Here is a 55,793-nt window from a genome sequence, read left to right as displayed (position 1 = left end):
ATCGGCGCCATGACCGTGCCCATGGCCGTCATCATGATGTTCGACCGTATCGCCGCTCGGGTTGCGCGCATGCGCCCCGAACAGCGCGATCAGGCCGGCCAGAATGGCGCCCAGCAGCGGCAGAAAGACGATTGCCTGAATCATAGCTGCGCCTAGCCCTTCATCAAATTAACGTCTTCAACCGCGATCGAACCGCGGTTGCGGAAGTACACCACCAGCACCGCAAGGCCGATCGCCGCCTCGGCTGCGGCGACCGTCAGCACCAGCAGCGCAAACACCTGGCCGACGATGTCGCCGAGGAAGGTCGAGAACGCCACCAGGTTGATGTTGACCGAAAGCAGGATCAGCTCGATCGACATCAGGATGACGATGATGTTCTTGCGGTTTAAGAAGATGCCGAGGATCCCGAGCGTGAACAGGATGGCGCCGACCGAGAGGTAATGTCCGAGCCCGATCGTCATTTCACCCACTCCGCCGCGTCCGCGTCCTGCAGGCCCTGGCCTGCGGCCACCTTGCGCACGCTCATCGCGAGCTCCGGCGTCCGCGCGTTCTGCACATTGATGTCCTGCCGCTTGACACTGACCTTGTGGCGCAGCGTCAGCACGATGGCGCCGATCATCGCGACCAGCAGCACCATGCCGGCGAGCTGGAAGTAATGGATGTACTTCGTATAGAGCACGAGGCCGAGCGCCTCGGTGTTGCTGACATTCGTCGGGATCGCCGCCGTGATGTTCTTGGTCACGGACGGATTGATCGCCCAGCCGCCGACAACAAGCAGAAGCTCGAACACGAAGATGCCGCCGATCACGAGTCCGATCGGCAAATATTGCATGAAGCCTTCGCGCAGTTCGACGAAATCGACGTCGAGCATCATGATCACGAACAGGAACAGCACCGCGACCGCGCCGACATAGACCACGATCAGCATCATGCCGAGGAATTCGGCGCCCATCAGGATGAACAGGCCCGAGGCGTTGACGAAGGCCAGGATCAGGTACAGCACGGAGTGCACGGGATTGCGCGAGACAATCACCATCACCGCCGACGCCACGCAGATGCCGGCAAACAGATAGAAGAACAGCGCGGGAAGGATCATGCCCTCACCTCACCGGTACGGCGCGTCGAGTTCGATCGATTTTGCAATCTCTCGCTCCCAACGGTCGCCATTGGCGAGCAATTTCGCCTTGTCATAATAGAGTTCCTCGCGGGTCTCGGTCGCGAATTCGAAATTCGGCCCCTCGACGATGGCATCGACCGGGCAGGCTTCCTGGCACAGGCCGCAATAGATGCATTTCACCATGTCGATGTCGTAGCGCACGGTGCGGCGGGTGCCGTCGTTGCGGCGCGGGCCGGCCTCGATGGTGATGGCCTGCGCCGGGCAGATCGCCTCGCACAGCTTGCAGGCGATGCAGCGCTCTTCGCCGTTCGGATAGCGGCGCAGCGCGTGCTCGCCGCGGAAGCGCGGCGAGATCGGGCCCTTCTCGAACGGATAGTTCAGCGTCGGCTTCGGCTTGAAGAAGTAGCGCATGGCGAGGAAGAACGCCGATACGAACTCGGTCAGGAGAAGCGAGCGGGCTGTTGCGTTGATATTGACACTCATAGCGACCTCATTTCGGCGCGAGCCCCGCGAATTGCAGAACTCCGGCGACGATCACCACCATCGCCAGCGACAGCGGCAGGAACACCTTCCAGCCGAGCCGCATCAGTTGATCGTAGCGGTAGCGCGGCACGATCGCCTTCGCCATCGCGAACATGAAGAACATGAAGAACACTTTCAGCGCGAACCAGATGATCCCGGGCACCCAGGTGAACGGTGCGTAGGGAATCGGCGGCAGCCAGCCGCCCAGGAACAGGATCGTCGCCAGCGCGCACATCGTGGTGATCGCAACGTATTCGCCGAGCATGAACAGCAAATACGGCGTCGAGCCGTATTCGGTCATGAAGCCCGCGACCAGTTCGGATTCCGCTTCGACCAGATCGAACGGCGGCCGGTTGGTTTCGGCCAGCGCCGAGACGTAGAAGATCACGAACATCGGAAACAGCGGCAGCCAGTACCAGCCGAGCAGCCCGAATCTGGTGTTCTGGGCCTGCACCACGTCGGTCAGGTTCAGCGAGCCCACGCACAACAGCACCGTGATGATGACGAAGCCGATCGAGACTTCGTAGGACACCATCTGCGCCGCCGAACGCAGCGCGGCGAGGAACGGGTACTTCGAGTTGGACGACCAGCCGGCCATGATGATGCCGTAGATCGACAGCGACGAGATCGCAAAGATGTAGAGCACGCCAACATTGATGTTGGAGATCACCCAGCCGAAATCCATCGGGATCACGGCCCAGGCCGCCAGCGCCAACACGCAACTGACCAGCGGCGCGAGCAGGAACACGCCCTTGTTGGAGCCGGAGGGAATAACCGGCTCCTTCAGCACGAACTTCAAAAGATCGGCAAAGGATTGCAGCAGGCCCCAGGGGCCGACGACGTTGGGACCCCTGCGGATCTGCACCGCCGCCCAGATCTTGCGGTCGGCAAGCAGGATGTAGGCGATCGCGACCAGCAGCACGACCAGCAGCAGCAGGCTCTGCGCGACCATGATGATCAGCGGCCAGAGGAAACCGGTCCAGAACGAGCTTGCGAAGAATTCAGCCATCAGATCACGCTCACTCCGCTGCCGTCAGCATTTGCCCGGACGCCAGCCGCGAACATTCCGCCATCACCGCCGACGCGCGCGCGATCGGGTTGGTGAGGTAGAAATCCTCGACGGGCGTCTTGAACGGCGTCTTGTCGACGCTGCCGCCCTTGCCGGCCAGCGCCTTCACCTCTTCCGGCTTACCGGGCTCGATCTGGTCGATCCGGATCAGATGCGGCACGGCCTTGAAGAGCTCCTGGCGCAACGCCTGAAGCGAGTCATAGGGCAGCTTCTTGCCCAGCACATCCGACAGCGCACGGACGATCGCCCAGTCCTCGCGCGCCTCGCCCGGCGGGAACGCGGCGCGGTTGGCAATCTGCGCCCTGCCCTCGGTGTTGACGTAAATACCGGATTTTTCGGTATAGGCCGCGCCCGGCAAAATGACGTCCGCGCGATGCGCGCCGCGATCGCCATGGGTACCGATATAAACCACGAAGGTCCCGTCGGGCACCTTGACGTCATCGGCGCCGAGCAGGAATAGCACATCGAGCGTGCCGAAGGTGGTCATTTGCGCGAGATTCAGGCTGCCCTTGCCGGCGGCAAAACCGATGTCGAGCGCGCCCGCGCGCGACGCCGTATCCTGCAGCACGCCAAAACCATTCCAGCCGTCCTTGAGTGCGCCGACGTCGACCGCGAGTTTGGCAGCGAGCGCCAGCACCGCGGCGCCGTCGTGGCGCGCCAGCGAACCGGCGCCAACCAGCACGATCGGGTTCTTGGCGCCCTTGAGCACTTCGGCGAAGGAATGCTTGCCGGCCGCGAGATCACCGAGCGAATCGGTACCGGCGCCGAGATAATCGTAATCATAGGTCAGGTCGGCCTTGGCGCCGATGACGCCGACCTTGAGCCTGCCCGTGCGCCAGCGCTTGCGGATGCGCGCATTGAGGACGGCGGCTTCCTTGCGCGGGTTCGATCCCACGATCAAGAGCGCGTCGGCCTGCTCGATCCCGGCAATGGTCGGATTGAAGATGTAGGACGCACGGCCGGCGCTGGGATCGAAGGCGTCGCCGCCCTGCACCGCCAGGTTGGCCGAGCCGCACTTCACCAGCAGCTCCTTCAGCGCGAACATTTCTTCGACCGCGGCAAGGTCGCCCGCGATCGCACCGATCCGCTTGCCGTCGAGCCGGCCGGTCTTGGCAGCGATCGCCGCAAACGCCTCAGACCATGACGCGGCGCGAAGCTGGCCGTTCTGGCGGATATAGGGCCGGTCGAGCCGCTGCGTCCGCAGGCCGTCGACGATGTGGCGGGTCTTGTCGGAAATCCATTCCTCGTTCACGGCTTCGTTGATGCGCGGCAGGATCCGCATCACCTCGCGGCCGCGGGTATCGACCCGGATCGCCGAGCCGACGCCGTCCATCACGTCGACCGACTGGGTCTTGCCGAGCTCCCAGGGCCGCGCCGCAAAGGCATAGGGCTTCGAGGTCAGCGCGCCGACCGGGCAGATGTCGACGAGATTGCCCTGCAATTCGGACGTCAGCGCCGATTCCAGGTAGGTCGTGATCTCCATGTCCTCGCCGCGGCCGGTCGCGCCCATTTCCGGCGCGCCGCAGACTTCGGCGGAGAAACGGACGCAGCGCGTGCACTGGATGCAGCGGTTCATCGAGGTCTTGACCAGCGCGCCCAGATATTTGTCCTCGACCGCGCGCTTGTTCTCGGCAAAGCGCGAGGTGTCGACGCCGTAGCCCATCGCCTGATCCTGCAGGTCGCACTCGCCGCCCTGATCGCAGATCGGGCAATCCAAGGGGTGGTTGATCAGCAGGAACTCCATCACGCCTTCGCGCGCCTTCTTCACCATCGGCGAACGCGTCGAGATTTCCGGCGGTTCGCCCTTCGGACCCGGACGGCAATCGCGCACGGCCCAGGCGCAGCTGGCCACCGGCTTCGGGCCGCCCTTCACCTCGACGAGGCACATCCGGCAATTGCCGGCGATCGAGAGCCGCTCGTGGTAGCAGAAGCGCGGAATTTCGGCGCCCGCGGCCTCACACGCCTGCAGCAGCGTGTACTCCGCGGGGACATCGATCTCTTTGCCATCGACGATGAGTTTGGTCATTGCGCTCTCAAGTCTTTCCGAGCTTGCAGTCGGGTGGTGTAACGCTTGATGTCTTCAGCGACGCCTTGATCCATTGCTGGGTCTCGGCGCCATAGGTGGCGAGATAGGCCGGCTGCGCCGCGTTCTTCTCGCACAGGAACGGCAGATGCGGTTTCAGGTCGTAATCGCAGGAAGCCAGCCACTCGCGCTTTCCCGCGAACGCGCCGAGCGCTTCCTCACAGGCGTAGAGGAAGTAGGTGACGAAGCTCTCGTACTGGACCTGCTCGTCGCGGCCGCCGGCCTTGATCTTCTCGTAGTCCGGCTGCGCGAATTTCGGATTCTTGAACGCCAGATCGGTGTAGCCCAGAAACGCCTGCCGCGCGCTGGTCGCGCGGTTGCCGGTGCGGATCTCGTTGATCTGGAGCAGGATCGCAACAAAGCCGAGCAGCGCCACGGTCGCCTGCGCCATCTGCGCAAGCGTCCCGTATCTCTGCCACCAGAAGCTCGGTTGCGACATGGACATTACTCCGCCGCGACCATGTTGACGGGGTCGCGCACGCCGATATCGTCGATATCGGCCTTGTGCGAATACTGATCGATCCGCTCTTCGATCTCGTGACGGAAATGCGCGATCAGGCCCTGGATCGGCCACGCCGCGGCATCGCCCAGCGCGCAAATGGTGTGGCCTTCGACCTGTTTTGTCACCTCAAGCAGCATGTCGATTTCGCGCTTGTGGGCGCGGCCGTCGGCCATGCGCGTCAGCACCCGCCACATCCACCCCGTGCCTTCGCGGCACGGCGTGCACTGGCCGCAACTCTCATGCTTGTAGAAATAGGAGATCCGCGCGATCGCCCGGATCAGATCGGTCGACTTGTCCATCACGATGACGGCCGCGGTGCCGAGGCCGGAACGCAGCTTGCCGAGGCTGTCGAAATCCATCGGCGTATCGATGATCTGTTCGGCCGGCACCATGCGCACCGACGAGCCGCCGGGGATGACAGCCTTGAGATTGTCCCAGCCGCCGCGAATGCCGCCGCAATGGCGCTCGATCAGTTCGCGGAACGGAATCCCCATCGCCTCTTCGACGTTGCAGGGCCGTTCGACATGGCCGGAAACACAAAACAGCTTGGTGCCGACATTGTTGGGCCTGCCGATCGCGGCGAACCACGCCGCGCCGCGCCGCAGGATGTCGGGCGCAACCGCAATCGACTCGACGTTGTTGACGGTGGTCGGGCAGCCATAGAGACCGACATTGGCCGGGAATGGCGGCTTCAGCCGCGGCTGGCCCTTCTTGCCTTCGAGGCTTTCCAAGAGCGCGGTCTCTTCGCCGCAGATATAGGCGCCTGCGCCGTGCGCGACATAGATGTCGAACGGCCAGCCATTGAGGTTGTCCTTGCCGACCAGCTTGGCGTCATAGGCCTGGTCGATCGCGGCCTGCAGATGTTCGCGCTCCCGGATGAATTCGCCGCGCACATAGATGTAGCAGGCATGCGCGTTCATCGCGAAGCTCGCGAGCAAGCAGCCCTCGACCAGGAGATGCGGATCGTGCCGCATGATCTCGCGGTCCTTGCAGGTGCCGGGCTCGGACTCGTCGGCGTTGACGACGAGATAGCTCGGCCGGCCGTCGGTGGATTCCTTGGGCATGAACGACCATTTCAGCCCGGTCGGAAATCCCGCCCCGCCGCGCCCGCGCAGGCCGGAGGCCTTCATCTCGTTAATGATCCAGTCGCGGCCCTTGTCGATGATCGATTTGGTGCCGTCCCAGGCGCCGCGGCGGCGTGCACCCTCAAGGCCCCAATCGTGCAGGCCGTAGAGATTCTTGAAGATGCGATCCTTGTCGTCGAGCATGACCAGAACTTCCCGGGATCAACGTTTGGACTGAGAGTAAGCGAGCCCCGCGGCGCATCCGCCGAAGGTCAGCGCCCACAACAAAGCGGAATCGAACGAGGCGTTCAGCGCGTAGCGCTGCAGCAGAAAAATGAACGTGGCCGCGGCCAGCGCGTGAAGGGTCATCAACTGCCAGGTCTTCATCGCAGCGGCCCTCCCCGGCCCGCCCGCTCGCAACAAGCGATCGCGCGTCATGTGGTTTCCTTCAGCGTGGTCGGGCCGCCTACCGGCGCCGAGAACTGACGGTCGATCTGCGGTCCAGGTTTCGGCGGATTGCCGGAGGCAAAGCCGTCGAGCACCTTGCCGAAGTTCTCCTTGTTGAGGTCCTCGTAGGTGTCCTTCCAGATCAGCACCATCGGCGCGTTGACGCAGGCGCCCAGGCACTCGACCTCTTCCCAGCTGAAATTGCCGTCCTTCGACAAATGGAAGGGATCGTGATGGATACGGCTCTGGCACACCTTGATGATGTCTTCCGCGCCGCGCAGGCGGCACGGCGTGGTGCCGCAGACCTGGACATGGGCTTTCTTGCCGACCGGCTGCAGCTGGAACATGGTGTAGAAGGTCGCGACCTCGAGCACGCGGATGTAGGGCATATCCAGCAGATCGGCGACGGCGCGGATCGCGACTTCCGAAACCCAGCCCTCATGCTGCTCCTGCACGCGCCACAGGATCGCGATCACCGCCGACGCCTGCCGTCCGGGCGGATATTTCTCGATCTGCTTTTTTGCCCAGGCGAGGTTCTCCTCGGAGAACGTAAAGCTCGCGGGCTGCAGTTCCTTTGGTGCAAGGCGGCGGACGGACATCGTTCAGTCTCTCATTGCGCGCGGGGCTGCGGCTTTCGCATTGAGCGCATTGATCCGGTCGAGCCAGAATGCGCTTGCGGTGCCGAACACGTTGTAGCCGACGTGGGTTGAAACCTTGATGCGATCGAGGATGGAAAGGTCGGTCACGGTTTCAAGGCGATTGCTGCGCGGATCGTAGACGATCAGCTTCAGCGGGGTCTGGTCGAGGATGTAGCGCGAGACGGTATGCTGCGGATCGTTGCCGTGCTCCTCGCACAGGATCACGCTGTCGGCCTCCAGCAGCCGCTTGCCGCCCTTCATGGCCTCGATCTCGACGCCTTCGACGTCGAGCTTGATCAGGAATTTTCCGCCGGCGGCAACCTTGCCGTCGTCGATCAGATTGTCGAGCGCGATGACCGGCACTTCCTCGCCAGCGCTCTGGTCGCCGGCGATGCTGAAGGCTTCATGCTTGGTGCCGCTCAATCGCGCGGTGCCGCGCGCGGCGCCGATCGCGCATTTCATCGCTTCGAAGCGGTTGCCGTTGAGTCTCGCGTTGTTGGCCAGCTTCGGAAAATTCTGGCCCGACGGTTCGATCGCGATCGCCTTGTGCGAACCGAACGGCTTGCTCGAGACCAGCACCGACCAGTAACCGTAATTGGCGCCACAATCGAGCAGCGTGTAGTCGACGTCGGCAGAATGCCTGAACAGCAATTCGAGTTCGTCCTCATAGGCGAACGTGCGGTTGAGCAGCTTGCTCCAATAGCCGTCGCCATAGGGGAATGCGAACGTCGCGTCCGCATTCAGCCGGACGTCGATGTCGCGTGCAGGCAACGTCCTGCGCAGGAGATTGGCGCACATGTTGTAGCCGCGATGCGAAAAGTTCGACGATATTTTCGATCCCAGCGTCAGCGCCACCGCAGCCAGCCGCTCCCACGGGTTGGCGCCTTCAAGCGCACCCGAAGCCCGGTCAAACTGGATTGGCGGCTGCGCCATCACCGATCGACCTCTCCGAACACGATGTCGAGCGAGCCGAGGATGGCCGAGACGTCGGCGAGCAGATGGCCCTTGCAGATGTGGTCCATCGCCTGCAGATGGGCAAAGCCCGGCGCGCGGATCTTGCACTTGTAGGGCTTGTTGCTGCCGTCAGCGACCAGGTAGACGCCGAACTCGCCTTTCGGCGCCTCGACCGCGGCGTAGACTTCGCCGGCCGGCACGCGAACGCCCTCGGTATAGAGCTTGAAGTGATGGATCAGCGCTTCCATCGAACGCTTCATTTCGCCACGACGCGGCGGCGCGATCTTGTTGTCCTCGACGACGACAGGCCCCTGCCCGTCCGGCGCCCGCAGCTTGGCGATGCACTGCTTCATGATGCGCACCGATTGGCGCATCTCTTCCATGCGGATGCAATAGCGGTCGTAGCAGTCGCCGTTCTTGCCGATCGGAATGTCGAAATCCATCTCGGCGTAGCATTCGTAAGGCTGCGCCTTGCGCAGATCCCAGGCCGCGCCGGAGCCACGCACCATCACGCCGGAAAAGCCCCACTCCCAGGCTTCCTTCAGCGGCACCACGCCGATGTCGACGTTGCGCTGCTTGAAGATGCGGTTGCCGGTGAGCAGCGTTTCGAGGTCGGCGACGACCTGCAGGAACGGATCGCACCAGGCGTCGATGTCGTCGATCAGCTTCGGCGGCAAATCCTGGTGCACGCCGCCGATGCGGAAATAGGCCGCATGCATCCGCGAGCCGGAAGCGCGCTCATAGAACACCATCAGCTTTTCGCGCTCTTCAAAGCCCCACAGCGGCGGGGTCAGCGCGCCGACGTCCATCGCCTGCGTGGTGACGTTGAGCAGATGCGACAGGATGCGGCCGATCTCGCTGTAGAGCACGCGGATCAATTGCCCGCGGCGCGGCACCGTGATGCCGAGCAGCTTTTCCGCGGCGAGGCAGAACGCATGCTCCTGGTTCATCGGCGCGACGTAATCGAGCCGGTCGAAATACGGGATCGCCTGCAGATAGGTCTTCTGCTCGATCAGCTTTTCGGTGCCGCGATGAAGCAGGCCAATATGCGGATCGACGCGGGCGACGACTTCGCCGTCCAGCTCCAGCACCAGACGCAGCACACCGTGCGCTGCCGGATGCTGCGGTCCGAAATTGATGGTGAAATTGCGAAGATTCTGTTCGTTCATGGTCAGGCCTTCGGCTCCGCTTTCTCGTCGCCGGGCAGCGGATAGTCAGCGCCTTCCCATGGCGAGAGGAAATCGAACTTGCGGAATTCCTGGTTGAGACGGACGGGTTCGTACAACACCCGCTTCTCCTGGTCGTCGTAGCGCACCTCGACGAAGCCGGTGAGCGGGAAATCCTTGCGCAGCGGATGGCCGTCGAAGCCGTAATCGGTCAGCAGCCGCCGCATGTCGGGATGGCCGGTGAAGATCACGCCATAGAGATCGTAGCATTCGCGCTCGAACCAGTCGGCGCCGGGAAACACGTCGATGATCGAAGGCACCTGCGTGGTTTCGTCGGCCTCGGCGCGTACGCGGAGGCGCCCGTTCAGCGTCGGGGACAGGAAGTGATAGATCACGTCGAAGCGCTTTTCGCGGCCGGGATAATCCACCGCTGTGACGTCGATGATGCTGACGAAACGGCAGGCGGGATCGTCGCGCAGGAATTTGACGACCTCGACGATCCTGGTCGCGTCGACCGTGATCGTGAGCTCGTTGTACGCGACCGCATGGCCGCTGGCCGCACCCGGAAGCGCGCTAACAATCGTCTGCCCCAAGGCGTCGAGCTTGCCGTCGTCCATTGACCTGAAACCTTAGCGTTCGATGGTGCCGATGCGCCGGATCTTCTTCTGCAGCAGCAGCACGCCGTAGAGCAGCGCTTCCGCCGTCGGCGGGCAGCCGGGCACGTAGATGTCGATCGGCACGATCCGGTCGCAGCCACGCACGACCGAGTAGGAATAGTGATAATAGCCGCCGCCATTGGCGCACGACCCCATCGAGATCACGTAGCGGGGCTCCGGCATCTGGTCGTAGACCTTGCGCAGCGCCGGCGCCATCTTGTTGGTCAGCGTGCCCGCAACGATCATGACGTCGGACTGCCGCGGCGAAGCGCGCGGCGCAAAGCCGAAGCGCTCGACGTCGTAACGCGGCATCGACACCTGCATCATCTCGACGGCACAGCAGGCGAGACCGAACGTCATCCACATCAGCGAGCCGGTGCGCGCCCAGGTGATGAGATCGTCGGTCGCGGCGACGAAGAAGCCCTTGTCGGAAAGCTCGTGATTGACCTCGAGGAAGTACGGGTCATTGGCGCCGACCGGCTTGCCGGTCGAGGGATCGATAATGCCGGTCGCGGCCGGCGCGATCACCGGCGAAGACCCGTGCGATACGGCGGTGGGGCTCAATCCCATTCGAGCGCGCCTTTCTTCCATTCATAGGCAAAGCCGACCGTGAGGACGGCGAGGAACACCATCATCGACCAGAAGCCGGTGGCGCCGAGCTTGCCGAACGCCACCGCCCACGGAAACAGGAACGCGACTTCGAGGTCGAAGATGATGAAAAGGATCGCCACCAGATAGAAGCGGACATCGAATTTCATGCGGGCGTCATCGAAAGCGTTGAATCCGCATTCATAGGCGGAAAGCTTTTCGGGATCGGGCTGCTGGAACGCAACGAGGAACGGGGCAATCAACAGCGCCAGACCGATCAGGCTTGCCACCCCGACAAACACGATAAGTGGAAGGTAATTCTGCAGGATGCCGTTCATCGGCGGGACCTTTTCCTGCGGTTTCGGACAGCCGCAGATTCGCTGATTGGAATTATTCTTGAGGCTTAGCGCAGCGCAACAGAGGGCGCAAGACAAGCTATTTTGTGGTCTAACCGGGGCTACCACGCCGTGGACAACTCAGGAAAGCAAGGGCGTTCCCGTCGCCACCCTGGCCAGCGTTTCGCGCCGTGCGCCTCGCGCAATCCATCCATGCGAACCCTGCTCGCGCGTCGCGCAACTGGTGTACCGATCAGCCAACCAAATGTCCGGGCTCACCGCTCCGGTTTTCGCGATGTGCACGCTGACGCAGGATTGCAAAACCATGGCGTCGGCTTCCCGCCTCGGGCCGACTTTTGCGATCGCACACACCGCCGCCGAGCATGCGAGCGCTGGCGTCCGCGATGATCCTGATTGACCCCAACCTGCTTTGGCCAGGGCCCGTCTGCCTGCTCGCGGTCGGCATGATCAACGGACGAACTGAAGGACGACTATGGCGCAGGCGCCCCGCGCTATTCGCTTCTGTCGGCCGAGGTCACGACTCGGCGCACTGCAGTTCATCTCGGCCGCCCGGTCGAGACGCGTAGCCATCAAACAAACGGGTTAGCAGAACCGATCTTGGCTTATCCTGTTGTTATTACTTATATTTCATGCCATGTCGCCTGTCTGTGCCTTCGCCGCGACAACAGGCTGGCGGCCTAAGGACGCCGAAATGGCGCAAAATCGCCCCGAAAACCCAGCGGACGAAACCATTTCACGGAATCCACGAAACCGTCCCGAAACAGACGGGGCGTACATCTCTTGCCATCAGATGGCGCATAGACGCCTCGGAGGCATCACATGAACCACTCAATTCACTCGGCAGACCGTTCGACCCACCTGAAGATCGTGGTTGTCGCGCTCGTGGCTGGTATCGCGGTGGCAGCTTTCGGCATCTCGGCGCGCACCAATTCGGAATACACCCAGACGGCCCAGACGACCCAGGTCGTGAAGGCAGGCAAGCCGGTGGTCATCACCAGCTCGCAGACCTCGACGGTCCGCTAAAGGGGTTTCGTTCTCAGCACCGGCAAGACGGCCGCCTTCGGGCGGCTTTTTTGTTGGCTGCGCAGCCACTTCCGCCGCACGCTGGAACTATCGGGCCGCGCTTGAGCGCAACCGAGTTCCAGTCCGGCGATCGGGGGATTTGTCCTTAAGCCATTGAAAAATGGCGCGAGAGACGGGACTCGAACCCGCGGCCTCCGCCGTGACAGGGCGGCGCTCTAACCAACTGAGCTACTCCCGCGGATGCGTAATCACGTCTTGATCCGCGCAGAAGCGAGGACTTAAAGGGCCTCCTTGTTTTAGTCAAGGACGTTGCGAATCCCCTTGTCAAATGGGCCTTTTTGCGATGCCGATGCAAAAAACGGCCTATTTGCAGGCAAAACAGCGTAGGCACCCGCCACCCGAATCGTTTAAGGCCTGATACGCCTAAGTTTCCGTAAAGCCATTCACCACCGAGGGAGGGCCGAATATGGCGAAGAAAGCAGCGACTCCGGCGACGATCACGCTGAAGCATCTGGCAGCGGCCATCGCCGAGGACCAGGAACTGTCCAAGAAGCAGGCTGAATCGATTCTGACCGACACGGTCTCCCTGATCACCAAGCACCTGAAGAAGGGCGAGCGGATCCGCATCGTCGGCCTCGGCATCCTCCAGGTCCGCAAGCGCGCCGCCCGCATGGGCCGCAACCCCGCCACCGGCGAAGCCATCCAGATCAAGGCCAGCAAGAAGGTTGCCTTCCGCGCGTCCAAGGAACTCAAGGAAGCCGTTTAAGTCACGGTACTTCCGATCCGACGTTCAAGCGCCGTTCCGGGGGCCCGGAATGGCGCTTTTCTGTTATAGAGCGCCGTCGTTTCTCCAATCCTGTTGTGGTTGTCATGCTGGCTTCGCCCCTCGCCTTTACCCACGGTGTTACCGAGCGCTTCCTGCGCTATGTCGTGATCGACACCCAGTCGGATCCGGCGTCACCGACCTGCCCCTCCACCGAGAAGCAAAAAGACCTCGGCCGCGTGCTTGCTGCCGAACTCAAGGCCATGGGCCTCTCCGACGCCCATCTCGACGAGCACGGCTATGTCTACGCGACGATCCCGGCCAATTCAGACAAGAAGGTGCCGGTGATCTGCTTCTGCTCGCACATGGACACCTCGCCGGATTGCAGCGGCAAGGACGTCAAGCCGCAGATCGTGCGCAATTATCGTGGCGGCGACATCGTGCTGCCGGCTGATCCGACGCAGGTGATTCGATTCGCCGACCATCCGGCGCTGGCCGACCAGATCGGCAACGACATCGTCACGACAGACGGCACCACGCTGTTGGGCGCCGACAACAAGGCCGGTCTCGCCGAGATCATGGATGCCGCGCAGTTCCTGATCGACAATCCGCAAGTGAAGCATGGCGCCATCAAGATCCTGTTCACGCCGGACGAAGAGATCGGCCGCGGCGTCGACAAGGTCGATTTGAAAAAACTCGGCGCCGACTTCGCCTACACGATGGACGGCGAAACCGCGGGGAATATCGAGGACGAGACATTTTCGGCCGATGGCGCCACCATCAGCATCGAGGGCGTCAGCACCCATCCCGGCTTCGCCAAGGGCAAGATGGAGCACGCGATCAAGATCGCCGCCGCCATCGTCGATCGCCTGCCGAAAGACACCTGCTCGCCGGAGACCACTGAAGGCAAGCAGGGTTTCCTGCATCCGATCGGCATTTCCGGTGCGCTGGAGAAGGCGACTATCGGCTTCATCGTGCGTGATTTCACCGACGAGGGCTTGAAGGAAAAAGAGGCGCTGCTGGAGGGCATCGTCAAAGGCGTGATGAAGGACTATCCGCGCTCGACCTACCGGATGGAGGTCAAGCACCAGTACCGCAACATGAAGCAGGTGATCGACCGCCATCCCGAAATCGTCGACTACGCGATCGAGGCGATCCGCCGCGCCGGCTTGACGCCGGTGCGCTCATCGATCCGCGGCGGCACCGACGGCTCGCGGCTATCGTTCATGGGGCTGCCCTGCCCCAACATCTTTGCCGGCGAGCACGCCTTCCACTCGCGGCTGGAATGGGTCAGCGTTCAGGACATGGAGAAAGCCGTGCAGACCATCGTGCATCTGGCGATGATCTGGGAAGAGAAGGCCTGACGAGCGGGAGCGACACTGTGAAGATCAGAAATTCGATTTGTCTGGTGTTGTTCGCGTTTGGCGCAGCGCCTGCCCTGGCGCAAACCGCGGCCGAGAAAGTCACCGTGAGCTCCCTGCTCGCGCAGGACTATGCAATCGCCGGGACCTCGGCGACGCCGAGCGGCGGCGCCGGACTGTTTCTGCGCAAAGGCGCAAAGCTCTATTTCTGCTTCGTTTCCGAGACCCGGCAATCGGCAACGGTTGCGACTGAGTATTGCAAGCCGGTTGAGTAGACCGCGGGGCCGGACACAAAATCGCGAAAACAACCCCATGCAAAGATAGCAGGGTTGAATCACCGGTAATTAGGTGGCGCGCGCGGTCACGATCCAGACCGAGGCCGGGAGCAGCACCGCGTCGCCCTTGGCGTACGGCGTGAGCGCGTCTCGGATCGAATTGGCCGCCGCAACACGAAGCTCCTCCGGCTGCCCATCGAGCGCGCGGCTCACGGGGCCGATTTCGAGCGCGCCCTGCACCGCCCCATCGACGCCGCGGCCGATCGCGGCGTCCAGCAACAGCGGACAGGCTTCCATTTCCACGCCTTCAAAGCCGGCTCCCTCCAGGATGCGGCGGACGCGCGCTTCCGAGGCAAACGCAAACGGTCCGGGATCTTCCGGCCCCATCTGCGGCAGCTTTGGCACGTGCTTGTAGGCGGCCTGCAACGGCGCCATGAAGAACGGGTTTTCGCGCGGCTCGCGCCAGCAGGCGAATGCCAGGCGGCCGGTGGGCCGCAGCGCCTTGCGCATGTTCGCGAACGACGCCACCGGATCGGCAAAGAACATCACGCCGAACCGCGAGGCCAGCAGATCAAAACTGGCGGGCTCAAACGGATAGACGGTGGCATCCGCCAGCGCGAACTCGACCGGCAGATCCTTTGGCGCACTCGCCCGCGCCCGTTCCAGCATCGGGCCCGATATGTCGACGCCGAATGCGTGGCCCGACGGCGCGACCTTTTTCGCAAACGCGACCGTCGTGACGCCGCTGCCGCAGCCGATATCGATGACCCGTTCGCCGGGGTTGGGTTTCGCGCGATCGATCAGAAGGTCGGCGACCGGCCCGAGCACGACGTCCTGCTCCGCCTGCCGCGCCGCCCAGCGTTGCCCGGCCGGTCCGTTCCAGTAGGCGATCTGGTCGGCGTTCTGCTCGTGGCCTGTCGGGGTGGTCATGTTTGGAAAACTTTCTGAAGGTCCGCCTTCGCTCTACGAGCTACGGCGAGACAGCCTTCGCGCTTCGCACCCGTGGCTGGCATGCCCAGCCGTAGCGCGAAGCGCGAAGGCTGGTAGGCGGCGACGGATTCGAACCGCCGACCCTCTCGGTGTAAACGAGATGCTCTAACCAGCTGAGCTAGCCGCCCTCAAGTCGCCTGTTTAGCGCCGCCCTGCCCCTCGGCGCAAGCGGGGAACCTCCAACAAAAAGGCGGCGTCCCGAGAACGGGACACCGCCTTTGTCACATTGCCTGATCTCAGTGCGCTGTCAGGCCACCGGCGTCATCCGCAGCGTCGGATTTCACCGGCACCTTGCTGTCCTCTTCCCAGACGATCGCCACCGGTGGGCGCACCAGCGCCTTGGCGACGACGTCATCAAGCCGGGCGACCGGGATGATGTCCATGCCGCCCTTGATCGCATCGGAAATCTCCGTGAGATCCTTGGCGTTGTCCTCGGGGATGAACACCGTCTTGATACCGCCGCGGGCGGCAGCGAGCAGCTTCTCCTTCAGACCGCCGATCGGCAGCACCCTGCCGCGCAGCGTGATCTCGCCGGTCATGGCGACATCGTGCCGGACCGGAATGCCGGTCATGACAGAAATGATGGCGGTCGCCATCGCAACACCCGCCGACGGTCCGTCCTTCGGGGTTGCCCCCTCCGGAACGTGGACGTGGATGTCACGCCGGTCGAACAAGGGCGGCTCGATGCCGTAGTTGATCGAGCGCGAGCGAACATAGGACGCCGCCGCCGAGATCGACTCCTTCATGACGTCGCGCAGGTTGCCGGTCACCGTCATCTTGCCCTTGCCGGGCATCATGACGCCTTCGATGGTGAGCAGCTCACCACCGACATCGGTCCAGGCCAGGCCCGTCACGATGCCGACCTGCGGCTCGCTCTCGATCTCGCCGTAGCGGTACTTCGGCACACCCAGGAATTCCTCGAGGGACTTCTCGGTGACCTTGACCGACTTCTTCTTGGAGATCATCAGCTCCTTCACCGCCTTGCGGGCGAGTGTGGAGAGCTCACGCTCCAGGTTACGCACGCCCGCTTCGCGGGTGTAGCGGCGGATCATCAACAGCAGCGCATCGTCGTCGATCGACCATTCCTTGGAATCGAGGCCATGCTTGGCGATGGCGTTCGGGATCAGATGCTTGCGCGCGATCTCGACCTTCTCGTTCTCGGTATAGCCGGCGATCCGGATGATCTCCATGCGGTCCATCAGCGGTCCGGGAATATTCAGCGTATTCGCGGTCGTGATGAACATGACGTTCGACAAATCGTAGTCGACCTCCAGATAGTGGTCGGCGAACGTGCCGTTCTGCTCGGGGTCCAGGACCTCAAGCAGCGCCGACGACGGATCGCCGCGGAAATCGGCGCCCATCTTGTCGATTTCGTCCAGCAGGAACAGCGGATTCGAGGACTTCGCCTTTCGCATCGACTGGATGATCTTGCCGGGCATCGAGCCGATATAGGTGCGGCGATGACCGCGGATCTCGGCCTCGTCGCGCACGCCGCCAAGCGACACGCGCACGAACTCGCGCCCCGTCGCCTTCGCGATCGACTTGCCGAGCGAGGTCTTGCCGACGCCGGGAGGTCCGACCAGGCACAGGATCGGTCCGGTCAGCTTGTTGGCGCGCGACTGCACGGCCAGATACTCGACGATCCGGTCCTTGACCTTCTCAAGCCCGTAATGGTCGCTGTCCAGGACCTCCTGCGCGGCCACCAGGTCCTTCTTGACCTTGGACTTCTTGTTCCACGGGATCGACAACAGCCAGTCGAGATAGTTGCGCACGACGGTGGCTTCCGCGGACATCGGCGACATCTGGCGCAGCTTCTTCAGCTCGTGCTGCGCCTTCTCCCGCGCTTCCTTGGAGAGCTTGGTCTTGGCAATCTTCTCTTCCAGATCGGCGAGCTCGTCGCGACCTTCGTCGTCGCCGAGTTCCTTCTGGATCGCCTTCATCTGCTCGTTCAGGTAATACTCGCGCTGGGTCTTCTCCATCTGGCGCTTGACGCGCGAGCGGATGCGCTTCTCGACCTGCAGCACCGAGATCTCACTCTCCATCAGGCCCAGCACCTTCTCCAGGCGCTGCGTGACGGACAACGTCTCCAGGATGCCCTGGCGATCGGCGATCTTGACGGCGAGATGCTGGGCGACCTGATCGCTCAGCTTGGCGAAATCAGTGATCGCCTGAACCACGCCGACGACTTCGGCGGAGATCTTCTTGTTCAGCTTCACATAGCTTTCGAAGTCGGACACGACCGAACGCGCGAGCGCCTCGGCCTCGACGGAGGTCGCATCGGTATCGGCGAGCGCAACGGCGGTTGCTTCGTAATATTCGCTGCGGTCGGAATATTTCTGGACGCGTGCGCGCTCCAAGCCCTCGACCAGCACCTTCACGGTGCCGTCGGGCAATTTGAGCAGCTGCAGGACGCTGGCGAGCGTGCCGACTTCGTAGATCGAGTCCGGGCTCGGATCATCGTCGGACGCGTTCTTCTGCGTCGCGAGCAGGATCAGCGCATCGTTCTTCATCACCTCTTCGAGCGCGCGGATCGACTTCTCGCGGCCGACGAACAGAGGCACGATCATGTGCGGGAATACGACGATGTCGCGGAGCGGCAGCACCGGATAAGAGTGGGTTTCGCCGTGGACGATAGATGGCCGGGGTTTGGCTGAAGTCATGGCCTAATTCCTTTTGTTGTGCCCCCTTGCACGCAGTCCGCTCGATGTGCGCAACCGCCACAAGGTGCCGGGAGGTTCCGGGGCTGCAAGCCACCTTCGCAGCCTGTTTTTCCGGATCGTTTGGCGACGAATCTCAAGCATGAGCTGCGCCACCGACAGCATTAGGTGGCTATCGGGTACGGGGGTGTCAAGTCACGAAAAATGCCCGTCAAATGGGGCTAAACGCGAAGGATTGCTGCGCAAGAACTACGCCGCTGTGGCCGCCGGAATGTCCCGGCAGCCGTCCTGTTTGGGACGGAAATCCATCCCCGACCAGGGCCTATCAGGCGCTGGCGCTGCTCTCGACGGCGCGGTCGGAACGGTCCGCGTAGATGTAGAGCGGACGGGCAGTTCCCTCGACCACTTCGCGCGAGATCACCACCTCTTCGACGCCTTCCAGACCCGGAAGATCGAACATGGTCTCAAGCAGGATGCTTTCGAGGATCGAACGCAATCCCCGCGCGCCGGTCTTGCGCTCGATCGCCTTGCGGGCGACCGCGCCAAGCGCCTCGTCGGCGAAGGTGAGTTCGATATTCTCCATTTCGAACAGCCGCTGGTATTGCTTCACCAGCGCGTTCTTCGGATCGGTCAGGATCTTCTTCAGCGAAGCCTCATCCAGATCTTCCAGAGTCGCGACCACAGGCAAGCGGCCGACGAATTCCGGGATCAGGCCGTACTTCAAGAGATCTTCCGGCTCGACATGGCGGAAGATTTCGCCGGTGCGGCGGTCTTCCGGCGCCAGGACCTGCGCCGCGAAACCGATCGAGGTCGAACGGCCGCGTGCGGAGATGATCTTCTCGAGGCCTGAGAAGGCGCCGCCGCAGATGAACAGGATGTTCGTGGTGTCGACCTGCAGGAATTCCTGCTGCGGATGCTTGCGGCCGCCCTGCGGAGGCACGGAGGCAACGGTGCCTTCCATGATCTTCAACAGCGCCTGCTGCACGCCCTCGCCCGAGACATCGCGGGTGATCGACGGATTGTCGGACTTGCGGCTGATCTTGTCGATTTCGTCGATATAGACGATGCCGCGCTGCGCGCGCTCGACATTGTAGTCGGCCGACTGCAGCAGCTTCAGGATGATGTTCTCGACGTCCTCACCGACATAGCCGGCTTCGGTCAGCGTGGTCGCATCCGCCATCGTGAACGGCACGTCGAGAATCCGCGCCAGCGTCTGCGCCAGCAGCGTCTTGCCCGAACCGGTCGGACCGATCAGCAGGATGTTCGACTTCGCGAGTTCGACGTCGTTGTGCTTGGTCTGGTGATTGAGCCGCTTGTAGTGATTGTGGACGGCGACCGAGAGCACCTTCTTGGCGTGGCTCTGGCCGATCACGTAGTCGTCCAGCACCTTGCATATTTCCTTCGGCGTCGGAATGCCGTCGCGCGACTTCACCAGCGAGGACTTGTTCTCCTCACGGATGATGTCCATGCACAGTTCAACGCATTCGTCGCAGATGAATACGGTGGGTCCCGCGATCAGTTTGCGGACCTCATGCTGGCTCTTGCCACAGAACGAGCAATACAGCGTGTTCTTGGAGTCGCTCGTGCCGACCTTACTCATTCTATTCTCCGTCCGCCGTTCGATCCCGTCACTCGATCGACCCATTCCGGTACCAAACCGGACCTGAAAGTAGATAGAGCAAATTCCGTACCAAAAAAGACCTTAACTCAATACGCGTCGTTCGAATCACGGTTTACTCGAATCCCCGTGAACCTACCCGATCCGTCACAGCCAACCATGCTGACACCCGACTATCAAGAATTCGCTAACCGGGCGCGGACCGGACACCGTGACAATACCGTGATTTTCGGCCTTCGCACGGGGAGAAGTTGTCGAAATCGCCCGGGCGTTGCGCGATTACCACGCTGCCAAACCAGCACGAAAGCGGAACTTTCTGCCTACGTGCGGGCATAGACAGCCCGCTAAGAGCGTAATTTGCCGATTGGGCCCGCCTGTCAAGGTCAACCCGTGGGTACCTCCACCCGTTACCTTACGGGGTCTTGGTCATCGCCGGCTCTTCCGGACGCTTATCCATCACCTTGTCGACAATACCGAAGTCCTTGGCCATATCGGCGGTCAGGAACTTGTCGCGCTCCAGCGCATCCTCGATCGCCTTGTAGGTCTGGCCGGTGTGCTTCACGTAGATTTCGTTGAGCCGCTTCTTGAGATTCAGGATCTCCTGCGCGTGCAGCATGATGTCGGTGGCCTGGCCCTGGAAGCCGCCTGAGGGTTGGTGCACCATGATGCGCGAATTCGGCAGCGAGAAGCGCATGTCCTTGTGGCCGGCCGCCAGCAGCAGCGAGCCCATCGACGCCGCCTGCCCGGTGCACAGCGTCGTCACCGGCGGACGGATGAACTGCATGGTGTCGTAGATGGCGAGGCCCGATGTCACCACGCCGCCGGGCGAGTTGATGTACATCGAGATTTCCTTCTTCGGATTCTCGGCTTCAAGGAACAACAGCTGCGCGACCGTCAGCGTCGCCATGCCATCCTCGACCGGACCGGTCAGGAAGATGATGCGCTCCTTCAGCAGGCGCGAGAAAATGTCGTAAGCGCGTTCACCGCGGTTGGTCTGCTCGACCACCATCGGAACAAGGTTCATGTAGGTTTCAACGGGATCGCGCATGAATCACCTAAGGGGTTGGCGGGGGCGGACATCCATCGGCAACCAGGCTTGATTTGCCCGAAATGGACGAACGTCCCGTGATGCAGGACTTCACAGACAGAGCTCAGATATGAGCCAATTCCCCGGCGACAAGGCCGGGCAATGGCGAGCTGAGTTAGACGAGTTCAAACTGATTCGCAGCCGAACTCATAGCGACGGATGCCGGAGCCCCGCCGCTTTCGCCGTTCATCATTAACATCAGGTGCCGGGATTAAGCGGCAGTTTTCTCAGCGTCCTCGTCCTTGAACAGGTCTTCGCGCGAAACCTTCTTTTCGGTCACGTTGGCGAGTTCGAGGATGAAATCGACCACCTTGTCTTCATAAATCGGCGCACGAAGCTGGGCCAGCGCATTGGTGTTGTTGCGATAGTAGTCCCAGACTTCCTTCTCGCGGCCCGGCATCTGGCGGGCCCGCTCGATCACGGCCCGGCTGACTTCGTCGTCGGTGACGGTGATCTTGTTCTTCTCGCCAATCTCCGACAGCACGAGGCCGAGGCGGACCCGGCGGTCGGCGATCTTCTGGTATTCTTCTTTGGCGGCGTCCTCGGTGGTGTTCTCGTCGGCAAAGGTCTTGCCGCTGGACTCCATCTCGGCCTTGATCGAGTTCCACATCAGATTGAACTCTTCGGCGATCAGCGACGGCGGCGCTTCGAACTTGTGGCTCTCGTCGAGACGGTCGAGCAGCGCGCGCTTGACGCGCTGGCGCGTCGCACCGGCAAACTCAGCGACCAGGCGCTCGCGCGCGGCTTCCTTCAGCTTGTCGAGCGATTCGAGGCCGAGCGTTTTTGCAAATTCGTCGTCGACAACGGTTTCGCCGGGAGCTTCGATGGCGGTGGCGGTGGTCTCGAACTCGGCCGGCTGGCCGGCCAGCTTTTCGCTGGCGTAGTTCTTGGGGAAAGAGACCTTCAGCGTGCGGGTCTCGCCCGCGCCGATGCCGATCAACTGCTCTTCAAAGCCCGGAATGAACTGGCCGGTGCCGATCACGACCTGGATGCCCTCGCCGGTACCACCCTCGAACGGCGTACCGTCGATACGGCCGGTGAAGTTGATGGTGACGCGATCGCCGTTCTCGGCCTTCGCGCCTTCGCTCTTGGCGTTATAGGGGCGGCTCTGGTCGGCGATGCGCTTGATGGCGTCGTCGACATCGCTGTCGGACACGTCGACGACCGGCTTCTCGACGGTAAAGCTCTTGAAGTCGGCGAGCTGGATCGTCGGCACCACCTCGATCGCCACCGTGTAGGTGAGATCGCTCTTGCCGGAGAGGAGTTCCTCGACCTCTTTTTCCTCGGTCGGCATCGTGATCTTCGGTTCGGTCGCAAGGCGGAAGCCGCGATCGGTGAAGATCTGCGTGTTGGTGTCGCGGATGGTCTGGTCGATGGTCTCGGCCATGACCGAGCGGCCATAGACCTTCTTCAGATGGCTCACCGGCACCTTGCCGGGACGGAAGCCGTTGAGCTTCACCTTGTCCTTGAGGTCGATCAGCTTGGCGCCGGCCTTGGCATCGAGATCCGATGCGGGAACGCTGATCTTGAACTCGTGCTTCAATCCCTCGACGAGGGTTTCGGTGACCTGCATGGCGTCAATCTTCTTCCGTTTCGGCAGGGCCTGATGGCCCCGACATTGTCAATTGGATCGACGCAGGGCCCTTAAAGCCTGCGCCGGTGGTTCGGCTGACCCAACTCCCCAACCGGGGAACAGGCCCTCCAGTATTCGTCATGCAAACGCTTGAATAGAGCGCTTGGTGCGGGCGGAGGGACTCGAACCCCCACAACTTTCGTCACTGGAACCTAAATCCAGCGCGTCTACCAGTTCCGCCACGCCCGCGTAAAAAGCATCCAGTCCGGCCGCGATGCCGCGAGCGGCGGGCTTATAACATGCGCCCACCGGTCCGCAGCAAAAAAATGGCGCTTTTTGCGGGCCGCCCGAGGCAAGGCGTCACAGCTGGACAGGGCCGCCAGAAAATGGTCCGCATCGGTCTCATGACAAGCCCCAAATCCCTGCTGCACCGACGCGAGCTGATGGCCGGACTGGGCGCTGCCGCCTTGCTCCCGATATGGCCCGCCATTGGCTCGGCTCAAGGCCGCGCCGCGCTGGCGCTGCAAGCCAAAGCCGATGTCGTTGCGCTTCGGCCAGGGGCGCCGGGGACGCCGGTTTGGTCACTCGCCGGTTCGGAAATGAGATTCAAGCGCGGCGATACCGTTGAAGTCACGCTCGCCAATGAGCTGCCGCAGCCCGTTGCCCTCAATTGGCGGGGGCTCGACGGGGCCGCGAGCGTCGAATCGCTGACGGCCCGCGCGCCGCTCGCGGCCGGGGTGAAGGAAACCCTGCAACTGCCGCTGCGACATGCCGGGACGCTGCTGTGTGACCTGACCCTTCTCGGCGACGGCCAGGCACGGCCTTCGCGGGCTCGCGCATTGGTGGTCCGGGAAACCGAGACCGTTGCCGTCGATCGCGACGAGGTGTTTCTGGTCGAAGACTGGCGGCTGCGCCCGGACGGGTCAGCGATCGCACCCGGGCTAGACCCCAAGGACGCTGCAACGGTTTTGACGGCCAACGGCCGGCTTTCGCTCGATATTACAGCGCGAACCAATGAACGGATCAGGATTCGCTTCATTAATGGCTGCCAGCGGTCTGTTATCGCGGCCAAAATCGAGAATATCGACGTCCGCGTCATGGCTATCGACGGCCAGCCCTCCGAGCCGTTCCAGGCCCGCAACGGCGCGCTGGTGCTGCCCCCCGGCGGCCGCGTCGATGGCTTTATCGATGTGACGGCGCCCGCCGGGACCACCGCAACGATTCTGGTCCACGACGGCAAGGAGGCCCGCCCCATCGGCAGGCTGATCGTCTCGGGTGAACCGCCGGTTCGCGCCGCCCCGCTTCCCCCGGCGCCACCGCTACCTTCCAACGGCCTGCCGGCGCGGCTCGACCTCAAGGGCGCAACCCGGGCCGAATTGGCCCTTGGCGGGCCGCAAGGCGACTGGGTGCCGCCGGCGAGCTTCGCGGCGACCGCCGCGCCCGCAGTTCGTACCAAAGCGGGACGGACCGTTGTACTGGCCCTGAACAACCGCGGCGCCACCCCAACGGTATTCCATTTCCACGGCCATCATTTCCGGCTGCTCGACCGGCTCGATGACGGCTGGAAGCCGTTCTGGCTGGACACGCTGGCCATCGAACCCGGCCAAACCCAACGCATCGCCTTCGCCGCCGAATATGCCGGACGCTGGCTGATCGAATCCGCCGCGACCGATTGGGCCGCCCCCCGCCTGGTGCGATGGTACAGTGTGGAATGAGGAGATCAGCATGAGCGCATCCGTTGCCGCCATTCGCAGCGTCACCGCCCGCGGCCTCGTGGTGCCGATCGCACGACCAGTGAAGACCGCATTCGCGCTCATCGAAGCCGCCCACATGGTGCTGATCGATGTCGAAACCGACCAGGGCGTTACCGGCCACGCTTACATCTTCGCCTACACCGAACTGACGGTGAAACCGCTGGTGCATCTGATCGAGGGGATCGGCCGCGATCTCGTCGGCAACCCGGTTGCGCCGTTTGATCTGATGAAGGCGATGGACGCGAAATTCCGCCTGCTCGGCTGGCAGGGCCTCGTCGGCATGGCGGTGTCCGGGCTCGACATGGCCTATTGGGACGCGCTCGGCCAGATTGCCGGTCGGCCATTGGCCGAGCTGCTCGGCGGCGCGCCGCGGCCGATCAAGGCCTATGACAGCTATGGCGTGGTCGATCCGATCGCGGACGAGAAGGCGCTGCGCCGCTCGCTGGAGCAGGGATTTCGCGGCATCAAGATCAAGGGCGGCGACGGCGACGCCGCCAATGACGAGCGGATGGTCAAGGGCGTGCGCGCCCTGCTCGGCCCCGATGTCGCATTGATGATCGACTTCAACCAGTCGCTCGATCCCGCGGAAGCCACCCGCCGCATCGCGCGCCTCGCCCCTTATGACCTGCACTGGATCGAAGAGCCGGTGCCGCAGGAAAATCTGTTGGGCCATGCCAAGGTGCGCGAGACGTCGCCGACGCCGATCCAGGCCGGCGAGAACTGGTGGTTCCCGCGCGGCTTTGCCGAGGCGATCGCAGCCGGCGCCAGCGACTTCATCATGCCCGACCTGATGAAATGCGGCGGCGTCACCGGCTGGCTGCAAGTCGCAGCCCAAGCGGAAGCCGCCAACATTCCGGTGTCGAGCCATCTGTTCGCCGAAGCCAGCGCCCACATGCTGGCGGTGACGCCGACAGCGCACTGGCTCGAATTCCTCGACTTTGCCGGCGTCATCCTCGCCCACCCCGCCGAGATCATCGACGGCACGCTGACCGCGCGAGGTCCTGGCCTTGGGCTGGAATGGAACGAGGCGGCGGTGGCGAAATATCTCGTGAGCTAACGACCGACTTATCCGCGCGTCCAGAGATAACGTGCGTCCGGCTCTTTCTCTTCATTGCCGGCGCCATCGGTCTGCTCCACCAGCACAAAGCCTCGCGCTTCATAGAAGCGCCGCGCCCGTGCATTCCGCTGGAACGTCCATAGCTGCAGCCGCTCGGAAGCACGCTTAGCGACGTCAAGCAATTCGGCACCGACGCCCTGCCCCTGCGCTTCCGGCAGCACATAGAGTTGCTCGATCCAGTCGTCGTGGAAGGCGATCACTCCGGTCAGGGCATTGTCATCGAACGCGCCCCAGAGCGTGCACGTTTTGAACATGCGCTCGCGATAGAACCAGCGATCTTCCTCGGGCGTGTGCAGACCGGCGAGCCAGGGCAAGGCATGGTCGAAGCTTGTTCGATGGACCCGCGCAGCGGCATCCATGTCGGCCAGTTCGAGTTGCCTAATACTCAACACCGAACTCGTCATAGAGCCGCCGGAACACCGCGGGCAGCACTTCGGTCAAATCTTCCGCGATCAGGCCGGGCCCCGCCTCCCGCGCGCCCTCGCCGTGCATCCAGACGCCGATACAGGCGGCCTCGAAGGCCGGCACGCCCTGCGCCAATAACCCTGCGATGATCCCCGCCAGCACGTCGCCGGCGCCGGCGGTGGCGAGCCAGGGCGGCGCGTTGGCAGCGATGCTGGCGCGGCCATCGGGCGACGCCACCACCGTATCCGGCCCCTTCAGCAGCACCACCGCGCCGGAGCGTAAGGCGGCATCACGCACCCTTTCGAGTTTGGAGCGGCCCGGATGCTTGTTACTGATGTCGCTGAACAGCCGCGGAAACTCGCCCTCGTGCGGGGTCAGCACCACCTGCGGATCGCTCGACGCCTTGATCGATTCAAACAAACGCTCCGGTTCTTGCGCAAAGCTCGTCAGCGCGTCGGCATCGAGCACGAGGTGACGTTTTGCCGACAATGCGGTGTGGACAAGATCGCGCGTGCGCGCGCTGATTCCGGCGCCCGGCCCGATCACGCAGGCATTGAGCCGCTTGTCGTTCAGCATGTCAGCGAATTCGACCGCGCTATCGACCGCGCGGATCATCACCGCGGTTAGCGCCGAAGCATTGACCGCCAGCGCCTCGCGCGGCGAGGCCAGCGTGACGAGGCCGGCGCCGGCGCGCAGCGCGGCGCGTGCCGCCAGCCGCGCCGCACCCGTCGAGGCCATGTCGCCGGAGACGACGACAGCGTGACCGCGCGCATATTTGTGGCCATCGATCCGCGGCACCGGAAAGCATCCCTGCCAGGCCTGCGGAACGTTTTCCGTTGCCTGCGGCTGGATCTCGCCCAGCACATGCGCATCGATGCCGATGTCGGCGACGCGGACGCGGCCGCAATGCATCCGTCCCGGCAGCAACAGATGCGCCGGCTTCTTGCGGAAGAACGTCACGGTCTCGACGGCGTTGATCGCAACATCCATCACGGCGCCGGTGGTGCCGTTGATACCGCTCGGCAGATCGACGGCGAGGACGGGCGCGCCGTTGGCGTTGATCGCGTCGATCATCTCAAGCGGATCGCCCTTCACGGGACGGTTGAGACCGGCGCCGAGCAGCGCATCGATGATCAGCGCCGGCTTTCCGATCGCCTGGGGATTGAACGGCAGCACCGGGTATTTCCAGCCCTTCGCCGCGAGTGCCGCGTCGCCCGTCAGACTGTCCCGCTCGCACAGTAGGATCACCGAGACCTCGCGGCCGCGCGCGGCAAGTTCGGCCGCAGCGACAAATCCGTCGCCGCCATTGTTGCCGCGGCCCGCGACCACCACGATCGGGCCCTCCTCGACCAGCTCCATCGCGGCTTCGGCGACGGCCTGGCCCGCGCTCATCATCAGCGCAAAGCCGGGCGTGCCGGCGGCAATGGTCATTCGGTCGGCACGCTCCATCTCAGTGGTGGTCAGTACTTCCATGCCGAATCCTCGATCTGTCAGCCTTTTCCGGAGGCATTTCCGATATCGGCCGTAGCCAATTCTCCAATAGCTGCATACCAATTGATCGGTTTGCCTATTTGGTAGGCTTGGGTATCATGCAGCGTCCGGCTCGACCTCTGCCGATTGCCTGTTAAAAGTCTGATAACATTCCAAAATCAGGCCCGTTAACAACTTGGCATAGACCCTGCTTTTGGGGAAGCCGGTAAGGAAGCCGGCTCAGGACCGTCGTCGTTCGCAGCAATTGCGAGCGTTTCGGGCCCTGATCAGGGATCGACCACCAGACGGCGCCACGCGCGACATCGAAACTATCTGCTCTGCAATTTGAACTGCCCGGGAGGCGCTCAGTGAAAAAAATCGAAGCCATCATCAAGCCGTTCAAGCTCGACGAGGTGAAAGAGGCGCTTCAGGAGGTCGGACTGCAGGGCATCACCGTGACCGAGGCCAAGGGTTTCGGCCGGCAAAAGGGCCACGCCGAACTGTATCGCGGTGCGGAATACATCGTGGACTTCCTGCCCAAGGTCAAAATCGAGATCGTGATATCAGACGAACTGGTCGAGAAAGCCATCGACGCGATCCGCCGCGCCGCCCAGACCGGCCGCATCGGCGACGGCAAAATCTTCGTCTCCAACATCGAAGAAGCGATCCGGATCAGAACCGGAGAATCCGGGCTGGACGCTATCTAAGCCGGGTGCTATCCCGCATTTTGCGACTGAAAAACAAGAAAAGGGCTGCTTCGGCGGCCTGATTTCGTTTGCGATATCTCACCACTCTGTCTGTGCGTGCGTGTTGTTTGCGAAAATGTCGTTGTCGCAGAGTCCTGGAAACCAAAAGGGGTATTCATGAAGACCGCCAAAGACGTCCTGAAATCGATCAAGGACAACGACGTAAAATACGTCGACCTGCGCTTCACCGACCCGCGCGGCAAGTGGCAGCACGTGACTTTCGACATCGGCATGATCGACGAGGAAATCTTTGCCGAAGGCACCATGTTCGACGGCTCGTCGATTGCCGGCTGGAAGGCGATCAACGAATCCGACATGTGCCTGATGCCCGATCCGGTCACCGCGACGATCGATCCGTTCTTCGCCGAAACCACCATGGTCATCACCTGCGACGTGCTCGAGCCGACCACCGGCGAGCCCTACAACCGCGACCCGCGCGGCATGGCCAAGAAGGCCGAGGCGATGGTCAAGTCGATGGGCGTCGGCGACACCGTGTTCGTCGGACCGGAAGCCGAGTTCTTCGTATTCGACGACGTGCGCTTCTCCTCTACCCCCTACAACACCGGCTTCAAGCTCGACTCCTCGGAATTTCCGACCAATTCGGACACCGAATATGAAGGCGGCAATCTCGGTCACCGCATCCGCACCAAGGGCGGCTACTTCCCGGTCCCGCCGCAGGACTCGGTGCAGGACATGCGCTCGGAAATGCTCGGCGCGATGGCCAAGATGGGCGTCAAGGTCGAGAAGCATCACCATGAAGTCGCTTCCGCCCAGCACGAGCTCGGCATGAAGTTCGACACGCTGACGCTGATGGCCGACCACATGCAGATCTACAAATACTGCATCCATCAGGTCGCGCACATCTACGGCAAGACCGCCACCTTCATGCCGAAGCCGATCTATGGCGACAACGGCTCGGGCATGCATGTCCACCAGTCGATCTGGAAAGACGGCAAGCCGGTGTTCGCCGGCAACAAATATGCCGACCTCTCCGAGACCTGCCTCCACTACATCGGCGGCATCATCAAGCACGCCAAGGCGATCAACGCCTTCACCAACCCGTCGACCAACTCCTACAAGCGTCTGGTCCCGGGCTATGAAGCCCCCGTGCTGCTTGCCTACTCCGCGCGCAACCGTTCGGCCTCCTGCCGCATCCCCTACACCGCCAACCCGAAGGCCAAGCGCGTCGAGGTGCGTTTCCCCGACCCGATGGCCAATCCGTATCTCGGCTTCGCCGCGATGCTGATGGCCGGCCTCGACGGCATCAAGAACAAGATCGATCCGGGTCCGGCGATGGACAAGGACCTCTACGACCTGCCGAAGGAAGAGCTGAAGCAGATCCCGACGGTGTGCGGTTCGCTGCGCGAGGCGCTGGAAAACCTCGACAAGGACCGCGCGTTCCTCAAGAACGGCGGCGTGTTCGACGACGACTTCATCGACAGCTACATCGAGCTGAAGATGACCGAAGTCGAGCGCTTCGAGATGACCCCGCATCCGGTCGAATTCGACATGTACTATTCGCTGTGATTTTGGGCGGCGTCCGCGCCGCCGATATCACGGTTCACAAATGCGAAAGGCGCCCCCAACGGGGCGCCTTTTTGCTGTTCTGATAGGGCATGCGAAGAAGCACCGGCCGTCACAACGAGTCTACCAATAACTCACCCGGCATTCGACTTTCGTCCTTGCTAGGGCAATTCCCGGAGTGCGTCGACGCACTACTTATGGTAGCGTTATACAAACGCCTTAGGATCTCTCGAACGTCAACAACTATGTGTCGGGCTTTTCGGGGTCGTCTCTTTTGCGACGGAACGTTAGATGATGCTAGATGACCTGGTGATGGAGCTTGACGAAACCGCCGACTGGCGGCGTCGGATGATGAAAGAATATCCAAGCGACCTCCGAAATGAGACCGCGGCCGAGTTGTTGGAGCGCTTGAGCCGCGACTTGAGGAGAATGCCGCATTCAGAACTTTTGGATGAGATTTCGAACACAAATGACCTATTGCAGCGATCGTCCGAACAAGGCCGATCATACGACCTGACTAGCTTGATCGAGGAATGTAATGCCTATCGAAAGAGCATTGGATTCTCTGAGACGCCTCCTGACAGCAACGCCTATCTAGCGCGACTGCTCGCGATCTACAAAACCCATCAAGAACTCGCGTTGGCTCAACCCAGCAGTGACGACTTTGCAACTCTAGACGGCGGACTGACACCTACCCGCATAAGAATGCAAGGCAACGAAGCCGACGCCTTTGAACTCTTTTCTCGTAACTATGGCCTCAGCGATTCAGTTCTGCTGATTCTGGGACGAGCGTTTGACGTAGTATCCGGTTATGCCGATCGGGGCGTTCGAGATGGCGTCCAACCACTAAGTGTATTTCTGTGTATGCTCGAACGCGGCACAGATCCTCTGGAAAAACGCTACGAAGAATCGTTGCCCGTTGCACTCGCTACGGCATTAAAAATCGACCATCAATACGTTGACAACCTATTGCACAAATATCTTGGTGGATTGCCGCAGGCCGATGAAAGCGCGCAAATCGCACCGTCGACCGAGCTGGTCTTGGTTCTGAATTGGGCGAAGCGCCTCAGCGATGAAGTCTCTGACGGAGAATCTGTAGCCGCCCGACATCTTCTCGCGGCGCTGCTCACATATTTTGTTGATTTTCCGAGCCGTAACGAACCAGCGCTGGAAACGACAATATTCGATCCACAAATCATCCGCAAAGTCTTGAACGATCACCTTACCCTTTATTGGGGAAAGGAGCCAACTGAGCATTGGCAACGCGCGCTAAACAACTTGGTGGGTGATGCCGGAAAACGAACTGCTCCTGCGACTGGAGGAGCCTTAAACATTTCCCGACAAGCAAACGACGACGAACTCTGTCTTAACGTCGACGATTATGCCGACGCCCTAGCTCAACTATTCTCCCGCGCTGACGATGGAGAGTTCTGTTTCGCGGTGTACGGGCATTGGGGTCGCGGCAAGACGTTCCTGATGCAACGAATGAAACGAGCACTGGTCGAACTGAATGCAGGGTATCACACAATCCATTTCAGCGCGTGGCGATACCCAACCGCACCAGAGGTCTGGGTCCATCTCTATGAAACATTTGCGAAGGAGGCTTTTGAACGACCTTGGTACACCGCTGTTCCAAACATAATTCGTACTGCCATTGCAAAACATCGCGGCGACGGATTGCTGAAGGGATACGCCCTGTTTGCCTTAGGCATAGTACCGCTATTCAGCTTGATTGGATTTGCCGGCCATTTGTTGAATGCGATCTACTTGGCTTTCGGCATCACTGGGGGATTCTGGCTTTGGAGCGTAGCGCGCGGTGTTCGGAAAACGAACGCGCGGTTGTCAAAAGAGTATCTAACGGCAACGAGACACACCGAGAAATTGGGGCTTCAGGCAACCATCGGTTTTGACCTTCGGGCACTTCTTATCGGATGGTTACCGAAAGAGCCCATCAGTCCCTTTTTGATTACCGGTTATTGGATCATCACCGCAATCCTGCTCACCGGCACATGGTTGCGATTGACTGGATTAGAATCGCTTGAAGCGATAAGCGTGCATTTTACTTTGAAATTATTTTTCACTTGGAATTTCTGGGGAGCTTTTGCCTTCGAAGTGTTCCTGGTTCTGGTTGCTACCGCGGCCATTCACTGGATTAGAATAGGCGGGTCTTCTCCTCGGCGGATAGTTCTAGTGGTTGACGATCTCGACCGGTGCAAGCCAGAGCATCTTCTTTCCGTAATGGAATCGATCAAGCTTCTAATTGAGGATCCTGAAATCAGTCGTCGAGTCCAAGTAACAATGCTGCTTGAGGAGGAAATCCTAAAGCATGCAATCTTTGAGAAATACGGCGCGCTCACGGATACGGAGCGGGCGGAACTGCTTCAAACGTCATTTAGCGCCGATCGCCTTATGCGAGAAAACTGTGAGAAGCTATTTACAGCGAGTATCAGGTTGCCCAAGCTAACAAAATCCGATGTCAAAGACCTAGTTGAAACATTTTCCGGCCGCCGTCGCCGGATTGAGGAGCACATCCACGAATTGGATGAAGAGAAAAACATCCTTCAGGCTCGAATGAACGACAAGCCCGCTTCGAAGATGCCCTCCGGAAGCGAGCCAACGCATATTCCGGTGATGCGCCGAGGTGAAATAGCCTTCTACAAGGACGGTCCAGCAAAAACTGTATTTCGAGATACGACAGACGAAGAAATTGCCGATCAAAGACTCAAACAGGCCGGGTTTGTTCGTAAGGCGGAGCCCACACTTTCGAAAGTGGACGAGGTATTACGCGATCTGCAGAATTTGCTACCTATCAGAGCCGCTGCGAAAGCCTCACTAGGAAGGAAACAAACTCCCCGTGTACTTGAGGAAGACGAGGTAAAGGCGGTTTCTGCCGTTCTGACTGATGACAGCATTCAGTTGCGCGACAATATCGGTCCGAGGTCCATCCGTGCCTTTCTATTTCGATATCAGTTAGCTCGCCTCTTGCTGACCAAACTAGATATCGAGTGGCATCCGAGCACGTTGGCACGAGAACTCGCCTCCCAATTTCTAGCAACCTCGTCAAACCGAAATGTAGCTACCGGCGACAAACTTCGTATGCCCGACGCAGAAAAAGTTAAACGAATCGTGGAGGAGGTTTCATAACGGGCCTAGGCTCTAAACTACCGCTACCCCTCCTTCGGCGGATACTTGCGCAGGAAACGCTCGAGCTCCGGCTGCACGGAATAAGGCGTCGGTATCGGATCGCCGGCCGAATCGACCGCAATATCAAGACAACGGCGCAACGTTCGCGCCAGCTCCGCGCGCCGGTAAGGCTTGGTCAAAAGCGGAATCCCGTGGCCTGCGCGGTTTTTCAGCGGCAGCGCGCCGTCGCTGTAGCCGGAGGTGAAGAGCACCCGCAGCGACGGCCGGCGGGCCATCAGCGTTTCGGCCAGTTGCCTGCCGTTCATGCTGCCGGGCATCACGACGTCGGTGAACAGCAGATCGAACACGGCGCCCCGATTGACGATGGCGAGGGCCTCGTCGGCATTCGAGGCCACGATCACCTTGTAGCCGAGGCTCTCGAGCTGCATCGTCACATAGTCGCGGATCTTGCGGTCGTCCTCGACGCACAGGAGCGTTTCGCTGCCGCCCTGCACCGGCGAATCCTCGTCTTGCGTCGACGGTTGAAGCGCGCTGGAGTCGGCTTTGGGCAGATAGATCGTGAACGTCGTGCCGCTTCCCTCCTCGCTGCGCACGTCGACGCTTCCGCCCGACTGCTTGGCGAAACCAAACACCATGCTGAGTCCGAGCCCTGTACCCTGGCCGACCTCCTTGGTGGAAAAGAACGGTTCAAATATCTTGTCGAGAATGGGCTGCGGAATCCCGGTGCCGGTGTCGCTCACTTCGACCACGACATAATCGCCGGCGCGTTCGACGCCGCGGGCCACGGCCTCCGGCACGCCCAAAGTGATATTGCCGGTCGCAATGGTCAGCTTTCCGCCATCTGCCATGGCATCCCGGGCATTGATGGCGAGATTGACGACCGCGGAGGAGAGTTGGCTACGATCGACGAATGCCGGCCACGCGTCGTCGCTCAAGGCGGCCTCGATTTCGATATCCTTGCCGACGGTTGGCGCGAGCAACCGAACGGCCTCGTGAACAAGATCATTGACGTCGATCTCGGCCGGCTGCAACGGCTGCTTGCGGGCGAACGCCAGCAGGCTGGCGGTGAGATTTGCACCGCGGTCGGCGGCGTCGCTGATCAGTTTGGTGATCGACGCGAGGTGCGGAACGTCCTTGACGCCATCGGCCAGAATTTCGATCGTGCCTGTGATCACCGTAAGCATGTTGTTGAAGTCATGGGCAATGCCGCCGGTCAATTGCCCGACCGTATCCATCTTTTGCGCCTGAATCAGCCGCTCCTCGGCGAGGCGCCGCTGGGTAATGTCCCTGACAAAGGCGTTGATGATGTAACCGTCGCCGCGGCGCAGCGCCGTGAGCGACACTTCGACGAAAAATTCGTGACCGTCCCGGTGCAGCGCCGGCGCCTCATAGCGCATGCCCATGGCGCCACCGGCGGTCTCACGCAGGAATTTGGCGATCCGCTGCCGGTGCGCCGCGCGAAGGTGTTCGGGAAACACCAGCTCGACCAGCTTCACACCAACCGTCTCCGCCCGCGTCCACCCGGTCAAGGCTTCGGCCTGCGGACTCCATTCGAGAACGAAGCCGTTTTCGTCGGTCTGGACGAAAGCGTCGAGCGCGGTGCTCACGATGGTCTGCGCCATCTGTTCGCTGTCGACCAGGGCCTGCAGGGCGCGCTTTTGTTCGGTGACGTCGCGGAGCACGGTCACCGCCCCGCAAAGCCTGCCGCGTTCGTCGCGCAACGGCCGGGCGTTGGCGACGATGTGGGCTTTTGCGCAGGACCCTTCGGGCTGCACCATGAGCTCGAAATCATCGACATGTTCGCCGCGCAGCGCCCGCGCCAGCGGCGAATCCGGGATCGGCAGCGGCGTGGTGCCGTCCGAAAGGAAACAGGCGAATTTTCTTACCCCCGTCAGGCTGTCGAAGCCGCGGTCCACACCCAGCAGCTGGCGGGCCGCGCCGTTGGCAACGACGACCACCGCGTTCTCGTCGGCCACGACAACGCAATCGCGGATGCTTTCGACCGTGTTTTCCAGCAGGTTTGGCCTGGCGCCGAGATGGTCCGACAATTCGGCGAAAGCCGCTGATAGCGGAGCCATCTCCCGGCTACCTTCGGCCGGCATCGCAACCGGTTTGCCGCGCGACAGGCCTTCGACCGCCCGGGTCATTTGGGTCAGCTGTCGGGACAACGAGCCCGCGATGGCGGCCGCAAGCACCAGCGCGAGCAAAATCGCGATCGCCCCGACGACCAGCGTCGCGCGGCCGAAACCATCACCGAACACAGCAAGTGCGCAAATGGTGCCCACGACCAGGAACACCATCGCGAACGCAAGGCGGCTCCATAAAGTCATGACGACCAACTGCCCAATAAAATCACTAAGAAAACCGCCAGAGAAACCGCCCAGGAAATGATAACGACAATGGTGTGAGTATGAATGCGGGTCCGGCGCCTTGCGCCGGTTGTTCGGCGCCCTCAGCTACCCCAATGCATAGCCGAGTTCTGGGCCGCGCTCCCGCGTTTTCGGTTCCGTAGAATTACGGACAGCACCCCGGAGAATGGATATTTCGAATCAAATTATACCCCGAATATCCTGGCGTAGCGCGCCTTGATCTCCTCGCTTTGGGCTTGCACGGCGGCGGGATCGGCCTTTAGCAATTTCAGATTCGCCAGCGGGATGTGCTCGCCCTTCTCCTTCACCTGCGCATGAAACGAGCGGTGTGCAAACATTTCGACCAGCATCTGCTGGGTCTCGGCGCTGAAAAAGAAGTTGGCCTCCTGTTCGTTCTAAACCGCCAGCTAGCTCGCCCGCTGATGCGCTTTGAGCGCCTCGCCGAACGCCTCAAACAGCGCACGGTTGATCGGATTGCGCTGCGGGTCGTACTCCGCATGCCATTGCACGCCGAGCGCAAAGCTCGGTGCATCGGCAATCCGGATCGCCTCGATGGTGCCGTCTTCCGCCACGCCCTCGATGACGACGCGCTCGCCGGGATCGAGAATGCCTTGCCCATGCAGCGAGTTCACGCGAATGGTTTCGCAGCCGAGCAGCTTTGCAAAAGCGCCGTCCCGGGTGAGATGGACGTCGTGCCGGTCGGCAAAGATCACCAGGGGATCGGGATGGATTTCGCCGTTCTCCAGCCGCGGCATGCGGTGATTCATGCGGCCGGGGATTTCGCGAATCTCCGGGTGCAGCGAGCCGCCAAAGGCGACGTTCATTTCCTGCAAGCCGCGGCAGATGCCGAAGATCGGCACGCCGCGGGCGACGCAGGCCTCCGCCAGTGCAAGGGCGACGTCGTCGCGGTGAATATCGTAGGGCTCGTGCCTCTCATGCGGCTCGGTCTTGAAGCGGGTCGGATGGACATTGGCACGGGCGCCCGTCAGCACCACCCCATCGACGGCTTCGAGCAAGGCGCCGATATCGGTAATCTCGGGCGATCCAGCAAACATCAGCGGCAGCGCGCCCGACACGTCGGCTACAGCGCGGAGATTGCGCTCTCCGACCGCCTGGGTCGTGAAACGATTTTCGATGCGATGGGCGTTCCCGATCACACCGACCACGGGCCGTCTCATCGCCAAATTTCTGCTTTCATCGTCCTGCGCAAGGATCTTCTAGGTTGAGCCATGATGTTGGCCGATCATGCCTGCGAGATCGTGCCGGATCAACATGATATGCTGCCCACTTCTGCTTTACAGCTCCGCGCGAATCCCAGGCCGGGCCGGCAAGCCCGGCGTCAGAAACAGGCGCTACCACGCGTTTTGGCTTCTGGAGCCGCCGAACGCGCGGCAAGGCCGCTACGTCCGGGTGCAGCTACTTCCGGGTAAAGGCTTCTCTGGCGTCAACGGCCTCGACGCCGGGTAGACCGGCCGCCCGAAGCGCGGTCGCGGCGGAATTGTCGGCGCCGTTCAGCCACGGCAGTTTCGCCTGAATGGCACGGGTCACCGGCTCGCCCAGCACGCCGCCGAAATCAAGCGGCCAGAATCCGTTCGGCACCGCCTCGGCTGATATCCCGTGGAGGCGATAGCCCTTCCCCAGCACCGCCTCCGCTTCGTCGGGTTGCACGTTGCGCGCGGTTCCGGGGTTGGCGGGATCGGAAAAGGTCACGAGCACCGGGATCAGCGCGCCCGTTACCGGCACGACGCCTGTCTGGCGGTTCATTTCATTGAACGACACGCGCTTGCCGCCGGCGGCGGCCGTATAGGCGCGCAAGGCTACATAATTGATGCCCTCGAGTTCGAGGTTCTTGTCGATATGCGCCAGCAGCGCGACCAGATTCTTGCCGCCGCCGAGGTCGACGTAGACGGCATCGCCCACGGTTCGGGTTGGGCCGATACCGCTGTAGCCGCGATACGGATGGACCGCCAAAACTCCGCTCGCCGATTTGCGTCCATCGGGGGTCTCGACTTCAACGATCAAGCGATATTTGTGGCCGGGACGGTTGATCCTGATCTGGTCACCGACATAGATCGCCGCCAGCAGCACAACCGGCCCCAACCATTTGAAATTCATCTCATCCTCGCCGAAGCGCCCGTCGCTGGAGCCTTTTCCGTTCCGATGGAATCGGAACGGAGCTCCAGATTCTTGATTTGACGCGCTTTCTTGACGCGAACCGGCGTCCATCCCGCATCAAGTGCGGGACAGGCTTTCGCTGGAAAACGCTTTAGTTTGCCTGCACCGCTTGGCACACCGGGCATGGTAGCGTCAAACCGGCGCGCGCCTCGCCGCTTGATCCCGGGCGAATTTTCGCGAAAGACTGGCGCAGGATGTTCTGCAGGAAGGAATCAACGTGACTGGTCCGGCTGACGGTCGTCTTTTGGCCCGCAACGATCTGGCGTGGGCGATCTCGGTCGGAGGCATCGGTGTCGTGCTGTTCACGGCACTCTTGCTGTTCACCTGGTATTTCGCCGCAACGCTGTTCCTGATCTTTGCCGGCGTGCTGCTAGGCGTCGCCCTCACCGCGATGGCCAATATGCTCGGCCGTGTCGTCAAACTTCCCCATTCGCTGCGGCTAACCGTCGTGGGTCTGGTGTTGGCCGGGCTCCTGTCGGGTATTCTTTTTCTCGGAGGCGCCACCATCGCGCAACAGACCAAGGTGTTGAGCGACACGATCAAGTCGCAGTTGGTCGACCTCAAAGCCTTCCTGGACAGGAATGGGGTCGATACCAGCTTTTTCGACTTCGGCAGCCTCAATGCGGCTTCGGATGCGTCTGCGCCGGCGGCGCCAACAACGCCGCATAGCCTTCCCAGCGCCAGCACCATCGCATCCAGCGGCGGCGCCATTTTCAGCCAGAGCCTGAAGCTGATCCTGGGCACCGTGAGCGCGGTCGGAAACTTCTTTATCGTGCTGTTTCTGGGCCTCGCCTTCGCCGTGCAACCGAGCGTTTACCGCAACGGGCTGTTGTTCATGGCCCCGGCCAGGCACCGCGCCCGTGCCACCATCATCATCGACCGCATCGGCTGGACGCTGGAGCGCTGGCTGATCGCGCAGATCATCACCATGGCCGCGGTGTTCTTTGTGACCTGGGTCGGGCTTGCCATCATCGGCATCCCCAGCTCGTTCATTCTGGGTATCCAGGCCGGCCTGCTCGCCTTCATTCCGACCGTCGGCGCGATCCTCGGCGGGCTGATCGTGGTGCTGGCGAGCCTCGCCTCCGGATGGGTCGCGGCGCTCAGCGCGTTCATCCTGTTCCTCGGCGTGCACGCGCTGGAAAGCTACGTGCTGACGCCGATCATCCAGCGCCAGGCGCTGGATATTCCGCCCGCCACCCTGTTCGCGTTCCAGATCCTGCTCGGCGTCGTGTTCGGCATCTGGGGCCTCGCGCTTGCCCTGCCCTTGATGGCGATCGCCAAGGTGATGATCGACCATTTCAAGGCAGAACCGACGGTGGCGTAAACCTAGAGCCCTGTTCCGATGGAATCGGAACGGAGCTCTAGATTCTTGATTTGACGCGTTTTCTTGACGCGAACCGGTGTCCACTTCGCTGGAAAACGCTTTAGCCCGCCGACGTCAGCACCGTCTCGGTGTGCTCGACCTCGGGGGGTGCCGCGAAGTACTGCCCGACCAGGCCGCGCCATGCCGTAAAATCTTCCGAGCCGCGGAAATCGACGGTGTGATTCTCCAGCGTTTCCCATTGCGCCATCAGGCGATAGCGCTGCGGCTTCTCGATCGACTTGTGCAGTTCAAACCCCTTGCCGCCCTTGGCGCGCAGGAACAGCGGACGCGCCTTGGCCACCGCGGCTTCAAAATCCTTCTCGGTGCCGGGTTTGACGTCGATCTGTGCGATTTCGGTGATCATTGATGAAGGCCTTCTGCTGGGACTAACCGTCTCTAGCTGAAGGCGCCGAAAAGAAAAAGGCGCCTTGCGGCGCCCGGCATCAGCATCCCGAAAGTCGGCCTCAATTGAACAGCAGCACTGCGCCCACGACCATCATCGCGCAACCGATGAACAGAATGGCAGGCCAGCGCGTTCTGCGCTGATCGTAGCGGCCCTGCGCCCGGCGCTCGGTGATGAGCGCCGTCTCGAATTCTTCCGAGCTGGAGAACATGCAGGCGAAGCCGCCACGGGCGGAAACTGCGGCCGCTTCGAGCGACATCAGGGCAGCCTGGGGGTTTCGCGAGCCTATCGATTCCATAAGTAAATAATATGGATGGAATGGTAAACGCGAGGTTACCGCCGCGTTATCCTGCAGCGCGTTTCAGCGATGCGGCTACCGGTTTCGCGTTCAAGAAAACGCGTCAAAGCAAGAGTCTTCGGTTCTGATCAAATCAGAACCGATCAGCCCTAGGTCGCGGCAGCCTGCGCGCGGACCGGGGCCGGAAGGCCCGCGGTCTTGCGCCGCCAATGCTCCAGCGACAGCGGCAGCTCTTCGGCGGCCTCGACGCGATTGCGGCCGCTGCGCTTGGCCTGATAGAGCGCGGTGTCGGCCGCCGCCAGCAGCACTTCGAGCTCGGTGCCCGCCGGCCCGCCGGCCACACCGATGCTGACGGTGGTATCGACAGCGCCTTCCTCGCACACGATTCCGGACGCCTCGAACGCTTCACGCACGCGCTCGGCCACCAGCACGCCCTCTTCCAGCGCGCACGGCAACAGCGCGGCGAACTCTTCGCCGCCGATGCGGCCCGACAGATCGCTGATGCGCAGATTGTTGACCACGACGGTGGCAAACAGCTTCAGGATTTCATCGCCCGCCGGATGGCCGAAACGGTCGTTGATGCCCTTGAAATGGTCGATGTCGAAGATCATCACCGTCACCGGCCGGCCGGCCGTGGCCTCGCGTTCGATCACCCGCGCACAGGCTTCGGCAAAGCCACGGCGGTTGAACATGCCGCTCAAGGGATCGATCGACGCGGCCGTCTTGTGCACGGTCACGGCACGATCCGACACCAGCATGAAGATCACGAACACGGTGCCGATCGCATAGAGCACGAGCTCGATCGAAAACGCCGTCACCCAGATGCTGCTGTAGAAGGTTTCGTCATGCGGACGCAAGAGATCACCGAGCAGGATCGGCAGCATCAGCACGCAGCCATGCATGACAGGCACCACAACGGTCGGCCAGCGCTTCTGCATGCTGCGCCGCCGCTCGCTCCACAATTCCGAGGCCGTCAGCGCCGCGTAGATCGCAACGATGGCCGCACCGGCGGTCAGGCGCATCGCCGGATCCAGCCACGGCAAGCCTACGGATACACCGACCCAGACGATCGCGCCGAGCACCAGCCCCGGCAGGTTGGGTGCGCGGCCGAGGAAGACGCGCGCGGCATTCCAGACCATGCCGCAGGCGATGAAGCCGACCGCGTTCAACGCCAGCGTCAGCGGTCCGCCAAGTGCGGCGCCGCCGACGGTCCAGATCGCGACCGAGGCCGCACCGAGCAGATAGGCCGTGCCCCACCACTTCAACGCCGGGACATTTTCCTGCTTGCCGAAGAAAATGAGCATGGCCCCAAGCATGCCCGCAACCATGGTTGCGAACAGATATAGCGTGGACGTATCGAACGACATGAGCCCCACCGTAAAAGTGTGATGCAATGCTGGGAGCGTATTTGGAAATGTGATGCTGCGCCCCCGCAGTCCTGGCACGCTAGGCCGCTCGGGTTCCAATTTCGTGTGTACGCGCACGAAAGTTTTCGCGAAAATCTGCGTTAATTCATCTCTAAACTCACAACAAAAAGGGCGCTGAAAAGCGCCCTTTTTCTTCGTTTTTGAATGCAGCAATCGCTGCAAATTTTAGCGAAGCAATTAGCGCTTCGAGAACTGGAACGACTTGCGCGCCTTGGCGCGGCCGTACTTCTTGCGCTCCACGGTACGGGAGTCGCGGGTCAGGAAGCCGCCCTTCTTCAACACGCCGCGCAGATCCGGCTCGAAGCAGGTCAGCGCCTTGGAGATGCCGTGACGCACGGCACCCGCCTGGCCCGACAGACCGCCGCCGGCGACCGTGCAGATGACGTCGTACTGGCCGGCACGGGCAGCTGCGACCAGCGGCTGCTGGATCAGCATGCGCAGAACGGGACGCGCGAAATAGACTTCGACTTCGCGGGTGTTGACCACGATCTTGCCGGCGCCCGGCTTGATCCAGACGCGGGCGACCGCGTCCTTGCGCTTGCCGGTGGCATAAGCGCGGCCGTACTTGTCGACCTTCTTGACGTATTTCGGCGCGTCGGGCGAAGCCGTCTTCAGCGACGACAACTGGTCGAGCGACTGCATGGTATCGGACATCTTATGCGGCCCTCATGTTCTTGCGGTTCATCGAAGCGATATCAACCGTCTCGGGCTGCTGGGCTTCATGCGGATGTTCGGCGCCGGCGTAAACGCGCAGATTGCCCATCTGCACGCGGCCGAGCGGACCGCGGGGGATCATGCGCTCGATGGCCTTCTCGACGACGCGCTCGGGGAAGCGACCCTCGAGGATCGACTTCGCGGTGCGTTCCTTGATGCCACCGATGAAGCCGGTGTGCTTGTAGTAGACCTTCTGTTCGCGCTTGCGACCGGTCAGAACGACATGCGCCGCATTGATGATGACGACGTGATCGCCGCAATCGACGTGGGGCGTGTAGGTAGGCAGGTGTTTGCCGCGCAAACGCATGGCGACCAGGGTAGCGAGCCGTCCGACCACCAGACCTTTGGCGTCGATCAGCACCCACTTCTTCGTCACCTCGGCGGGCTTAGCCGAAAAGGTTTTCATGTGAGGAAATCCGTGAAAGGGGACTGCGGCGCAGGCTGCGCCGAACTGCGCGGTTTCTAGAGAACCGCGCGCGGCGCGTCAATGCCAAATGATGGTAATTACAATAGCAAAAACAGTGACTTATAAATATGGTGTTATATTACCGTATAAATGCCTATTTGTTTGGAATGGAATAGGTCGACGTCACGTGCGCGATCGGATCGGGCGACGTGCCCGACAGCAGATTGACCTCCCCCACCGCCAGCCGCTTGCCGAGCTTCAACAACCGCGCTGCGGCCAGCACGTCCTGTCCGGGCTGGCCCTTGCGCAGGAAATTGATGTTGAGATTGGTGGTCACGGCAAGCCCAACCGGTCCGATCGCCGACAGCAGCACCACATACATCGCGAAATCGGCCATCGCCATCAGGGTCGGGCCCGACACCGTGCCGCCCGGGCGCAGCATGTTCTCGTTATAGCGCTGGCGCAGCAGGCAGGTCTCGCCATCGGCGCTTTCGATGGTGATATCGCCGCCTTTGAAGGCTTGCGGGAATTCGTCGTGGAGGAACTTCTCCAGTTCAGCCACGCTCATTTTCGCTGCCGCCATGCTGACCCCTGCCCTCGCTTCAGATCGCCTGTTACATTAAGTTGTCATCAAAGCCCAAACAAAACCCAAGCAACCACTTAGTGGAAATTTCTGAGATGTCGCCCCAGACCGCCCGCGCGCCCGCCGCTCAATCGCCGATCCTGCTGCGCGAGAAAGTCGGCAGTATCGCTGTACTTACCCTGAACCGGCCGGCGGCGCGCAACAGCCTCTCGGAAGGTCTGATTGCGGAACTGCATGCGGCGCTGAAGGACATTCACGACGACAAGAACGTACGCGCGCTTGTCATCGCCGCCAACGGCCCGGCGTTTTCGGCCGGTCACGACATGAAGGAATTGACCGCGCGCCGCAGCGATGCCGATCGCGGCCGCGCCTATTTCGCAGAGATCATGAACGCCTGCAGCGCGATGATGCAGGCGATCGTACAACTGCCCAAGCCCGTGGTCGCCGCCGTTCAGGGCGTCGCCACCGCGGCCGGCTGTCAACTGGTCGCGAGCTGCGATCTGGCGGTCGCTTCCGAAGCCGCGAGTTTTGCTACGCCCGGCGTCGATATCGGGCTGTTCTGTTCGACGCCGATGGTGGCTTTGTCGCGCAACGTGCCGCGCAAGCAGGCGATGGAAATGCTGCTCACGGGTGAGCCAGTGGACGCCACGACGGCGCAAAGCCTCGGCCTCGTCAACCGCGTGGTTCCATCAGGCACCGAACGCGATGCGGCGATTGCACTCGCGCAGAAGGTCGCGCTCAAATCCGCCTACACCATTAAGCTCGGCAAGGAAGCTTTCTACCGCCAGATCGAAATGAACCTTGCCGACGCCTATCGCTATGCCGCAGAGGTGATGACGGAAAACATGATGGCGCGCGACGCCGAAGAAGGCATCGGCGCCTTCATCGAGAAACGCGAGCCGAAGTGGCAGGATAAATAAGATTGCATCTCCTCATCCTGAGGAGCGGCGTCTTCGCCGCGTCTCGAAGGACGAGGCCCGACTGTGGCCTCATGGTTCGAGACGCGCGAAGACGCGCTCCTCACCACGAGGAATTGGGAATTGTGTAAATGAACCACGACGCCTACGACGACAACTACATCCGCGCGATCCTCAACAGCGTGAAATCGATCGCGATGGTTGGCGCCTCGCCGGTCAACGTGCGACCGAGCTACTTCGCGTTCAAATACCTGGCACAGCGCGGCTACGACATGATCCCGGTCAATCCCGGCCATGTCGGCAAAAGCCTGCTCGGCAAACCCTTTGTCGCGCAGCTTGCGGATATCGACCGCCCGATCGACATGATCGACATTTTCCGCAACTCCAGCCACATCATGCCCGTTGTCGATGAGGCCCTGAAATTGTCGCCGCTGCCGAAGGTAATCTGGATGCAGCTCGGCGCGCGTGACGACGCTGCGGCGGAAAAAGCCGAAGCCGCCGGCGTCAAGGTCGTGATGAACCGCTGCCCCAAGATCGAATACGGAAGGCTGTCATCGGAGATTTCCTGGATGGGTGTCAATTCGCGAACGCTCAGCTCGAAACGTGCGCCGATCCCGACGCAGGGCATGCGGCTGTCGCTGAACCGGATGAGCGTCGGCGGCGGTGAAACCGCGGCATCCGACCGCGCCGCGAAAAACAAGAGCGAGCCATAGCGTTTTCAAGCGAAGTAGGTACCGGTTCGCGCCAGGAAAACGTGTCAAAACATAAAAGCAGAGCCGACAAGGCTCTGTCGTAACGCATATGCGAAACGATTGTTTCGCAAACGTGGCATCATGAAGCACGTCCGTTCCTAATCCCCGATATGTGAAACGGTCGCCTTGACGGCGGACGCGGCTTGCGATCAGCATGCCGCGCATTTTCGACGAACCAAAAACAGGATGCATAGAATGACCGATCGCCACCCGGGATTTTCGACCCTTGCCGTGCATGCGGGCGCGCAGCCTGATCCGACCACCGGCGCGCGGGCGACACCGATCTATCAAACCACGTCTTTCGTTTTCAACGACGCCGATCACGCTGCGTCCCTGTTCGGCCTCCAGGCCTTCGGCAACATCTATACCCGCATCGGTAATCCGACCAACGCGGTGCTGGAAGAACGCGTTGCCGCACTCGAAGGCGGCACCGCCGCGCTTGCGGTTGCGTCCGGACACGCCGCCCAGGTGGTCGTATTCCAGCAATTGCTGATGCCCGGCGACGAGATCATTGCCGCGCGCAAACTCTATGGCGGATCGATCAACCAGTTCACCCATGCCTTCAAGAGCTTTGGCTGGAACGTGGCATGGGCGGATTCAGATGACATCGCAAGTTTCGAACGCGCGGTGACGCCGCACACCAAGGCGATCTTCATCGAGTCGATCGCCAATCCCTCCGGCAGCATCACCGACATCGAGGCGATCGCCGCCGTCGCCCGCAAGGCCGGCGTGCCATTGATCGTCGACAACACGCTTGCTACCCCCTATCTGATCCGCCCGATCGACCACGGCGCCGACATCGTCGTGCATTCGCTGACGAAATTTCTGGGCGGCCACGGCAATTCGCTCGGCGGCATCATCGTCGATGCCGGCACCTTCGACTGGTCGAAGGACAACAAATATCCGATGCTGAGTGAGCCGCGCCCCGAATATCACGGCATCAAGCTGCAGGAGACTTTTGGCAATTTCGCCTTCGCGATCGCCTGCCGCGTGCTCGGCCTGCGCGACCTCGGCCCGGCGCTGTCGCCGTTCAACGCCTTCATGATCCTGACCGGCATCGAGACGCTGCCGCTGCGCATGCAGAAGCATTGCGAGAACGCCAAGGCCGTCGCGGAATTTCTCGCCGGCCATCCCAAGGTCGCCGCGGTGAACTATGCGGGCCTCGCCAGCGACAGGTACAACAACCTCGCGCGCAAATATGCACCGAAGGGTGCCGGCGCGGTGTTCACCTTCAGCCTCAAGGACGGTTATGACGCCGGCGTCAACCTGGTGTCGAACCTGAAACTGTTCTCGCATCTGGCCAATGTCGGCGACACCCGCTCGCTGGTGATCCACCCCGCCTCGACCACCCACAGCCAGCTCGACGACGCCGCCAAGGTGAAGTCAGGCGCCGCCCCCGACGTGGTCCGGCTGTCGATCGGCATCGAGGACAAGGAAGATCTGATCGCCGATCTGGAGCAGGCGCTGACGGCGTAAGGCGACCGGCCGCCAAGCAACCCGTCGTCGTACCCCGCGAAAGCGGGGTACGCAGTACGCAGCGGCTTCTCGGTTCTTTCACTGACGTCTCTGGAATACTGGGTCACCCGCTTTCGCGGGTGATGACACCAGGGAGAGCATCCGCCCCGTCCCAGCCGGCCATTTGGCCTGAAATCACAAGCCTCTCATTAACGGTCATTCCGGCATAAAGTGGCGCTGAGCCGCCCTTGATGATTCGGAGCAAACGATGCTGCGCTGGATGACGCCATTTCTGGTCGCTATTTTCTCGATCGGAACTGCTGCCGCGGACGAGGGCCCCGGTGCCGCCAAGGCCACCGATGGCACCGCAACAGCAAAGCCTGCCGACAGCCCGGCCGCGACCACATCCGCCAAAAGCCCAGCCGTGGCGAAGCGCGCCAATAACCTCGCCGCCGGCAAGCGCGCAGCGGTTCGCGCCACAAGACAATTGCCGCCGGGCCTGCCCCGCGCGCACTACAATTACCGCACCACGGTCGCCCCCGCGACGGCGCCTCTATATGTGCGCCGCGGCCGGCAATTGGTGGTGGTCGAGGAAGCCGATCCCGACGTGCTGTTCACGCCGGTCGGGGTCGTGCCCTATGCGCCGCGTGTGTACGGTGTGCCATTACTGCCGGGCTCCAACACCCTGCCCGGTTACTATGGGACCAGCCATTCCTACAGCTATGATGGCCCCTATTACGGCGGCCCCTACACGCCCTACTGGAGTCGCCTGCCTTACGCCGGCGGCGTCTACGGCTATCGCTAGCCGCGACTGCAACAGAAACGGACTTTTGGACGTGGCAGGGCCACCGCGAAAAACTAAAACACCGGATTCCGCGCGCGCGATCACCGCCGACCTCGTCGCCGTGCTGGTCGCGGTGACCGACGGGCAACCCAAGATCATGACGATCGCCAATGCGGGTGCGCTGCCGAGCGGGCCGTTCGAATTCAAGCACCGATCGCTGCAATCGGGTTTGCGGGCGTGGGTCGAAGCGCAAACCGGCCATCCGCTCGGCTATGTCGAACAGCTCTATACGTTTGCCGATCGCGGGCGGACCGGCGATGGCCCATCACCGCACTCCGTCTCGATCAGCTATCTCGGGTTGACCCGCGAGGATCAGGTCGCGGACGGGGCGTCGGCGCATTGGTCCGGCTGGTATGATTATTTCCCATGGGAAGATCATCGGGAAGGGCCGCCTTCTCTGCTGGCGAAGCTGCTGACGCCGCGACTGCGCGCATGGGCGAAATCCGCGCCCTCGGCGGCGTTGCAGCGCGAACGCTGGCAGCGTGCCGCGATCACCTTCGGGTTCGAAGACCGCGAGTGGAATGAAGAACTCGTGCTGCAACGTTACGAGCTGCTGTTTGAGGCCGCACTAATTCCCGAAGCGGTTCGCGAAAGTGGTAACGCCGGCACGCTGGTGCCCGGCCGGCCGATGACGGCCGATCACCGCCGCATTCTCGCGACCGGAATCGCAAGACTGCGGGCCAAAATCAAATACCGTCCCGTGGTGTTCGAACTGATGCCGGCGGAATTCACCCTGCTACAACTGCAACGCAGTGTTGAAGCGCTTGCAGGACGGCTGGTCCACAAGCAGAACTTCCGCCGCCTGATGGAACAACAGCAACTCGTTGAGGAAACTGGCGCAATCGCCGCCGACACGGTCGGCCGCCCCGCCAAGCTGTTCCGCTTCCGCCACGCCGTCCTGGCCGAACGGGCCGTCGCCGGAACCAAGCTGCCGCTTTCCCGCACTTGACTTAGGTTATGCTCAGGATAAGTATAAGCCATGATATGCTCATGGAGAGTATAAATGGCCAGCCTCAATGCCGACGCCCTCGCCCGCACCGCGCCGCTTTATGAGAGGGTGAAACGCGTGATCCCGCCGCCCGAATGGGCTGTATTCGCAGGCGACGTCGACGCCATCCTCGACCTCAAGCGCAAGCGCAACGCAGTCATCTTGGCGCACAACTACCAGACGCCCGAAATCTTCCACGGCGTCGCCGACATCGTCGGCGACAGCCTCCTCCTGGCGCGCGAAGCCACCAAGGTCGACGCCGATATCATCGTGCTCGCCGGCGTGCACTTCATGGCCGAGACGGCCAAGCTGCTCAATCCGCAGAAGATCGTCCTGATCCCTGATCTTGCGGCCGGCTGTTCGCTCGCGGATTCAATCACCCCGGCAGACGTGCGCCTGATGCGGCAACGCTATCCCGGCGCGCCCGTCGTCACCTACGTCAACACGTCGGCGGCTGTGAAGGCGGAATCCGACATCTGCTGCACGTCGGGAAACGCGCTCAAGGTCGTGGAGTCGCTGGGCGCCGAGCGCGTCATCATGCTGCCGGACGAATATCTGGCGCAGAACATCGCCAAGCAGACTGGCGTGAAGATCATCGCGTGGAAGGGCCACTGCGAGGTGCATGAGCTCTTTACGCCCGACGACATCAGGCAGATCCGGGAGAACCACCCCGGCGTCACCGTTCTGGCGCATCCGGAGTGCCCGCCCGAGGTGGTGGCGGAGGCTGATTTCTCCGGCTCGACGGCGGCAATGTCCGGCTATGTCGAGCAGCAGCGCCCGCCCCGCGTCGTGCTGCTGACCGAATGCTCGATGAGCGACAACGTCGCGGTGCTGCATCCCGATGTCGAATTCATCCGGCCGTGCAATCTGTGCCCGCACATGAAGCGGATCACGCTGAAGAACATCCGCCATGCGCTGGAGACCAATCAGCACCAGGTGACGATCGATCCCGCGATCGCCGCCCCCGCGCGGCGCGCCGTCGAGAGGATGCTGGCGATATGAGCACGGATATTTCAGCGCTGGCCAACCGTCCCGTGATCATCGGCGGCGGCGCCGCAGGACTGATGACGGCATTGCAACTGGCGCCGGAGCCGGTGCTGGTGGTGTCGAAGGCGCCGCTGGGGGCGGAAGCCTCCAGCCTGTGGGCGCAGGGTGGGCTCGCCGCGGCGATGGGCGCGGACGACGACCCTGCGCTGCATCTCGCCGACACCATCGCCGCCGGTGCCGGCCTTTGCGATGAGACCACCGCAAGCCGGATCGTCCACGCGGCGCCGGCGGCGGTCGAACATCTCGCACAACTCGGCGTCGCCTTCGACCGCCGGCCGGACGGACGCTGGCGGCTCGGCCTTGAAGCCGCCCACAGCCGCAACCGGATCGTTCACGCGACCGGCGACGGCACCGGCCGCGAGATCATGCGGGCGCTGATCGCGGCGGTGCGCCTCTGCCCGTCGATCACACTGCTCGAAGGGGTCGAGGCGCGCCGGCTGATCGTCGAGGACAACGCGGTCAAGGGCGTGCTCGCCGTCAACGCGCACGGCCCGCTGGTGATCGATACCGGCCGCGTTGTGATCGCGACCGGCGGCATTGGCGGGCTGTTTCTCGACAGCACCAACCCGTCCGGCTGTTTTGGTCAGGGCCTTGCGCTGGCGGCGCGCGCGGGCGCGCAGCTGTCGGATCTGGAGTTTGTCCAGTTTCATCCGACCGCCTTCGATGGACCGTCGCGGCCGATGCCGCTGCTCACCGAGGCTATCAGAGGTGACGGCGCAACCCTGATCGACGAGACCGGCGAGCGCTTCATGGCGGATGAGCCCGGTGCCGAACTCGCACCCCGCGACATCGTCGCCCGCGCCGTCTGGCGCCGCCGTACCGAAGGACATCGGGTGTTCCTCGATGCACGGAAACATCCAGGCAAGGATTTTGCCGCGCGTTATCCCGTCATATCAGCGTTCTGCAAGATGGCCGGGATCGATCCCGCGACCGATCCGATACCGGTACGGCCTGCGGTGCACTACCACATGGGCGGAATTGCCGTTGACCTCGAGGGCCGCAGCACGGTCAGCGGCCTCTGGGCTTGCGGTGAGGTCGCCCGCACTGGTCTGCACGGCGCCAACCGACTTGCCAGCAATTCGCTGATGGAAGCCATCGTCTGCGCCGAGTGGGTTGCGGCGAGCGTCAGCAGGGCAAGCCGCGGACCATCGAAGGCGAGTACGCCCCTTGCGTCACTGCCTGCTTCCGATCCATCGTCGATACGGCCGATGATGTCGCAAGGCCTCGGCGTGCTGCGGGACCGCAACGCCATCGGGCGGCTGGTTCGCAGCCTCTATCCGATGGCGAACGGCAACAGCGCGGCATCCGATCCGGCGCTGGTGGGGCTGATGATCGCCGTGGCCGCCTACCAGCGCGAGGAAAGCCGCGGTGGGCATTATCGAACGGATCATCCCGACACGCTGCCATCGGCCACGCCGTCATCGCTCTCGCTTTCCGAGGCGCTGGAAGCCGCGCGCGAGATCACCGAATCCGAAGCCTTGTCTCTGGGGAGTGCACAATCATGACGCTCAATCCGCTGTTGCCCATCATGTACGAGCCGATCGTGCGCACCGCCCTGCTCGAGGATCTCGGTCGCGCCGGCGACATCACGGCGGATGCGATCGTGCCTGCCGACCAGCGGGCCGCGCTGGTGCTGCGCGCGCGGCAGCCCGGCGTCGTGGCTGGCCTCGACATCGCGCGCTGCGCTTTCCAGCTCGCGTCGCCTGCGATCACGCTTCGTGCGGAGCGGCCCGACGGCAGCGTCGTCGCGCCGGGCGAGGTCATCGCGACCATCGAAGGACCGGCGCGCGGTTTGCTGACCGGCGAGCGGACGGCGCTGAACTTCCTGTGTCATCTCAGCGGCGTTGCGACGGCCACCGCCTCGCTGGTATCCGCCGCGAAAGGCACCAAGGCTCAGATCGTCTGCACGCGCAAGACGACGCCGGGGCTGCGCGCGCTGGAAAAATATGCGGTCCGCGCCGGCGGCGGCAGCAATCACCGCTTCGGCCTCGACGACGCCATCCTGATCAAGGACAACCACATCGCGCTGGCCGGCGATATCCGCACTGCGATCGAGCGCGCGAAGGCGCATGCCGGACACCTCGTCAAAATCGAGGTCGAAGTTGATACGTTGGCGCAGCTCGAACAGGTGCTAACGCTCGGCGTCGATGCGGTGCTGCTCGACAACATGTCGAACGACGAACTCCGCCAGGCCGTGGCCATGACCGCCGGCAGGGCAATCACCGAGGCATCCGGCCGCATCACCGCCGCCACCGCGAAGGCGATCGCAGCGACCGGCGTCGACCTGATTTCGGCCGGCTGGATCACGCACAGCTCTGCCGCGCTCGACATCGGGCTCGACTATCTCGATCTCAAGCGGCAGGCCGCTTGAGAATTAGGTGAGGATTACTCGGCAGGACGCGCCGCGGCCTTGTCCTCGCGCATCAGGCGGGCATTGCGCTGGAACACCGAATAGGTCGCGAACGTAAACAGAATGACCAGAGCCTGGATCGACAGCGCCTCCACGCTCGGATTGAGCCCGATCGCGCTGAAGAACGCGCTGCCCTTGAAGTCGGTGACCGTGATGATCGCCTGCTCCTGGAATTCCTGCACCGCCTCGCCGATGAACTTGATCGCCATCGCGAACAGGAACGCCGAGGTGACGACGAACAGCGGCCGCAGCGGAATCTTCTGAGCGATCATGTTGATGAAATAGAACAGCACGGCAAGCCCGACCGCCGCCGCTGCAAGGCCGCCGAACAGGCCTGCGCTCCAGCCACCTTCGGTCTTCGCCAGCGCGTTGATGAACAGCACGGTTTCGGCGCCCTCGCGGAACACGGCAAGGAAGGCCAGCGCGCCGATCGCCCACACCGTGTCCTGCGCCAGCGCGCTGTCGGCCTTGTGCGCCAGATATTCCTGCCAGCCGCGCGGATCCTGCTTCACCATCAGCCAGCCGCTGACGTAGAGCATCAGGGCGGCGGCGAACAGAATGATGACGCCTTCGAGGACGTCGCTATGGTCGCCGGAATTGAACACCGCAAACAGCCAGGCGGCGATGAAGCTGGCGCCAACCGCGGCCAGCGCACCGCCATACAGCGCGCCGACGCGGTGTGCGGAGCCGACCTTTCTCAGATAGCCCGCGAGCGCCGCGATCACCAGCATGGCTTCAAGCCCCTCGCGGAGCAGAATGACGGCGGCCTGGATGAATGCTGAGGACATGATGGAAACCCTGATTTCCGGTTCGTTTTATCGTCCGGATATTTCAAGTAAAGCGCGGCGCCCGACACAAGCGCGTCAAGCCATGGCAATAGATTAGAATCGTTTTAGAGTTCTCCCTCTCAGCCGGGCTGCCCCACCGGCTGAACCAATCCTTCCCGGCCCGGTTCCGCGCGGCGCGCGACCAGCCGCTCGGTCTGAAGAATCGCCAGCGTCAGGACGACCATCGCGACCGCCTGGTGGGCCAAGGCCAGATCAATCGGCACCTGATGCAGCAGCGTGAGGATGCCGAGGACCGCCTGTACGACGATCGCGGCGACCAGCCACCAGGCGCCGCGCACCACGGCCGTCCCGGCGCGCGAGGCGACCGCATCGATCGCGTGCAGCACCGCCAGCGCCAGCAGTGCATAGGCGGTCATGCGATGCTCGAACTGCACCGTGAGCGTGTTGTCGAACAGATTGCGCCACCACGGATCTTCGAAGAACAGCCGCTCTGACGATGGAATGAAGGCGCCGTCGATCTGCGGCCAGGTGTTATACACCTTGCCCGCGCGCAGGCCCGCGACCAGCGCGCCGAAATAGATCTGCACGAAGGTCAGCGCCAGTAGCGCGACGCCGGTGATTTTCAGTCGCGACGACGCGGCGGGTTGTGGCCGGTCCGCTAGCCGCAATAGTGTCCACACGATCGCCGCAAAAATCACCAGCGCCAGCACCAGGTGCGTCGCCAGCCGATATTGCGAGACCTCGATCCGGTGCGTGAGGCCCGAGGCGACCATCCACCAGCCGACCGCGCCCTGCAGCGCGCCGAGGCCGAAGATCACCCACAACCGCCGCTTCAGCTCGGTGCCGAGCATGCCGCGCCAGAGGAAGAACAGGAACGGCAGCAGATAGACCGCGCCGATCACGCGCCCGAGCAGCCGGTGGCTCCATTCCCACCAGAAGATGGTCTTGAACTCAGCCAGACTCATGCCGGCGTTGAGTTCGCGATATTGCGGAATGGTCTTGTAGCCCTCGAACGCCTGCGCCCATTGCGCATCGGTCAGCGGCGGCAAGGTTCCGGTGACGGGTTTCCACTCGACGATCGATAATCCGGACTCCGTGAGCCGCGTGGCGCCGCCGACCAGCACCATGATCGCGATCAGGGCCGCGACCGCAAACAGCCACCATCTGACAGCGCGGTTTGGCGGCCCCTCATTGGTGGAAATACCGGTCATTGAACCCGTTCGATGCCCATGCTTGATTGAATTGCTGCGCCCCTTATAGTCCGCCCCTTCCCGCGCGCAACAGGCTCTAAGCTCCGTAAAGGCTTCACATATCCGCCATGACAATCCGTACCCGCAAATTCGTCGGAACCATCTTTTTGCTGGTGCTCGTCGTGGTCTGGTCGCTCCTCGGAATGACCATCGCGCAGACGCCTTGGCTGGCCAATTCGGGGCTGTTGCAATCGATTTTCTACGTCGTGGCGGGCCTTGGATGGGTACTGCCGGCGATGCCGATCATCAGCTGGATGTCGCGGCCCGACGCCTGAATTTTGCACTCACTCCTGATCGGTCCGTTTCGCCTTTACCTTCGGGAGAAGCGCCCCCGACAGCATCACCCGCATCATGCGCAGCGAACGCTGCCGTCCGTCCCAGGCGACGCGCGGCAACGCGTGCAGATTGGTATACCCCTTCGAAGCGACCACGCCGGGCAACACGGTTGCCGCGCTGGCGAGGCCCAGCTCCTGCGCCATCGCCACGTGCGCCCGGCGAAAGGCGTCGCGATCGCCGAACGGATAGGCGAAATGTTTGATGGTGCGGTGGAAGGCGGCTTCCGCCACCGCCTTGCCCATCACCATCTCGCGCTGGGCGTCGGCGTCTTTCAGATTCGACAGCGCCGGGTAATTCACCGTGGCGCTGCCGACCGTCACATTCGGGTCGGCGGCGAGCGTCGTCAGATCGTCCCAGTCCATCGACGCGCTACGCGACAGGCCCGCAAGATCAACCGAATAGCGCTTGCAGAGATCTTTGATGGCGAATGACAGATCCGGCGGCGACAGTGTCCGCATCCAGCTCGAGAGAAACTCGTAGATCACATATTTATCCGGCGTGGTTGGGATGGTGAAGTGCCGCTCCCTGCGATCGATCACCAGGCTGATGCGGTTTTCCCGCGCGATCATTTCCTCCAGCGCCAGCCACCACGCTTCGCCGAGCCCGTCCGGAAACGCGGTCGGGAGGTAGATGGTGAAGGGAACCGCGTGCTTCGCCAGCACCGGATAGGCTGCGGTGATCACGTCCTTGTAGCCGCCGTCGAACGTCAGCGCGACAAACCGATTGGCCGTCGGAAGCGTGACCGCGCGCCGGCATACCTCGTCCATCGAGACGATGTCATACTTCCAGCGCTTCAAAGCCCGGATCATCCGGTCGAGAAATTGCGGGGTGATCTCGTTTGCTTTGAGCGGCTGGAACCGCCGCGGCTGCCGCGCGCGCACGCGTTCGAACCGCAGCACGACACCGGCGCCGCCGCTTCCGCGCTGCTTCAGCCGCGCGTAGCCGCTGAAATAAGCGAGCTCCATTTGGGCCCGCTTCAAAATCCCGACGCCCTGACCCAACGTCCCGCCCCCAAATACGGTCGCGCGGTGCTCCGCCGCGCCCGCATTGTTATTACTCTTTGTTGACATTTCCCTGCGAAGGTCGGCCAAAGCCGAAAATTGTAAACAATTTCCTATACAGGTTCTGCGATGACCATGGCTGCCGCGATTGAAAACGGAACGGCGGATACGCAAACCTGGTCGAAGCCGGGGCGCATCGCAGACATCGAGATCATCCGCGATCTGACCGGCGCCGAGGCGATCTGGCGCAGTCTGGAAAAAGCGCAGCAGCAATCCTCCACGCCCTTTCAGCGTTTCGACTTCGTCAGCGCCTGGCAGCGCAATGTCGGCGCGCGCGAAGGCCTCGTCCCCTTCATCGTGATCGCCTACGACGCGGAGCGCCGGCCGTTGATGCTGCTGCCGCTCGCGGTCAGGCATGTCTACGGCGCACGCTGCGCCAGCTTCATGGGCGGCAAGCACTCGACCTTCAACATGGCGCTGTGGGACAGGGATTTTGCCGCGACCGCAACGCAGGCCGATATCGAAGGCCTGATCGCGGCCATCGCGCAACGTTCCGAGGCCGACGTGCTGGCGCTGCATCAACAGCCCCTGCGCTGGCGCGATCTGCCGAACCCGATCGCACTGCTGCCGCATCAACCCTCCGCCAACGACTGCCCGCTCCTGAAGATGGAGAGTGGTGCTGATCCTACGACGCTGATCAGCAAGTCGTTCCGCCAACGCCTGAAGGGCAAGGCGCGCAAGCTGCAGGCCCTGCCCGGCTATCGCTACTACGTCGCCAGCACCGACGCCGACATCACGCGGCTGCTCGACTGGTTCTTCCGCATCAAGCCGCTGCGGATGGCCGAGCAGAAACTGCCTGACGTATTCGCCGAGCCCGGCATCGAGGATTTCATCCGCAGCGCCTGCGCGGCACAAGTGGCCGGCGGCAACCGCGTCATCGACATCCACGCGCTCGAATGCGACGAGGAAGTGATCGCGATCTTCACCGGCGTCGACGACGGCCATCGCTTCTCGATGATGTTCAACACCTACACGATGTCGGCCAATTCGAAGTACAGCCCCGGCCTGATCCTGATGCGCGACATCATCGATCACTTCGCCGGTAAGGATTATCGCGCCTTCGATCTCGGCATCGGATCGGACGATTACAAGCGGCTGTTCTGCAAGGACGACGAACCGATCTTCGACAGTTTCATCCCGCTGAGCCAGCGCGGCAAGCTCGCCGCGGGCGTGATGTCGGGGCTGAACCGCACCAAGCGCATGGTGAAGCATAATCCGGCCTTGCTGGAGATGGCGCAGAAGCTGCGCAATGCGTTTAGCTAGGGTTGGGCTCGCGAATAGCGCGCCGCTGTATTCCGCCGTCGTCCCCCGCGAAGGCGGGGGACCCAGTACGCCGCGGCTTCTCGATTCAATCATTGGCGTCTCTGCTATCTCGAACCGTCACCCTGAGGTGCGCGCTCTTGCGCGCCTCGAAGGGCGACGGCCCCGCCTGTGGCCGCTTCATCCTTCGAGGCTCGCTGCGCTCGCACCTCAGAGGCTGTGAATCTATGTGATCTGGCGTGTTTTTTTGTTTGCGGAACCGTGAGTCGAATGATTCG

General features: G+C 62.3%; 55 protein-coding genes and 3 tRNA genes (1 of these 58 running past the window's edge). 20 read left to right on the top strand and 38 right to left on the bottom strand.

Annotated elements, in window-relative coordinates; translation table 11 throughout:
• The 15 genes in view from nuoL to JQ641_RS34815 are tightly spaced (at most 18 nt apart) and all read right to left on the bottom strand, a layout consistent with a single transcriptional unit that may run on beyond the window.
• On the bottom strand, positions 1-144 hold the 5' end (the start) of the coding sequence (gene nuoL / locus JQ641_RS34885) for an NADH-quinone oxidoreductase subunit L (protein WP_212001229.1). It extends 1,941 nt beyond the left edge of the window; the window shows 144 of its 2,085 coding nt (coding positions 1-144); its start codon is at positions 142-144; the stop codon falls past the left edge of the window.
• 8 nt (positions 145-152) lie between these two features.
• The gene (gene nuoK, locus JQ641_RS34880) at positions 153-461 is read right to left on the bottom strand and encodes an NADH-quinone oxidoreductase subunit NuoK (RefSeq protein WP_028162793.1); all 309 of its coding nucleotides are present in this window, start codon (positions 459-461) and stop codon (positions 153-155) included.
• Positions 458-1,096, bottom strand: a complete 639-nt coding sequence (locus JQ641_RS34875) for an NADH-quinone oxidoreductase subunit J (protein ID WP_212001228.1) — start codon at positions 1,094-1,096, stop codon at positions 458-460. Before JQ641_RS34875 ends, nuoK begins: the two co-directional genes overlap by 4 nt.
• Positions 1,097-1,105: 9 nt before the next feature.
• Positions 1,106-1,600 (bottom strand): NADH-quinone oxidoreductase subunit NuoI, encoded by a 495-nt coding sequence (nuoI, locus tag JQ641_RS34870; protein ID WP_192733447.1) that lies wholly within the window; start codon positions 1,598-1,600, stop codon positions 1,106-1,108.
• A 7-nt stretch (positions 1,601-1,607) separates the two neighbouring features.
• Complete coding sequence (gene nuoH / locus JQ641_RS34865) at positions 1,608-2,648, bottom strand: NADH-quinone oxidoreductase subunit NuoH (protein WP_212001223.1); 1,041 nt, start codon at positions 2,646-2,648, stop codon at positions 1,608-1,610.
• Between the two features lie 10 nt (positions 2,649-2,658).
• Positions 2,659-4,734, bottom strand: coding sequence for an NADH-quinone oxidoreductase subunit NuoG (nuoG, locus tag JQ641_RS34860; RefSeq protein ID WP_212001220.1), 2,076 nt, complete (start codon positions 4,732-4,734; stop codon positions 2,659-2,661).
• 7 nt (positions 4,735-4,741) lie between these two features.
• Positions 4,742-5,230: a hypothetical protein gene (locus JQ641_RS34855; RefSeq protein WP_212001218.1), complete on the bottom strand. Its 489-nt coding sequence runs from the start codon at positions 5,228-5,230 to the stop codon at positions 4,742-4,744.
• Between the two features lie 5 nt (positions 5,231-5,235).
• Entirely contained in the window at positions 5,236-6,561 is a 1,326-nt protein-coding gene (gene nuoF / locus JQ641_RS34850) for an NADH-quinone oxidoreductase subunit NuoF (RefSeq protein WP_212001216.1), read from the bottom strand.
• Between the two features lie 18 nt (positions 6,562-6,579).
• Positions 6,580-6,795, bottom strand: coding sequence for a hypothetical protein (locus JQ641_RS34845; RefSeq protein WP_212001214.1), 216 nt, complete (start codon positions 6,793-6,795; stop codon positions 6,580-6,582).
• Positions 6,792-7,403 (bottom strand): NADH-quinone oxidoreductase subunit NuoE, encoded by a 612-nt coding sequence (gene nuoE / locus JQ641_RS34840; RefSeq protein ID WP_212001209.1) that lies wholly within the window; start codon positions 7,401-7,403, stop codon positions 6,792-6,794. Before nuoE ends, JQ641_RS34845 begins: the two co-directional genes overlap by 4 nt.
• Positions 7,404-7,406: 3 nt before the next feature.
• On the bottom strand, positions 7,407-8,375 hold the full coding sequence (locus JQ641_RS34835) for an FkbM family methyltransferase (protein ID WP_212001207.1): 969 nt from the start codon (positions 8,373-8,375) through the stop codon (positions 7,407-7,409).
• Complete coding sequence (locus tag JQ641_RS34830; protein ID WP_212001205.1) at positions 8,375-9,565, bottom strand: NADH-quinone oxidoreductase subunit D; 1,191 nt, start codon at positions 9,563-9,565, stop codon at positions 8,375-8,377. Before JQ641_RS34830 ends, JQ641_RS34835 begins: the two co-directional genes overlap by 1 nt.
• Positions 9,566-9,567: 2 nt before the next feature.
• Positions 9,568-10,179: an NADH-quinone oxidoreductase subunit C gene (locus JQ641_RS34825; protein WP_212001203.1), complete on the bottom strand. Its 612-nt coding sequence runs from the start codon at positions 10,177-10,179 to the stop codon at positions 9,568-9,570.
• A gap of 12 nt (positions 10,180-10,191) precedes the next feature.
• Positions 10,192-10,788, bottom strand: coding sequence for a NuoB/complex I 20 kDa subunit family protein (locus JQ641_RS34820; RefSeq protein WP_192733457.1), 597 nt, complete (start codon positions 10,786-10,788; stop codon positions 10,192-10,194).
• Positions 10,779-11,144 (bottom strand): NADH-quinone oxidoreductase subunit A, encoded by a 366-nt coding sequence (locus JQ641_RS34815; protein ID WP_192733458.1) that lies wholly within the window; start codon positions 11,142-11,144, stop codon positions 10,779-10,781. The genes JQ641_RS34820 and JQ641_RS34815 overlap by 10 nt, the downstream gene beginning before the upstream one ends.
• Positions 11,145-11,981: 837 nt before the next feature.
• Here JQ641_RS34815 and JQ641_RS34810 point away from each other — a divergent pair.
• On the top strand, positions 11,982-12,185 hold the full coding sequence (locus JQ641_RS34810; RefSeq protein WP_212001200.1) for a hypothetical protein: 204 nt from the start codon (positions 11,982-11,984) through the stop codon (positions 12,183-12,185).
• Between the two features lie 161 nt (positions 12,186-12,346).
• Here JQ641_RS34810 and JQ641_RS34805 read toward each other — a convergent pair.
• A tRNA-Asp gene (locus JQ641_RS34805) sits at positions 12,347-12,423 on the bottom strand.
• A gap of 228 nt (positions 12,424-12,651) precedes the next feature.
• On the opposite strand from JQ641_RS34805, the gene JQ641_RS34800 reads away from it, so the two are divergent.
• From JQ641_RS34800 to JQ641_RS34790, 3 genes are all read left to right on the top strand, one after another.
• The gene (locus JQ641_RS34800) at positions 12,652-12,951 is read left to right on the top strand and encodes an HU family DNA-binding protein (RefSeq protein ID WP_212001198.1); all 300 of its coding nucleotides are present in this window, start codon (positions 12,652-12,654) and stop codon (positions 12,949-12,951) included.
• 104 nt (positions 12,952-13,055) lie between these two features.
• Positions 13,056-14,312: a peptidase T gene (gene pepT, locus JQ641_RS34795; RefSeq protein WP_212001196.1), complete on the top strand. Its 1,257-nt coding sequence runs from the start codon at positions 13,056-13,058 to the stop codon at positions 14,310-14,312.
• A 17-nt stretch (positions 14,313-14,329) separates the two neighbouring features.
• Entirely contained in the window at positions 14,330-14,584 is a 255-nt protein-coding gene (locus JQ641_RS34790) for a hypothetical protein (protein WP_212001194.1), read from the top strand.
• 69 nt (positions 14,585-14,653) lie between these two features.
• Here JQ641_RS34790 and JQ641_RS34785 read toward each other — a convergent pair whose 3' ends face one another.
• The 7 genes from JQ641_RS34785 to JQ641_RS34755 form a co-directional block, all read right to left on the bottom strand.
• On the bottom strand, positions 14,654-15,514 hold the full coding sequence (locus JQ641_RS34785; RefSeq protein WP_212001192.1) for a class I SAM-dependent methyltransferase: 861 nt from the start codon (positions 15,512-15,514) through the stop codon (positions 14,654-14,656).
• A gap of 111 nt (positions 15,515-15,625) precedes the next feature.
• Positions 15,626-15,702: transfer RNA gene (locus JQ641_RS34780), tRNA-Val, on the bottom strand.
• Between the two features lie 108 nt (positions 15,703-15,810).
• A complete protein-coding gene (gene lon / locus JQ641_RS34775) occupies positions 15,811-18,234 on the bottom strand; it encodes an endopeptidase La (protein ID WP_212001190.1) in 2,424 nt (807 codons plus the stop codon).
• Between the two features lie 322 nt (positions 18,235-18,556).
• Entirely contained in the window at positions 18,557-19,831 is a 1,275-nt protein-coding gene (gene clpX / locus JQ641_RS34770; protein ID WP_027537232.1) for an ATP-dependent Clp protease ATP-binding subunit ClpX, read from the bottom strand.
• A 430-nt stretch (positions 19,832-20,261) separates the two neighbouring features.
• Complete coding sequence (locus tag JQ641_RS34765; protein ID WP_212001188.1) at positions 20,262-20,897, bottom strand: ATP-dependent Clp protease proteolytic subunit; 636 nt, start codon at positions 20,895-20,897, stop codon at positions 20,262-20,264.
• A 250-nt stretch (positions 20,898-21,147) separates the two neighbouring features.
• Positions 21,148-22,509, bottom strand: coding sequence for a trigger factor (tig, locus tag JQ641_RS34760; protein WP_212001182.1), 1,362 nt, complete (start codon positions 22,507-22,509; stop codon positions 21,148-21,150).
• A 164-nt stretch (positions 22,510-22,673) separates the two neighbouring features.
• Positions 22,674-22,758 (bottom strand) — tRNA-Leu (locus JQ641_RS34755).
• 350 nt (positions 22,759-23,108) lie between these two features.
• Between JQ641_RS34755 and JQ641_RS34750 the strand changes: the two genes are divergently transcribed.
• Entirely contained in the window at positions 23,109-24,224 is a 1,116-nt protein-coding gene (locus JQ641_RS34750) for a multicopper oxidase family protein (RefSeq protein ID WP_349628674.1), read from the top strand.
• A 10-nt stretch (positions 24,225-24,234) separates the two neighbouring features.
• On the top strand, positions 24,235-25,320 hold the full coding sequence (locus JQ641_RS34745; RefSeq protein WP_212001175.1) for an enolase C-terminal domain-like protein: 1,086 nt from the start codon (positions 24,235-24,237) through the stop codon (positions 25,318-25,320).
• Positions 25,321-25,328: 8 nt separating this feature from the next.
• Here JQ641_RS34745 and JQ641_RS34740 read toward each other — a convergent pair whose 3' ends face one another.
• Both JQ641_RS34740 and JQ641_RS34735 read right to left on the bottom strand, forming a co-directional pair.
• Positions 25,329-25,739 (bottom strand): GNAT family N-acetyltransferase, encoded by a 411-nt coding sequence (locus JQ641_RS34740; RefSeq protein WP_249151107.1) that lies wholly within the window; start codon positions 25,737-25,739, stop codon positions 25,329-25,331.
• 19 nt (positions 25,740-25,758) lie between these two features.
• Positions 25,759-27,258 (bottom strand): NAD(P)H-hydrate dehydratase, encoded by a 1,500-nt coding sequence (locus tag JQ641_RS34735; RefSeq protein ID WP_212001166.1) that lies wholly within the window; start codon positions 27,256-27,258, stop codon positions 25,759-25,761.
• 365 nt (positions 27,259-27,623) lie between these two features.
• On the opposite strand from JQ641_RS34735, the gene JQ641_RS34730 reads away from it, so the two are divergent.
• The 3 genes from JQ641_RS34730 to JQ641_RS34720 all read left to right on the top strand — a co-directional run bounded on the left by JQ641_RS34730 (position 27,624) and on the right by JQ641_RS34720 (position 32,669).
• Complete coding sequence (locus JQ641_RS34730; protein ID WP_027537227.1) at positions 27,624-27,962, top strand: P-II family nitrogen regulator; 339 nt, start codon at positions 27,624-27,626, stop codon at positions 27,960-27,962.
• A gap of 156 nt (positions 27,963-28,118) precedes the next feature.
• Entirely contained in the window at positions 28,119-29,528 is a 1,410-nt protein-coding gene (gene glnA, locus JQ641_RS34725; protein WP_212001163.1) for a type I glutamate--ammonia ligase, read from the top strand.
• A gap of 288 nt (positions 29,529-29,816) precedes the next feature.
• Positions 29,817-32,669: a P-loop NTPase fold protein gene (locus JQ641_RS34720; protein WP_212001160.1), complete on the top strand. Its 2,853-nt coding sequence runs from the start codon at positions 29,817-29,819 to the stop codon at positions 32,667-32,669.
• A 23-nt stretch (positions 32,670-32,692) separates the two neighbouring features.
• On the opposite strand, the gene JQ641_RS34715 is transcribed toward JQ641_RS34720, so the two are convergent.
• The 4 genes from JQ641_RS34715 to JQ641_RS34700 all read right to left on the bottom strand — a co-directional run bounded on the left by JQ641_RS34715 (position 32,693) and on the right by JQ641_RS34700 (position 37,153).
• A complete protein-coding gene (locus JQ641_RS34715; RefSeq protein ID WP_249151106.1) occupies positions 32,693-34,999 on the bottom strand; it encodes a hybrid sensor histidine kinase/response regulator in 2,307 nt (768 codons plus the stop codon).
• 224 nt (positions 35,000-35,223) lie between these two features.
• Entirely contained in the window at positions 35,224-35,388 is a 165-nt protein-coding gene (locus JQ641_RS34710) for a hypothetical protein (protein WP_212001159.1), read from the bottom strand.
• A gap of 57 nt (positions 35,389-35,445) precedes the next feature.
• The gene (locus JQ641_RS34705) at positions 35,446-36,216 is read right to left on the bottom strand and encodes a gamma-glutamyl-gamma-aminobutyrate hydrolase family protein (protein WP_212001158.1); all 771 of its coding nucleotides are present in this window, start codon (positions 36,214-36,216) and stop codon (positions 35,446-35,448) included.
• 238 nt (positions 36,217-36,454) lie between these two features.
• Positions 36,455-37,153 carry a hypothetical protein gene (locus JQ641_RS34700; RefSeq protein ID WP_212001155.1) on the bottom strand — a complete coding sequence of 233 codons (699 nt, stop codon included), beginning with the start codon at positions 37,151-37,153 and terminating at the stop codon, positions 36,455-36,457.
• A 277-nt stretch (positions 37,154-37,430) separates the two neighbouring features.
• Between JQ641_RS34700 and JQ641_RS34695 the strand changes: the two genes are divergently transcribed.
• Entirely contained in the window at positions 37,431-38,537 is a 1,107-nt protein-coding gene (locus JQ641_RS34695) for an AI-2E family transporter (RefSeq protein WP_212001153.1), read from the top strand.
• Positions 38,538-38,637: 100 nt separating this feature from the next.
• Here JQ641_RS34695 and JQ641_RS34690 read toward each other — a convergent pair whose 3' ends face one another.
• The 6 genes from JQ641_RS34690 to JQ641_RS34665 all read right to left on the bottom strand — a co-directional run bounded on the left by JQ641_RS34690 (position 38,638) and on the right by JQ641_RS34665 (position 42,407).
• The gene (locus tag JQ641_RS34690) at positions 38,638-38,940 is read right to left on the bottom strand and encodes an antibiotic biosynthesis monooxygenase family protein (RefSeq protein WP_192733478.1); all 303 of its coding nucleotides are present in this window, start codon (positions 38,938-38,940) and stop codon (positions 38,638-38,640) included.
• Between the two features lie 100 nt (positions 38,941-39,040).
• The gene (locus JQ641_RS34685; RefSeq protein ID WP_212001151.1) at positions 39,041-39,277 is read right to left on the bottom strand and encodes a hypothetical protein; all 237 of its coding nucleotides are present in this window, start codon (positions 39,275-39,277) and stop codon (positions 39,041-39,043) included.
• A gap of 149 nt (positions 39,278-39,426) precedes the next feature.
• On the bottom strand, positions 39,427-40,644 hold the full coding sequence (locus JQ641_RS34680; RefSeq protein ID WP_212001150.1) for a GGDEF domain-containing protein: 1,218 nt from the start codon (positions 40,642-40,644) through the stop codon (positions 39,427-39,429).
• 237 nt (positions 40,645-40,881) lie between these two features.
• On the bottom strand, positions 40,882-41,358 hold the full coding sequence (gene rpsI / locus JQ641_RS34675; protein WP_212001148.1) for a 30S ribosomal protein S9: 477 nt from the start codon (positions 41,356-41,358) through the stop codon (positions 40,882-40,884).
• Position 41,359: 1 nt separating this feature from the next.
• Positions 41,360-41,824, bottom strand: coding sequence for a 50S ribosomal protein L13 (rplM, locus tag JQ641_RS34670; RefSeq protein WP_192733482.1), 465 nt, complete (start codon positions 41,822-41,824; stop codon positions 41,360-41,362).
• Positions 41,825-41,978: 154 nt separating this feature from the next.
• Positions 41,979-42,407 (bottom strand): PaaI family thioesterase, encoded by a 429-nt coding sequence (locus JQ641_RS34665; protein ID WP_192733483.1) that lies wholly within the window; start codon positions 42,405-42,407, stop codon positions 41,979-41,981.
• Between the two features lie 95 nt (positions 42,408-42,502).
• Here JQ641_RS34665 and JQ641_RS34660 point away from each other — a divergent pair, with 95 nt between their 5' ends.
• The 8 genes from JQ641_RS34660 (at position 42,503) to nadC (ending at position 50,781) form a co-directional block, all read left to right on the top strand.
• A complete protein-coding gene (locus JQ641_RS34660) occupies positions 42,503-43,327 on the top strand; it encodes an enoyl-CoA hydratase (RefSeq protein WP_212001146.1) in 825 nt (274 codons plus the stop codon).
• 128 nt (positions 43,328-43,455) lie between these two features.
• A complete protein-coding gene (locus JQ641_RS34655; RefSeq protein WP_212001144.1) occupies positions 43,456-44,037 on the top strand; it encodes a CoA-binding protein in 582 nt (193 codons plus the stop codon).
• A 234-nt stretch (positions 44,038-44,271) separates the two neighbouring features.
• Complete coding sequence (locus JQ641_RS34650) at positions 44,272-45,552, top strand: O-acetylhomoserine aminocarboxypropyltransferase (RefSeq protein ID WP_192733486.1); 1,281 nt, start codon at positions 44,272-44,274, stop codon at positions 45,550-45,552.
• A 247-nt stretch (positions 45,553-45,799) separates the two neighbouring features.
• On the top strand, positions 45,800-46,336 hold the full coding sequence (locus tag JQ641_RS34645) for a hypothetical protein (protein ID WP_212001143.1): 537 nt from the start codon (positions 45,800-45,802) through the stop codon (positions 46,334-46,336).
• A 31-nt stretch (positions 46,337-46,367) separates the two neighbouring features.
• Complete coding sequence (locus JQ641_RS34640; RefSeq protein WP_212001141.1) at positions 46,368-47,324, top strand: NUDIX hydrolase; 957 nt, start codon at positions 46,368-46,370, stop codon at positions 47,322-47,324.
• A 54-nt stretch (positions 47,325-47,378) separates the two neighbouring features.
• Complete coding sequence (gene nadA / locus JQ641_RS34635) at positions 47,379-48,365, top strand: quinolinate synthase NadA (RefSeq protein ID WP_212001139.1); 987 nt, start codon at positions 47,379-47,381, stop codon at positions 48,363-48,365.
• Positions 48,362-49,915 (top strand): L-aspartate oxidase, encoded by a 1,554-nt coding sequence (locus tag JQ641_RS34630; protein WP_212001138.1) that lies wholly within the window; start codon positions 48,362-48,364, stop codon positions 49,913-49,915. Before nadA ends, JQ641_RS34630 begins: the two co-directional genes overlap by 4 nt.
• On the top strand, positions 49,912-50,781 hold the full coding sequence (gene nadC, locus JQ641_RS34625) for a carboxylating nicotinate-nucleotide diphosphorylase (RefSeq protein WP_212001136.1): 870 nt from the start codon (positions 49,912-49,914) through the stop codon (positions 50,779-50,781). The genes JQ641_RS34630 and nadC overlap by 4 nt, the downstream gene beginning before the upstream one ends.
• A 14-nt stretch (positions 50,782-50,795) precedes the next feature.
• On the opposite strand, the gene JQ641_RS34620 is transcribed toward nadC, so the two are convergent.
• Together JQ641_RS34620 and JQ641_RS34615 are read right to left on the bottom strand one after the other, a co-directional pair.
• Positions 50,796-51,608: an FTR1 family iron permease gene (locus tag JQ641_RS34620; RefSeq protein WP_212001134.1), complete on the bottom strand. Its 813-nt coding sequence runs from the start codon at positions 51,606-51,608 to the stop codon at positions 50,796-50,798.
• A gap of 119 nt (positions 51,609-51,727) precedes the next feature.
• On the bottom strand, positions 51,728-52,819 hold the full coding sequence (locus tag JQ641_RS34615) for a COX15/CtaA family protein (RefSeq protein ID WP_212001133.1): 1,092 nt from the start codon (positions 52,817-52,819) through the stop codon (positions 51,728-51,730).
• Positions 52,820-52,926: 107 nt separating this feature from the next.
• Between JQ641_RS34615 and JQ641_RS34610 the strand changes: the two genes are divergently transcribed.
• Complete coding sequence (locus tag JQ641_RS34610; RefSeq protein WP_192733494.1) at positions 52,927-53,133, top strand: DUF2842 domain-containing protein; 207 nt, start codon at positions 52,927-52,929, stop codon at positions 53,131-53,133.
• 9 nt (positions 53,134-53,142) lie between these two features.
• Here JQ641_RS34610 and JQ641_RS34605 read toward each other — a convergent pair whose 3' ends face one another.
• On the bottom strand, positions 53,143-54,159 hold the full coding sequence (locus JQ641_RS34605; protein ID WP_212001126.1) for a polysaccharide deacetylase family protein: 1,017 nt from the start codon (positions 54,157-54,159) through the stop codon (positions 53,143-53,145).
• A 165-nt stretch (positions 54,160-54,324) separates the two neighbouring features.
• Between JQ641_RS34605 and JQ641_RS34600 the strand changes: the two genes are divergently transcribed.
• Complete coding sequence (locus tag JQ641_RS34600; RefSeq protein WP_212001115.1) at positions 54,325-55,518, top strand: GNAT family N-acetyltransferase; 1,194 nt, start codon at positions 54,325-54,327, stop codon at positions 55,516-55,518.
• The last annotated feature ends 275 nt before the right edge of the window (positions 55,519-55,793 follow it).

This window comes from Bradyrhizobium sp. JYMT SZCCT0180, assembly GCF_018130165.1.
Lineage (GTDB): Bacteria > Pseudomonadota > Alphaproteobacteria > Rhizobiales > Xanthobacteraceae > Bradyrhizobium.
The sequence above is the reverse complement of the archived record's forward strand: the minus strand, read 5'-3'. Positions and strand labels throughout refer to the sequence as shown.

What these genes read in the sequence shown, in the direction of transcription:
- JQ641_RS34720 (WP_212001160.1), top strand. Translation starts at nt 29,817, where the DNA reads ATGATGCTAGATGACCTGGTGATGGAGCTTGACGAAACCGCCGACTGG.
- nuoG (WP_212001220.1), bottom strand. Translation starts at nt 4,734, where the DNA reads ATGACCAAACTCATCGTCGATGGCAAAGAGATCGATGTCCCCGCGGAG.
- JQ641_RS34810 (WP_212001200.1), top strand. Translation starts at nt 11,982, where the DNA reads ATGAACCACTCAATTCACTCGGCAGACCGTTCGACCCACCTGAAGATC.
- JQ641_RS34630 (WP_212001138.1), top strand. Translation starts at nt 48,362, where the DNA reads ATGAGCACGGATATTTCAGCGCTGGCCAACCGTCCCGTGATCATCGGC.
- JQ641_RS34610 (WP_192733494.1), top strand. Translation starts at nt 52,927, where the DNA reads ATGACAATCCGTACCCGCAAATTCGTCGGAACCATCTTTTTGCTGGTG.
- JQ641_RS34745 (WP_212001175.1), top strand. Translation starts at nt 24,235, where the DNA reads ATGAGCGCATCCGTTGCCGCCATTCGCAGCGTCACCGCCCGCGGCCTC.
- nuoH (WP_212001223.1), bottom strand. Translation starts at nt 2,648, where the DNA reads ATGGCTGAATTCTTCGCAAGCTCGTTCTGGACCGGTTTCCTCTGGCCG.
- nuoK (WP_028162793.1), bottom strand. Translation starts at nt 461, where the DNA reads ATGACGATCGGGCTCGGACATTACCTCTCGGTCGGCGCCATCCTGTTC.
- JQ641_RS34615 (WP_212001133.1), bottom strand. Translation starts at nt 52,819, where the DNA reads ATGACCGGTATTTCCACCAATGAGGGGCCGCCAAACCGCGCTGTCAGA.
- JQ641_RS34835 (WP_212001207.1), bottom strand. Translation starts at nt 8,375, where the DNA reads ATGGCGCAGCCGCCAATCCAGTTTGACCGGGCTTCGGGTGCGCTTGAA.
- rplM (WP_192733482.1), bottom strand. Translation starts at nt 41,824, where the DNA reads ATGAAAACCTTTTCGGCTAAGCCCGCCGAGGTGACGAAGAAGTGGGTG.
- JQ641_RS34845 (WP_212001214.1), bottom strand. Translation starts at nt 6,795, where the DNA reads ATGACGCGCGATCGCTTGTTGCGAGCGGGCGGGCCGGGGAGGGCCGCT.
- JQ641_RS34750 (WP_349628674.1), top strand. Translation starts at nt 23,109, where the DNA reads ATGAGATTCAAGCGCGGCGATACCGTTGAAGTCACGCTCGCCAATGAG.
- JQ641_RS34620 (WP_212001134.1), bottom strand. Translation starts at nt 51,608, where the DNA reads ATGTCCTCAGCATTCATCCAGGCCGCCGTCATTCTGCTCCGCGAGGGG.
- JQ641_RS34600 (WP_212001115.1), top strand. Translation starts at nt 54,325, where the DNA reads ATGACCATGGCTGCCGCGATTGAAAACGGAACGGCGGATACGCAAACC.
- JQ641_RS34655 (WP_212001144.1), top strand. Translation starts at nt 43,456, where the DNA reads ATGAACCACGACGCCTACGACGACAACTACATCCGCGCGATCCTCAAC.
- JQ641_RS34815 (WP_192733458.1), bottom strand. Translation starts at nt 11,144, where the DNA reads ATGAACGGCATCCTGCAGAATTACCTTCCACTTATCGTGTTTGTCGGG.
- JQ641_RS34715 (WP_249151106.1), bottom strand. Translation starts at nt 34,999, where the DNA reads ATGACTTTATGGAGCCGCCTTGCGTTCGCGATGGTGTTCCTGGTCGTG.
- tig (WP_212001182.1), bottom strand. Translation starts at nt 22,509, where the DNA reads ATGCAGGTCACCGAAACCCTCGTCGAGGGATTGAAGCACGAGTTCAAG.
- JQ641_RS34855 (WP_212001218.1), bottom strand. Translation starts at nt 5,230, where the DNA reads ATGTCGCAACCGAGCTTCTGGTGGCAGAGATACGGGACGCTTGCGCAG.
- JQ641_RS34650 (WP_192733486.1), top strand. Translation starts at nt 44,272, where the DNA reads ATGACCGATCGCCACCCGGGATTTTCGACCCTTGCCGTGCATGCGGGC.
- JQ641_RS34665 (WP_192733483.1), bottom strand. Translation starts at nt 42,407, where the DNA reads ATGGCGGCAGCGAAAATGAGCGTGGCTGAACTGGAGAAGTTCCTCCAC.
- JQ641_RS34690 (WP_192733478.1), bottom strand. Translation starts at nt 38,940, where the DNA reads ATGATCACCGAAATCGCACAGATCGACGTCAAACCCGGCACCGAGAAG.
- JQ641_RS34660 (WP_212001146.1), top strand. Translation starts at nt 42,503, where the DNA reads ATGTCGCCCCAGACCGCCCGCGCGCCCGCCGCTCAATCGCCGATCCTG.
- rpsI (WP_212001148.1), bottom strand. Translation starts at nt 41,358, where the DNA reads ATGTCCGATACCATGCAGTCGCTCGACCAGTTGTCGTCGCTGAAGACG.
- JQ641_RS34830 (WP_212001205.1), bottom strand. Translation starts at nt 9,565, where the DNA reads ATGAACGAACAGAATCTTCGCAATTTCACCATCAATTTCGGACCGCAG.
- JQ641_RS34700 (WP_212001155.1), bottom strand. Translation starts at nt 37,153, where the DNA reads ATGAATTTCAAATGGTTGGGGCCGGTTGTGCTGCTGGCGGCGATCTAT.
- JQ641_RS34710 (WP_212001159.1), bottom strand. Translation starts at nt 35,388, where the DNA reads ATGCTGGTCGAAATGTTTGCACACCGCTCGTTTCATGCGCAGGTGAAG.
- JQ641_RS34825 (WP_212001203.1), bottom strand. Translation starts at nt 10,179, where the DNA reads ATGGACGACGGCAAGCTCGACGCCTTGGGGCAGACGATTGTTAGCGCG.
- JQ641_RS34785 (WP_212001192.1), bottom strand. Translation starts at nt 15,514, where the DNA reads ATGACCACCCCGACAGGCCACGAGCAGAACGCCGACCAGATCGCCTAC.
- lon (WP_212001190.1), bottom strand. Translation starts at nt 18,234, where the DNA reads ATGACTTCAGCCAAACCCCGGCCATCTATCGTCCACGGCGAAACCCAC.
- JQ641_RS34680 (WP_212001150.1), bottom strand. Translation starts at nt 40,644, where the DNA reads ATGTCGTTCGATACGTCCACGCTATATCTGTTCGCAACCATGGTTGCG.
- JQ641_RS34735 (WP_212001166.1), bottom strand. Translation starts at nt 27,258, where the DNA reads ATGGAAGTACTGACCACCACTGAGATGGAGCGTGCCGACCGAATGACC.
- nadA (WP_212001139.1), top strand. Translation starts at nt 47,379, where the DNA reads ATGGCCAGCCTCAATGCCGACGCCCTCGCCCGCACCGCGCCGCTTTAT.
- nuoI (WP_192733447.1), bottom strand. Translation starts at nt 1,600, where the DNA reads ATGAGTGTCAATATCAACGCAACAGCCCGCTCGCTTCTCCTGACCGAG.
- nuoE (WP_212001209.1), bottom strand. Translation starts at nt 7,403, where the DNA reads ATGTCCGTCCGCCGCCTTGCACCAAAGGAACTGCAGCCCGCGAGCTTT.
- nuoF (WP_212001216.1), bottom strand. Translation starts at nt 6,561, where the DNA reads ATGCTCGACGACAAGGATCGCATCTTCAAGAATCTCTACGGCCTGCAC.
- JQ641_RS34740 (WP_249151107.1), bottom strand. Translation starts at nt 25,739, where the DNA reads ATGGATGCCGCTGCGCGGGTCCATCGAACAAGCTTCGACCATGCCTTG.
- JQ641_RS34645 (WP_212001143.1), top strand. Translation starts at nt 45,800, where the DNA reads ATGCTGCGCTGGATGACGCCATTTCTGGTCGCTATTTTCTCGATCGGA.
- nadC (WP_212001136.1), top strand. Translation starts at nt 49,912, where the DNA reads ATGACGCTCAATCCGCTGTTGCCCATCATGTACGAGCCGATCGTGCGC.
- glnA (WP_212001163.1), top strand. Translation starts at nt 28,119, where the DNA reads ATGAAGACCGCCAAAGACGTCCTGAAATCGATCAAGGACAACGACGTA.
- JQ641_RS34605 (WP_212001126.1), bottom strand. Translation starts at nt 54,159, where the DNA reads ATGGAGCTCGCTTATTTCAGCGGCTACGCGCGGCTGAAGCAGCGCGGA.
- JQ641_RS34685 (WP_212001151.1), bottom strand. Translation starts at nt 39,277, where the DNA reads ATGGAATCGATAGGCTCGCGAAACCCCCAGGCTGCCCTGATGTCGCTC.
- JQ641_RS34705 (WP_212001158.1), bottom strand. Translation starts at nt 36,216, where the DNA reads ATGAGACGGCCCGTGGTCGGTGTGATCGGGAACGCCCATCGCATCGAA.
- JQ641_RS34820 (WP_192733457.1), bottom strand. Translation starts at nt 10,788, where the DNA reads ATGGGATTGAGCCCCACCGCCGTATCGCACGGGTCTTCGCCGGTGATC.
- clpX (WP_027537232.1), bottom strand. Translation starts at nt 19,831, where the DNA reads ATGAGTAAGGTCGGCACGAGCGACTCCAAGAACACGCTGTATTGCTCG.
- pepT (WP_212001196.1), top strand. Translation starts at nt 13,056, where the DNA reads ATGCTGGCTTCGCCCCTCGCCTTTACCCACGGTGTTACCGAGCGCTTC.
- JQ641_RS34800 (WP_212001198.1), top strand. Translation starts at nt 12,652, where the DNA reads ATGGCGAAGAAAGCAGCGACTCCGGCGACGATCACGCTGAAGCATCTG.
- JQ641_RS34875 (WP_212001228.1), bottom strand. Translation starts at nt 1,096, where the DNA reads ATGATCCTTCCCGCGCTGTTCTTCTATCTGTTTGCCGGCATCTGCGTG.
- JQ641_RS34765 (WP_212001188.1), bottom strand. Translation starts at nt 20,897, where the DNA reads ATGCGCGATCCCGTTGAAACCTACATGAACCTTGTTCCGATGGTGGTC.